The sequence below is a fragment of the Streptomyces sp. NPDC057854 genome (assembly GCF_042797055.1).
Classification (GTDB): domain Bacteria; phylum Actinomycetota; class Actinomycetes; order Streptomycetales; family Streptomycetaceae; genus Streptomyces.
Genome location: NZ_JBHVMF010000005.1, coordinates 1 through 57,671 on the forward strand (window position 1 = coordinate 1; position 57,671 = coordinate 57,671).

42 protein-coding genes and 1 riboswitch (1 of these 43 running past the window's edge) are annotated in these 57,671 nt (G+C 73.2%); of the genes, 24 read left to right on the plus strand and 18 right to left on the minus strand.

What is annotated here, in order from left to right; all coding sequences use genetic code 11:
• Positions 1 to 100: 100 nt before the first annotated feature.
• The 3 genes from pyk to pta form a co-directional block, all read right to left on the minus strand.
• Positions 101 to 1,531: a pyruvate kinase gene (gene pyk / locus ACFVQZ_RS09450; RefSeq protein WP_383620807.1), complete on the minus strand. Its 1,431-nt coding sequence runs from the start codon at positions 1,529 to 1,531 to the stop codon at positions 101 to 103.
• 74 nt (positions 1,532 to 1,605) lie between these two features.
• The gene (locus ACFVQZ_RS09455) at positions 1,606 to 2,832 is read right to left on the minus strand and encodes an acetate kinase (protein ID WP_383620809.1); all 1,227 of its coding nucleotides are present in this window, start codon (positions 2,830 to 2,832) and stop codon (positions 1,606 to 1,608) included.
• Complete coding sequence (pta, locus tag ACFVQZ_RS09460; RefSeq protein WP_383620811.1) at positions 2,829 to 4,922, minus strand: phosphate acetyltransferase; 2,094 nt, start codon at positions 4,920 to 4,922, stop codon at positions 2,829 to 2,831. Before pta ends, ACFVQZ_RS09455 begins: the two co-directional genes overlap by 4 nt.
• A gap of 331 nt (positions 4,923 to 5,253) precedes the next feature.
• On the opposite strand from pta, the gene ACFVQZ_RS09465 reads away from it, so the two are divergent.
• The gene (locus ACFVQZ_RS09465) at positions 5,254 to 6,279 is read left to right on the plus strand and encodes a 6-phosphofructokinase (protein ID WP_030492554.1); all 1,026 of its coding nucleotides are present in this window, start codon (positions 5,254 to 5,256) and stop codon (positions 6,277 to 6,279) included.
• A gap of 94 nt (positions 6,280 to 6,373) precedes the next feature.
• On the opposite strand, the gene ACFVQZ_RS09470 is transcribed toward ACFVQZ_RS09465, so the two are convergent.
• The 3 genes from ACFVQZ_RS09470 to ACFVQZ_RS09480 all read right to left on the minus strand — a co-directional run bounded on the left by ACFVQZ_RS09470 (position 6,374) and on the right by ACFVQZ_RS09480 (position 9,489).
• Entirely contained in the window at positions 6,374 to 6,982 is a 609-nt protein-coding gene (locus ACFVQZ_RS09470) for a helix-turn-helix domain-containing protein (protein ID WP_030492553.1), read from the minus strand.
• Positions 6,983 to 7,171: 189 nt separating this feature from the next.
• Entirely contained in the window at positions 7,172 to 7,858 is a 687-nt protein-coding gene (locus ACFVQZ_RS09475) for a response regulator (protein ID WP_030492552.1), read from the minus strand.
• A complete protein-coding gene (locus ACFVQZ_RS09480) occupies positions 7,855 to 9,489 on the minus strand; it encodes a sensor histidine kinase (RefSeq protein WP_030492551.1) in 1,635 nt (544 codons plus the stop codon). The genes ACFVQZ_RS09475 and ACFVQZ_RS09480 overlap by 4 nt, the downstream gene beginning before the upstream one ends.
• Positions 9,490 to 9,617: 128 nt before the next feature.
• Between ACFVQZ_RS09480 and ACFVQZ_RS09485 the strand changes: the two genes are divergently transcribed.
• From ACFVQZ_RS09485 to ACFVQZ_RS09495, 3 genes are all read left to right on the plus strand, one after another.
• Entirely contained in the window at positions 9,618 to 11,033 is a 1,416-nt protein-coding gene (locus tag ACFVQZ_RS09485; protein WP_383620815.1) for a cation:dicarboxylate symporter family transporter, read from the plus strand.
• 178 nt (positions 11,034 to 11,211) lie between these two features.
• Positions 11,212 to 12,087, plus strand: coding sequence for an alpha/beta fold hydrolase (locus ACFVQZ_RS09490; RefSeq protein ID WP_383620817.1), 876 nt, complete (start codon positions 11,212 to 11,214; stop codon positions 12,085 to 12,087).
• 154 nt (positions 12,088 to 12,241) lie between these two features.
• Entirely contained in the window at positions 12,242 to 14,476 is a 2,235-nt protein-coding gene (locus tag ACFVQZ_RS09495; protein ID WP_030492548.1) for a UvrD-helicase domain-containing protein, read from the plus strand.
• Here ACFVQZ_RS09495 and glgB read toward each other — a convergent pair.
• The 4 genes from glgB to ACFVQZ_RS09515 form a co-directional block, all read right to left on the minus strand.
• Positions 14,463 to 16,679, minus strand: a complete 2,217-nt coding sequence (gene glgB, locus ACFVQZ_RS09500) for a 1,4-alpha-glucan branching enzyme (RefSeq protein WP_383620819.1) — start codon at positions 16,677 to 16,679, stop codon at positions 14,463 to 14,465. The genes ACFVQZ_RS09495 and glgB overlap by 14 nt on opposite strands.
• Before the next feature lie 142 nt (positions 16,680 to 16,821).
• Positions 16,822 to 18,171, minus strand: a complete 1,350-nt coding sequence (locus tag ACFVQZ_RS09505) for a maltokinase (protein WP_383620821.1) — start codon at positions 18,169 to 18,171, stop codon at positions 16,822 to 16,824.
• A gap of 234 nt (positions 18,172 to 18,405) precedes the next feature.
• On the minus strand, positions 18,406 to 20,100 hold the full coding sequence (treS, locus tag ACFVQZ_RS09510; protein ID WP_030492545.1) for a maltose alpha-D-glucosyltransferase: 1,695 nt from the start codon (positions 20,098 to 20,100) through the stop codon (positions 18,406 to 18,408).
• Positions 20,097 to 22,082, minus strand: a complete 1,986-nt coding sequence (locus ACFVQZ_RS09515) for an alpha-1,4-glucan--maltose-1-phosphate maltosyltransferase (protein ID WP_383620823.1) — start codon at positions 22,080 to 22,082, stop codon at positions 20,097 to 20,099. The genes treS and ACFVQZ_RS09515 overlap by 4 nt, the downstream gene beginning before the upstream one ends.
• A 341-nt stretch (positions 22,083 to 22,423) precedes the next feature.
• Here ACFVQZ_RS09515 and ACFVQZ_RS09520 point away from each other — a divergent pair, with 341 nt between their 5' ends.
• The 4 genes from ACFVQZ_RS09520 to ACFVQZ_RS09535 all read left to right on the plus strand — a co-directional run bounded on the left by ACFVQZ_RS09520 (position 22,424) and on the right by ACFVQZ_RS09535 (position 28,163).
• Complete coding sequence (locus ACFVQZ_RS09520) at positions 22,424 to 23,230, plus strand: AraC family transcriptional regulator (RefSeq protein ID WP_321192359.1); 807 nt, start codon at positions 22,424 to 22,426, stop codon at positions 23,228 to 23,230.
• Between the two features lie 114 nt (positions 23,231 to 23,344).
• Entirely contained in the window at positions 23,345 to 25,897 is a 2,553-nt protein-coding gene (gene glgP / locus ACFVQZ_RS09525) for an alpha-glucan family phosphorylase (protein WP_030492542.1), read from the plus strand.
• A 93-nt stretch (positions 25,898 to 25,990) separates the two neighbouring features.
• A complete protein-coding gene (locus tag ACFVQZ_RS09530) occupies positions 25,991 to 26,659 on the plus strand; it encodes a response regulator transcription factor (protein WP_383620825.1) in 669 nt (222 codons plus the stop codon).
• Positions 26,652 to 28,163, plus strand: coding sequence for a sensor histidine kinase (locus ACFVQZ_RS09535; protein ID WP_383620827.1), 1,512 nt, complete (start codon positions 26,652 to 26,654; stop codon positions 28,161 to 28,163). Before ACFVQZ_RS09530 ends, ACFVQZ_RS09535 begins: the two co-directional genes overlap by 8 nt.
• A 71-nt stretch (positions 28,164 to 28,234) precedes the next feature.
• Here ACFVQZ_RS09535 and ACFVQZ_RS09540 read toward each other — a convergent pair whose 3' ends face one another.
• The 3 genes from ACFVQZ_RS09540 to ACFVQZ_RS09550 all read right to left on the minus strand — a co-directional run bounded on the left by ACFVQZ_RS09540 (position 28,235) and on the right by ACFVQZ_RS09550 (position 34,304).
• Entirely contained in the window at positions 28,235 to 30,265 is a 2,031-nt protein-coding gene (locus tag ACFVQZ_RS09540; RefSeq protein WP_383620829.1) for a M4 family metallopeptidase, read from the minus strand.
• A 383-nt stretch (positions 30,266 to 30,648) separates the two neighbouring features.
• Positions 30,649 to 32,517 (minus strand): ABC transporter ATP-binding protein, encoded by a 1,869-nt coding sequence (locus ACFVQZ_RS09545; protein ID WP_383620831.1) that lies wholly within the window; start codon positions 32,515 to 32,517, stop codon positions 30,649 to 30,651.
• Positions 32,514 to 34,304 carry an ABC transporter ATP-binding protein gene (locus ACFVQZ_RS09550; protein WP_051787376.1) on the minus strand — a complete coding sequence of 597 codons (1,791 nt, stop codon included), beginning with the start codon at positions 34,302 to 34,304 and terminating at the stop codon, positions 32,514 to 32,516. Before ACFVQZ_RS09550 ends, ACFVQZ_RS09545 begins: the two co-directional genes overlap by 4 nt.
• A gap of 101 nt (positions 34,305 to 34,405) precedes the next feature.
• Here ACFVQZ_RS09550 and ACFVQZ_RS09555 point away from each other — a divergent pair, with 101 nt between their 5' ends.
• Positions 34,406 to 35,650, plus strand: a complete 1,245-nt coding sequence (locus ACFVQZ_RS09555) for a hypothetical protein (protein WP_383620833.1) — start codon at positions 34,406 to 34,408, stop codon at positions 35,648 to 35,650.
• Between the two features lie 24 nt (positions 35,651 to 35,674).
• Here the strand turns inward: ACFVQZ_RS09555 and glgX are convergent, their stop codons facing one another.
• Entirely contained in the window at positions 35,675 to 37,876 is a 2,202-nt protein-coding gene (glgX, locus tag ACFVQZ_RS09560) for a glycogen debranching protein GlgX (protein WP_383620835.1), read from the minus strand.
• A 189-nt stretch (positions 37,877 to 38,065) separates the two neighbouring features.
• Here glgX and ACFVQZ_RS09565 point away from each other — a divergent pair, with 189 nt between their 5' ends.
• The 7 genes from ACFVQZ_RS09565 to ACFVQZ_RS09595 all read left to right on the plus strand — a co-directional run bounded on the left by ACFVQZ_RS09565 (position 38,066) and on the right by ACFVQZ_RS09595 (position 44,265).
• On the plus strand, positions 38,066 to 39,283 hold the full coding sequence (locus tag ACFVQZ_RS09565; RefSeq protein WP_030492535.1) for a L,D-transpeptidase: 1,218 nt from the start codon (positions 38,066 to 38,068) through the stop codon (positions 39,281 to 39,283).
• A gap of 192 nt (positions 39,284 to 39,475) precedes the next feature.
• Complete coding sequence (locus ACFVQZ_RS09570; RefSeq protein ID WP_383620837.1) at positions 39,476 to 40,723, plus strand: Ig-like domain-containing protein; 1,248 nt, start codon at positions 39,476 to 39,478, stop codon at positions 40,721 to 40,723.
• An 87-nt stretch (positions 40,724 to 40,810) separates the two neighbouring features.
• Complete coding sequence (locus ACFVQZ_RS09575) at positions 40,811 to 41,578, plus strand: enoyl-CoA hydratase/isomerase family protein (RefSeq protein ID WP_383620839.1); 768 nt, start codon at positions 40,811 to 40,813, stop codon at positions 41,576 to 41,578.
• 126 nt (positions 41,579 to 41,704) lie between these two features.
• Complete coding sequence (locus ACFVQZ_RS09580) at positions 41,705 to 42,205, plus strand: ATP-binding protein (protein ID WP_030492532.1); 501 nt, start codon at positions 41,705 to 41,707, stop codon at positions 42,203 to 42,205.
• Between the two features lie 429 nt (positions 42,206 to 42,634).
• Positions 42,635 to 42,850: an EF-hand domain-containing protein gene (locus ACFVQZ_RS09585; RefSeq protein ID WP_015036303.1), complete on the plus strand. Its 216-nt coding sequence runs from the start codon at positions 42,635 to 42,637 to the stop codon at positions 42,848 to 42,850.
• Positions 42,851 to 42,935: 85 nt separating this feature from the next.
• Positions 42,936 to 43,853, plus strand: coding sequence for a CopD family protein (locus tag ACFVQZ_RS09590; RefSeq protein ID WP_383620841.1), 918 nt, complete (start codon positions 42,936 to 42,938; stop codon positions 43,851 to 43,853).
• 172 nt (positions 43,854 to 44,025) lie between these two features.
• A complete protein-coding gene (locus ACFVQZ_RS09595; protein WP_030492530.1) occupies positions 44,026 to 44,265 on the plus strand; it encodes a hypothetical protein in 240 nt (79 codons plus the stop codon).
• 74 nt (positions 44,266 to 44,339) lie between these two features.
• Here the strand turns inward: ACFVQZ_RS09595 and ACFVQZ_RS09600 are convergent, their stop codons facing one another.
• The 4 genes from ACFVQZ_RS09600 to gcvT form a co-directional block, all read right to left on the minus strand.
• Complete coding sequence (locus ACFVQZ_RS09600; RefSeq protein ID WP_383620843.1) at positions 44,340 to 45,710, minus strand: L-serine ammonia-lyase; 1,371 nt, start codon at positions 45,708 to 45,710, stop codon at positions 44,340 to 44,342.
• Between the two features lie 163 nt (positions 45,711 to 45,873).
• On the minus strand, positions 45,874 to 47,142 hold the full coding sequence (glyA, locus tag ACFVQZ_RS09605; RefSeq protein ID WP_030492527.1) for a serine hydroxymethyltransferase: 1,269 nt from the start codon (positions 47,140 to 47,142) through the stop codon (positions 45,874 to 45,876).
• 24 nt (positions 47,143 to 47,166) lie between these two features.
• A complete protein-coding gene (gcvH, locus tag ACFVQZ_RS09610; protein WP_030492526.1) occupies positions 47,167 to 47,550 on the minus strand; it encodes a glycine cleavage system protein GcvH in 384 nt (127 codons plus the stop codon).
• Between the two features lie 77 nt (positions 47,551 to 47,627).
• Positions 47,628 to 48,743 carry a glycine cleavage system aminomethyltransferase GcvT gene (gene gcvT / locus ACFVQZ_RS09615; RefSeq protein ID WP_030492525.1) on the minus strand — a complete coding sequence of 372 codons (1,116 nt, stop codon included), beginning with the start codon at positions 48,741 to 48,743 and terminating at the stop codon, positions 47,628 to 47,630.
• A 152-nt stretch (positions 48,744 to 48,895) separates the two neighbouring features.
• Positions 48,896 to 48,997: riboswitch (glycine riboswitch) on the minus strand.
• 171 nt (positions 48,998 to 49,168) lie between these two features.
• Between gcvT and ACFVQZ_RS09620 the strand changes: the two genes are divergently transcribed.
• The 8 genes from ACFVQZ_RS09620 to ACFVQZ_RS09655 all read left to right on the plus strand — a co-directional run.
• A complete protein-coding gene (locus ACFVQZ_RS09620) occupies positions 49,169 to 49,825 on the plus strand; it encodes an AAA family ATPase (protein WP_030492524.1) in 657 nt (218 codons plus the stop codon).
• 107 nt (positions 49,826 to 49,932) lie between these two features.
• Positions 49,933 to 50,673 (plus strand): enhanced serine sensitivity protein SseB, encoded by a 741-nt coding sequence (locus ACFVQZ_RS09625; protein WP_030492523.1) that lies wholly within the window; start codon positions 49,933 to 49,935, stop codon positions 50,671 to 50,673.
• A gap of 97 nt (positions 50,674 to 50,770) precedes the next feature.
• Positions 50,771 to 51,565, plus strand: a complete 795-nt coding sequence (locus ACFVQZ_RS09630; protein WP_030492522.1) for an enhanced serine sensitivity protein SseB C-terminal domain-containing protein — start codon at positions 50,771 to 50,773, stop codon at positions 51,563 to 51,565.
• Between the two features lie 226 nt (positions 51,566 to 51,791).
• Positions 51,792 to 53,462 carry an ABC transporter substrate-binding protein gene (locus tag ACFVQZ_RS09635; protein ID WP_030492521.1) on the plus strand — a complete coding sequence of 557 codons (1,671 nt, stop codon included), beginning with the start codon at positions 51,792 to 51,794 and terminating at the stop codon, positions 53,460 to 53,462.
• A 92-nt stretch (positions 53,463 to 53,554) separates the two neighbouring features.
• Positions 53,555 to 54,550: an ABC transporter permease gene (locus ACFVQZ_RS09640; RefSeq protein WP_030492520.1), complete on the plus strand. Its 996-nt coding sequence runs from the start codon at positions 53,555 to 53,557 to the stop codon at positions 54,548 to 54,550.
• Positions 54,550 to 55,509, plus strand: coding sequence for an ABC transporter permease (locus ACFVQZ_RS09645; RefSeq protein ID WP_030492519.1), 960 nt, complete (start codon positions 54,550 to 54,552; stop codon positions 55,507 to 55,509). Before ACFVQZ_RS09640 ends, ACFVQZ_RS09645 begins: the two co-directional genes overlap by 1 nt.
• A 1-nt stretch (position 55,510) precedes the next feature.
• Positions 55,511 to 56,503: an ABC transporter ATP-binding protein gene (locus ACFVQZ_RS09650; RefSeq protein WP_030492518.1), complete on the plus strand. Its 993-nt coding sequence runs from the start codon at positions 55,511 to 55,513 to the stop codon at positions 56,501 to 56,503.
• Positions 56,500 to 57,671: the 5' portion of an ABC transporter ATP-binding protein gene (locus ACFVQZ_RS09655; protein ID WP_383620848.1), read on the plus strand. It continues 7 nt past the right edge of the window; only the first 1,172 of its 1,179 coding nucleotides appear in the window; it begins with the start codon at positions 56,500 to 56,502; its stop codon lies off the right edge, out of view. The genes ACFVQZ_RS09650 and ACFVQZ_RS09655 overlap by 4 nt, the downstream gene beginning before the upstream one ends.

Here is a 57,671-nt window from a genome sequence, read left to right on the forward strand (position 1 = left end):
GTACCGCGGGGGGGGCCGCGCCCCCCCCCTGCGCGGGGGGGGGGCCCCCCCCCGGGGGGGGGCCCCCCCCCGGCCGTCTGTGCGGAGGAGGGGCGGCGGGTCAGTCGCGTTCGCCGTTGCCCAGGTGGTGGACGCGGACCATGTTGGTGGTGCCGGGGACGCCGGGCGGGGAGCCGGCGGTGATGACCATGGTGTCGCCCTCGTTGTAGCGCTGGAGCTTCAGGAGCTCCGCGTCGACGAGGTCGACCATCGCGTCGGTGGTCTCGACGAAGGGGACGAGGAAGGACTCGACGCCCCAGCTGAGGGTGAGCTGGTTGCGGGTGTTCTCGTCCGTCGTGAAGGCGAGGATCGGCTGCTGCGCCCGGTAGCGGGAGAGGCGGCGGGCCGTGTCGCCGGACTGGGTGAAGGCGATCAGCGCCTGGCCGCCGAGGAAGTCGGCGATCTCGCAGGCCGCGCGGGCGACGGAGCCGCCCTGGGTGCGCGGCTTCTTGCCGGGGACCAGGGGCTGGAGGCCCTTGGAGAGCAGCTCCTCCTCGGCCGCCGCGACGATCTTCGACATCGTCTTGACGGTCTCGATCGGGTAGGCGCCGACGGAGGACTCCGCGGAGAGCATGACCGCGTCGGCCCCGTCCAGGATGGCGTTGGCGACGTCGCTCGCCTCGGCGCGCGTCGGACGCGAGTTGGTGATCATCGACTCCATCATCTGGGTGGCGACGATGACCGGCTTGGCGTTCCGGCGGCACATCTCGACGAGCCGCTTCTGCACCATCGGGACCCGCTCCAGCGGGTACTCGACGGCGAGGTCGCCGCGGGCGACCATGACGGCGTCGAAGGCGGCGACGACCTCGGCCATGTTCTCGACGGCCTGCGGCTTCTCGACCTTGGCGATGACGGGGACCCGGCGGCCCTCCTCGTCCATCACCTTGTGCACGTCCTTGACGTCGGCGGCGTCGCGCACGAAGGACAGCGCGACCATGTCGCAGCCCATGCGGAGCGCGAAGCGGAGGTCCTCGACGTCCTTCTCGGAGAGGGCCGGGACGTTGACCGCCGCACCGGGCAGGTTGATGCCCTTGTGGTCGGAGATGACACCGCCCTCGATGACGACCGTCTTGACCCGGGGGCCGTCGATCTCGACGACCCGCAGCTCGACGTTGCCGTCGTTGATGAGGACCTGGTCGCCCTTGGAGACGTCGCCCGGGAGGCCCTTGTAGGTGGTGCCGCAGATGGACTTGTCGCCGGGGACGTCCTCGGTGGTGATGGTGAACTCGTCCCCGCGGACCAGTTCGACCGGACCCTCCGCGAAGGTCTCCAGCCGGATCTTGGGGCCCTGGAGGTCGGCCAGCACACCGACGGCGCGGCCGGTGTCGGCGGCGGCCCTGCGGAGACGGTCGTACCGCTCCTGGTGCTCTGCCTGGGTCCCGTGGCTCATGTTGAATCGGGCCACGTTCATGCCGGCCTCGATGAGAGCCTTCAGCTGCTCGTACGAGTCGACGGCGGGGCCCAGCGTGCAGACGATTTTGGAACGGCGCATGAGGCGGATCCTATCGGTTTGTTTCACTGCGGAATATTCCGACTGGCGGAAAGTACAAATGGGCGCGGGCCCGCTCAGGCGTTCACCTTTCCGGCCGTCAGCTCGAAGGTCTGGCGGGCGATCTCCAGCTCCTCGTCGGTCGGCACCACGGCGACCGCCACCCGGGCGTACTCGGGCGAGATCACCCGGGGTTCACCGGACCGCACGGCGTTGAGCCCGGCGTCCACGGCGAGGCCCAGTTCCTCCAGGCCGGCGATGGCGGCCTCCCGTACCGGCGCCGCGTTCTCGCCCACGCCGGCGGTGAACACGACCGCGTCGACCCGGCCGAGCACCGCGTAGTAGGCGCCGATGTACTTCTTCAGCCGGTGGACGTAGATGTCGAAGGCGAGCGCGGCCCGCTCGTCGCCCTCGTCGACCCGGCGCCGGATCTCGCGCATGTCGTTGTCGCCGCAGAGGCCCACCAGCCCCGACCGCTTGTTGAGCAGGACGTCGATCTCGTCCGCCGACATGCCCGCCACCCGCTTGAGGTGGAAGGTGACCGCCGGGTCGATGTCTCCGGAGCGGGTGCCCATGACCAGGCCCTCCAGCGGGGTCAGACCCATCGAGGTGTCCACGCAGCGCCCGCCGCGCACCGCCGAGGCGGAGGCGCCGTTGCCGAGGTGCAGCACGATCACGTTCACCTCCTCGGGTTCCTTGCCGAGCAGCTTCGCCGTCGCCCGGGACACGTACGCGTGCGAGGTGCCGTGGAAGCCGTAGCGGCGGATCCGGTGCGCGTCGGCGGTCTCCACGTCGATCGCGTACCGGGCCGCCGCCTCCGGCATCGTGGTGTGGAAGGCGGTGTCGAAGACGGCGACCTGCGGCAGGTCGGGGCGCAGTGCCATGGCCGTGCGGATGCCGAGCAGGTTCGCCGGGTTGTGCAGCGGCGCCACCGGCACCAGCCGCTCGATCTCGGCGATCACCGCGTCGTCGATGACGGTCGGCTCGGTGAAGCGCAGCCCGCCGTGCACCACCCGGTGGCCGATCGCGGCCAGCTCGGGGGAGTCCAGGCCGAGCCCGTCCGCCGCCAGCTCCTCGGCCACCGCCTTCAGCGCCGCCGCGTGGTCCGGGATCGGACCGGTCCGCTCGCGCCGCGCGCCGTCGCCTCCCCGGAGCGGGGTGTGCGCGAGCCGGGAGGTGTCCTCGCCGATCCGCTCGACGAGCCCCTGCGCCAGCCGGTCGCCGCCGGCCATGTCGAGGAGCTGGTACTTCACCGACGAGGAGCCGGAGTTGAGGACGAGGACGCGGGTGGGGGTGCCGGTCATGCGGGGAGCTCCTGAGCCGGGGTCGGGACCTGGGACTGGATCGCCGTGATGGCGACCGTGTTGACGATGTCGCTGACGAGGGCGCCGCGCGAGAGGTCGTTGACCGGCTTGCGCAGGCCCTGGAGGACCGGGCCGACGGCGACGGCGCCGGCCGAACGCTGCACCGCCTTGTAGGTGTTGTTGCCGGTGTTGAGGTCCGGGAAGATCAGCACGGTCGCCTGGCCGGCCACCTCCGAGTCCGGCAGCTTGGTCGCCGCGACGGACGGCTCCACGGCGGCGTCGTACTGGATCGGGCCCTCGATCCGCAGCTCCGGGTGGGTCTCGCGGACCAGCTTGGTGGCCTCGCGGACCTTGTCGACGTCGGCGCCGGAGCCCGAGGTGCCGGTGGAGTACGAGAGCATCGCGATCCGCGGGTCGACGCCGAAGCGGGCCGCGGTGGCCGCCGACTGCACGGCGATGTCCGCCAGCTGCTCCGCGTCCGGGTCGGGGTTGACCGCGCAGTCGCCGTACACGAGCACCTTGTCGGCGAGGCACATGAAGAAGACCGAGGAGACGATCGAGGCGTCCGGCTTGGTCTTGATGATCTCGAAGGCGGGGCGGATGGTCGCGGCGGTGGAGTGCACGGCGCCGGAGACCATGCCGTCGGCCAGGCCCTCCTGGACCATCAGGGTGCCGAAGTAGTTCACGTCCGAGACGACGTCGTACGCGAGCTCCACGGTGACGCCCTTGTGGGCGCGCAGCGCCGCGTACTTCGCGGCGAAGGAGTCCCGCAGCGCGGAGGTCTGCGGGTCGATCAGCTGGGTGTCGCGCAGGTCCACGCTCAGGTCGGCGGCCTTCTTGCGGATGGCCTCGACGTCGCCGAGCAGGGTGAGGTCGCAGACGTCGCGGCGCAGCAGCACGTCGGCGGCGCGCAGCACCCGCTCCTCGGTGCCCTCGGGCAGCACCACCCGGCGGCGGTCGGCCCGGGCCTGCTCCAGCAGCTCGTGCTCGAACATCATCGGGGTGACCCGGCCGCTGGGCGCCACCGAGATCCGCTTGAGCAGGTCGGCGGTGTCGACGTGCCGCTCGAAGAGGCCGAGGGCGGTCTCCGCCTTGCGGGGGGTGGCCGCGTTCAGCTTGCCCTCCAGGGCGAAGAGCTCGGCGGCGGTCGGGAAGCTGTTGCCGGGGACGGAGATCACCGGGGTGCCGGGCGCGAGCCGGGCGGCCAGGGTGAGGATCGCGTCGGTGGGCCGCTCGTCGAGGGTGAGCAGGACGCCGGCGATCGGGGGCGTACCGGCGGAGTGGGCGGCGAGCGCGCCGACGACCAGGTCGGCGCGGTCCCCGGGGGTGACGACGAGGCAGCCGGGGGTCAGCGCGCCCAGGAAGTTCGGCAGCATGGCGCCGCCGAAGACGAAGTCGAGGGCGTCGCGGGCGAGGCCGGCGTCGTCGCCGAGGACGACGGTCGCGCCGAGCGCGTGGGTGATCTGGGCGACCGTGGGCGCGGCGAGCGCGGGCTCGTCCGGCAGGACGTAGCAGGGCACGGGGAGGCGGACGGTCAGCCGCTCGGCGATCGTCTCGCGGTCCTCGGCCGCCACCCGGTTGACGACCATGGCGAGCACGTCGCAGCCGAGGCCGTCGTAGGCGCGGAAGGCGTTGCGGGCCTCGGCGCGCACGGACTCGGCGGGCTGGCCCTTGCCGCCGACGACGGGGATGACGGAGGCGCCGAACTCGTTGGCCAGGCGGGCGTTGAGGGCCAGCTCGTCGGGGAGCTGGGTGGCGGCGAAGTCGGTGCCGAGGACGAGGACGACGTCGTAGTCGCGGGCGACCGCGTGGAAGCGGTCGACCAGCCGGGAGACCAGTTCGTCGGTGCCCTGCTCGGCCTGGAGCGCGGACGCCTCCTGGTAGTCCATGCCGTAGACCGCGGAGGGGTCCTGGGTCAGCCGGTAGCGGCTGCGCAGCAGGTCGAAGAGGCGGTCGGGGCCGTCGTGCACCAGGGGGCGGAACACCCCCACCCGGTCCACCTGCCGGGTGAGGAGCTCCATGACTCCCAGCTCGACGACCTGGCGGCCGTCCCCGCGGTCGATCCCGGTCACGTACACGCTGCGCGTCACGCCGTGGTCTCCTGTCCAGTCCTGCGGAAGGGGCCCGTCCCGCGGACGGGCCGTCCTGCGTGAGGGCCCGGCCCGCCGTGGGACCCGGCCCTCGCCCTGCGTCAACCCCCGGCCCCGAAAAGAAGCCGATAGGGCGGCATTACCCCCTTGACAATACCCCCGCACCTGGATAGGTCGCCCGCTGTACGAAAGACCTTCCCGGGGGGACGAAAGCCCCCGTTCGGCCCCGTTCCCGGCACGCGCGGAGCGGCGGCGAGCGGCCCGGACGCACCGTCCGTGGGAGAATCGAGACGGCTTGAACGGACCGCGACCGAGCAGGAGACACAGCACGATGCGCATCGGAGTCCTCACCGCAGGCGGCGACTGCCCAGGCCTGAACGCAGTGATCCGGTCGGTCGTGCACCGGGCCGTGACCAACTACGGCGACGAGGTCATCGGCTTCGAGGACGGCTACGCCGGACTCCTCGACGGCCGCTACCGCCCCCTCGACCTCAACGCCGTCAGCGGCATCCTCGCCCGCGGCGGCACCATCCTCGGCTCGTCCCGGCTGGAGCGCGACCGCTTCGCCGCGGCCTGCGACAACGCCAAGGCGCTCGTCGAGAAGAGCGGCTTCGACGCCCTCATCCCGATCGGCGGCGAGGGCACCCTGACCGCCGCCCGGATGCTCTCCGACGCCGGCGTGCCGGTGGTCGGCGTCCCCAAGACCATCGACAACGACATCTCGTCGACCGACCGCACCTTCGGCTTCGACACCGCCGTCGGCGTCGCCACCGAGGCGATGGACCGGCTGAAGACCACCGCCGAGTCCCACCAGCGGGTGATGGTCGTCGAGGTGATGGGCCGCCACGCCGGCTGGATCGCGCTGGAGTCCGGCATGGCCGGCGGCGCCCACGGCATCTGCCTCCCCGAGCGCCCCTTCGACCCGGCCGACCTGGTCAAGATGGTCGAGGAGCGGTTCGCCCGCGGCAAGAAGTTCGCCGTCATCTGCGTCGCCGAGGGCGCCCACCCCGCCGACGGCACGATGGACTACGGCAAGGGCGAGATCGACCAGTTCGGCCACGAGCGCTTCCAGGGCATCGGCACCGCCCTCGCGTACGAGCTGGAGCGGCGCCTCGGCAAGGAGGCCCGGCCGGTCATCCTCGGCCACGTCCAGCGTGGCGGCACCCCGACCGCGTACGACCGCGTCCTCGCCACCCGCTTCGGCTGGCACGCGGTGGAGGCCGTGCACCGCGGCGACTTCGGCAACATGACCGCGCTGCGCGGCACCGACGTGAAGATGGTGCCGCTGGCGGAGGCCGTCACCCAGCTCAAGACGGTCCCGGCGGACCGGATCCGGGAGGCCGAGTCGGTCTTCTGACCGCTCCCCGCCCCCCTGGACGGAGGTCCCGCACGGCGGGACCTCCGTCGTCTCTTTCCCGGGACCTCGGCCCTCTCTTCCCCGGAAGGGACGGCTAGTGCCCGACGGCCGCCCAGAAGTGGTCGGTGATCGCCTCCAGGTAGGCCCGGCCCTCGTCGCCGGTGGCGCCCGAGGCGCCCCAGCTGGACGTCGCCGCCATGCGGGCGTGGTACTCGGCGTGCAGCCGGGCGAGCGCCGGCTCCACCACGCGCCGGGGCAGCGGCAGCATCCGCACCGCCGGTTTCACGTACGCCTGCCAGCGGGTCGTCGCCGCGTCCCGGAGCAGTTCCGCGAGGCCGGCGTCGCCGCCGGTGGCGGTGATCAGCGCGCGCGGGCCGAGGCCGAGGACCTGGGCGAGCGCGGCCGTCTGCCGCTCGGTGCCCTTCCAGCGGCCCTCGTCCTCCATCCGGCGGTACGCGTGCGCGGCGACGCCGACCTGCCGGGCCAGCTCCTCCACGGACAGTCCGCGCGCCATCCGGTGCTCCCGCAGGGTGGAGGCGACGGCGATCAGGTCGGCGGGCGAGCACCACAGGACGCCCGCGAGGGCGGTCAGCTCCTGTTCGCTCGGCGCGAGGGTGCCGCGTTCCCAGGCGGCGACGGTGTCGGGCGTGACGGGGAGGCCGTACTGCGCCCGCAGGCCGTACGCGACGTGGTTCGGGGCCATGCCGAGTCCCTGGCGCAGGCGGCGGGCGGCCGGGGCGTCGAAGGGTGGAGAGGGATGGTGCACCACGCCACGGTAGGTGCGCGCAGTGACGGATGGCTACGGTGCGTTCATCCGAGGCCAGAGCCTGGAGGAAGGTGGGAACCGGTCGGTAATCGGTGCGTGACGTCCGGTCACCGGAAGACCGCCCCGTCAGCGGGCCGCGCGCCAGCGGTACTGGAGCTCCGGGCGGCCGATCTGCCCGTACTGCGGGGCCCGCACCGCCCGCCCCTCCGTGACCAGGTGCTCCAGATAGCGGCGGGCGGTGATCCGCGAGATGCCGACCGCCGTCCCCGCCTCGGCGGCGGTCAGCCCGGCCGGCGCCTCGCGCAGCGAGCGGGTGACCGCCTCCAGCGTCGGCCCGCTCAGCCCCTTCGGCAGCGTCGCCGGCCGCGGGGCCCGCAGCGCGGCGAGCGCCCGGTCGACCTCGTCCTGCCCGGACGCCTCGCCGGCCGCGCCCCGGAACTCGGCGTACCGGACCAGCCGGTCCCGCAGGGTGGCGAAGGCGAAGGGCTTGAGGACGTACTGGACCACCCCGAGCGACACGCCCTCGCGCACCACCGCCAGGTCGCGCGCCGAGGTGACCGCGATGACGTCGGCCCCGTGCCCGGCGGCCCGCAGCGCCCGCAGCAGGGCGAGCCCGTGCCCGTCCGGCAGGTAGAGGTCGAGCAGGATGAGGTCCACGGGCGTCCGGTCGAGGAGCCGTACCGCCGCGGCCCGCGAGTGCGCCACCCCCACCACCCGGAAGCCCTCCACCCGCCCGGCGTACAGCGCGTGCGCGTCGGCGGCGACGGGGTCGTCCTCGACCACCAGCACCCGGATGTCCTGCGGCCCGGTCACGCCCCGCCTCCCGTCGCGGCGGCGGTACGGGGGAGGGGGACGCGGACCGTGAAGCGGGCGCCGCCCTCCGGCGCCTCGTCCACGGTGAGCGTGCCGGACGCGCGGACGACGGCCTGCCGCACCAGCGCCAGCCCGAGCCCGCGGCCCGGACCCCGGGTGGACCAGCCCCGCCCGAGCACCGCGTCCCGGTCGGCGGGGCGGACGCCGGGCCCGCTGTCGTCGACCCGGAGCAGCAGCTCGCCGTCGCCCGCGCGTGCGGCGACGGTGACCGTCACGCGCGCGTGCGGGGTGCCGCCGGCCGCCTCGACCGCGTTGTCCACGAGGTTGCCGAGGACCGTCACCAGGTCCCGGGGCCCGAGCGCCGGCGGGAGCAGCCCGTCGTCGATCCGGCTGTCCTCGGTGAGGACCAGCTCGACGCCCCGCTCGTTGGCCTGCGCCGCCTTGCCGAGCAGCAGCGCCGCGAGGACCGGTTCGCCGACCGCGTCCACGACCCGGTCGGTGAGCGCCTGCGCCAGCTCCAGTTCGGCGGTCGCGAACTCCACCGCCTCGGCCACCCGCCCGAGTTCGATCAGCGACACCACCGTGTGGAGCCGGTTCGCGGCCTCGTGCGCCTGCGAGCGCAGCGCCTCCGTGAACCCGCGCTGCGAGTCCAGTTCGCCGGACAGCGCCTGGAGTTCGGTGCGGTCCCGGAGGGTGACGACGGTGCCGCGCCGCTCCCCGCCCACCACCGGGCGGGTGTTGACGACGAGGACCCGGTCGTCGGTCAGATGGGTCTCGTCCACCCGCGGCTCCGAGGAGAGCAGCGCTCCGGTCAGCGGCGCCGGCAGCCCGAGTTCGGCGGGCGACCGGCCGATCACCCCCTCGTCGAGGCCGAGGAGCGTGCGGGCCCCGTCGTTGATGAGCGCGATCCGGCGCCGCCCGTCGAGCATCACCAGGCCCTCCCGCACCGCGTGCAGCGCGGCCTCGTGGTAGTCGTGCATCCGGCTCAGCTCGGCGGCGTTCATCCCGTGGGTGTGCCGGCGCAGCCGCGCGTTGATCACGTACGTGCCGGCGCCGCCCAGCGCCAGCGCGGCTCCGGCCATCCCGAGCAGCGCGGCCACCTGCTCGCGTACCTGCGCGCTGATCCGCTCGATGGTGATGCCCGCGCTGACCAGGGCGACCACCCGCTCCCCGTCGAGGACCGGGGTGACCGTCCGCACCGACGGCCCGAGCGTGCCGGGGTACGTCTCCGAGAAGGTGCCGCCGCGGACCGCGGGTTCGATGTGCCCGAGGTAGGGGCGGCCGATCCGCCCCGGGTCCGGGTGCGTCCACCGGGTGCCGTCCGGCGCCATGATCACCACGAACGCCACGTCGGCGCGGCGCCGCAGCTGCTCCGCGTACGGCTGGAGCGCGGCGGACGGGTCGGCGGTGCGGGCCGCCGCCACCACGGACGGCGAGCCGGCGACGGCCGTCGCGGTGGCGGTGGACTGTCGGCGGGCGGTCTCCTCGGCCTGCGCCCGGTCGGTGACGTACGCGAAGACCGCGCAGCCGGCCACGACCGCGGCCATCAGCACGACCTGCATCGCGAAGAGCTGGCCGGCCAGGCTGCGGGGCCGCGGCCGGGGGAGGGGGCGGAGGAGCGGGAGACGCATGCGAGCAAGTGTGCACGCCGGGATTTGCTCCGGTGCATTGCGTTCCCGAATCGTTCCCCGCGCGGGCGGCCCGGTGACGTTTCGGCCATGAACGAAACGCACGCAACGGTGACCCGGGTCACAGGCTGATGGATAGTCGCGGAGTCCACCGGGACGTGGACACCCATCAGCACGAGGAGGACCCCGTGGCCGCACGCCGGGACCGTACCCACTATCTGTATCTGGCCGTGATCGGCGCCGTCCTGCTCGGCGTCGGCGTCGGCTTCCTCGCCCCCGGCGTGGCCGTCGAGCTGAAGCCGCTGGGCACCGGCTTCGTGAACCTGATCAAGATGATGATCTCGCCGATCATCTTCTGCACGATCGTGCTGGGCGTCGGCTCGGTCCGCAAGGCCGCCAAGGTGGGGGCCGTCGGCGGCCTCGCGCTCGGCTACTTCATGGTGATGTCGACCGTCGCACTCGCGATCGGCCTCGTCGTCGGCAACCTCCTGGAGCCCGGCTCCGGCCTCCACCTCACCAAGGAGCTGGCCGAGGCGGGTGCCCAGCAGGCGGAGGGCGCGAGCGAGGGCACCGCCGACTTCCTGCTCGGGATCATCCCGACCACCCTGGTCTCCGCCTTCACCGGGGGCGAGGTCCTCCAGACCCTCCTCGTCGCGCTCCTCGCGGGCTTCGCGCTCCAGGCGATGGGCCCGGCCGGCGAGCCGGTGCTGCGCGGCATCGGGCACATCCAGCGGCTCGTCTTCCGGATCCTCTCCATGATCATGTGGGCGGCCCCGGTCGGCGCCTTCGGCGCCATCGCCGCCGTCGTCGGCGCGACCGGCCTCGACGCCCTGAAGTCGCTCGCCGTCATCATGATCGGCTTCTACGTGACCTGCGCCCTCTTCGTCTTCGTCGTCCTCGGCGCGCTGCTCCGGCTGGTCGCCGGCGTGAACATCTGGTCGCTGCTGAAGTACCTGGGCCGCGAGTTCCTGCTCATCCTGTCGACGTCGTCGTCCGAGTCCGCGCTGCCCCGCCTGATCGCCAAGATGGAGCACCTGGGCGTCTCCAAGCCGGTCGTCGGCATCACCGTCCCCACCGGCTACTCCTTCAACCTGGACGGCACCGCCATCTACCTCACGATGGCCTCGCTGTTCGTCGCCGAGGCGATGGGCGACCCGCTCTCCGTCGGCGAGCAGATCTCGCTGCTCGTCTTCATGATCATCGCCTCGAAGGGTGCCGCGGGCGTCACCGGCGCCGGACTCGCCACCCTCGCCGGCGGCCTCCAGTCGCACCGCCCGGACCTGGTCGACGGCGTCGGCCTGATCGTCGGCATCGACCGCTTCATGAGCGAGGCCCGCGCCCTCACCAACTTCGCCGGCAACGCCGTCGCGACCGTGCTCGTCGGCACCTGGACGAAGGAGATCGACCGGACGCGGGTGACGGAGGTCCTGGCGGGGAAGTTCCCCTTCGACGAGAAGACGTTCGTGGACGACCACGCCGGTGAGGCCCCCGCGGCCGTGCCGGACCCGCGCGACCAGGGTGAGGAGCGCGCCCGCGCCGGCGTCTGACCGCCCCGCACCTCCTCCCGGGACCCGGGCCTTGAGCCGGATCCGGGCACCGGGAGGAACCCGCCCGCCAGGCCCTCGACCCCCGTCGAGGGCCTTCGTGCCGTACTGGGGTTGACGTTCCCCGGTGCCATGGCGATACGATACGTCTCGTCTTGTTGAACGGTGTGAGGAGAGCGGCATGGCGCGGGAACGGTTCGTGGACGTGGAGCCGGGCGTACGGCTCTGGGCCGAGGAGCACGGCGACGCGGACGCCCCGCCGCTGCTGCTCGTCATGGGCGCGCTGGCGTCCGGGCGGGCCTGGCCCGACGAGCTGGTGGCGCTGCTCGCCGAGCGCCACCGGGTGATCCGCTACGACCACCGCGACACCGGCCGCTCCACCTGGGCGTTCGACGAGCGGCCCTATCCGCTCGCCCGGCTGGCCGTCGACGCGGTCGCCGTCCTGGACGCCTTCGGGGCGGACCGGGCCCATGTCGTCGGCATGTCCCTGGGCGGGCTCCTCGGCCAGCTGCTGGTCGCCGACCACCCGGACCGGCTGCTGAGCGCCACCCTGATCGGCACCAGCGCGCTCAGCACCACCCCGTACGTCCGCCCCGACGGCACCCGGGTGCCGGCCGAGGAGCTTCCCGGACCCTCGCGGCGGCTCCTGGAGTTCTGGTCCCGGCCCGCGGAGGAGCGGGACCTGGAGGCGGAACTGGACCACCGGGTCGCGCACTGGCGGGCCCTGGCCGGCGACGCGCTGCCGTTCGACGCCGAGTGGTTCCGCGCCCAGGAGCGGGCGGTCGTCGCGCACACCGGACACCACCGGCCCGCCACCGCCCACGCCCTCGCGGACGCCTCCGGGCTCCTGCGCACCGAGGAACTGGCCGCGACCGAGGTGCCCGTCCTGGTGATCGCCGCCCCGGCCGAACCGGTCGCCCCGCCCCCGCACGCCGACCACCTCGCCCAGGTGATCCGCGGCGCCCGGATCGCGGAGATCCCCGGCATGGGCCACGCCCTGCCGCCGCAGGTGCACGCGCCGCTGGCGGAGGCGGTCCTGCGGCACACCGGAGCCTGAGAGCGGCCTCCCGCGGACACGAAAAAACCCCGGCTGAATTGACAGTCGGGGTGGTGCGGCGCCTATATTGGTGAATTCCGTTTGTTCGTCGGCGCATTCACGACGAATTCACGGAGCATTTCACTAAAGGCACTGTATCGCGCTGGGAGTCGAATTGTCAACCGAGCCAATTCGGGAAGAGCAGAAATTCATCACCTCGCTCTACGCGCGGCTCGACGACCTGAGGGACCGGGCCGAGGCCGCCGTCGGCGACGCGCTCAGGACGCCCGGGACCGGAAGCGCGCAGTCGCGCCTGGAGCGGGACATCATGGTGGCCGAGCAGTCGGGGCTGCTCGCCGCCTTCAACGCCGGCGAGACCGGCCTCTGCTTCGGCCGCCTCGTCTTCCGGGACGGGCGCGACCACCACATCGGACGCATCGGCCTGCGCGAGGACGACCCCCAGCGCACCCCGCTGGTCGTCGACTGGCGCGCCGACGTCGCCCGCCCGTTCTACCTCGCCACCGGCCACGAGCCGATGGGCCTCACCCGCCGCCGGCACATCACCACGAAGGGCCGCGAGGTCGTCTCGCTGCACGACGAGGTCCTGGACCTGGCCGACCGCACCCGCTCCGGGCACGAGGGCCGGGACGCCGACGAGGTGCTGCTGGCCGCGCTCGACGCCGCCCGCACCGGCCGCATGCACGACATCGTGCAGACCATCCAGGCCGAGCAGGACGCCATCATCCGCTCCCCGCACACCGGCGTCCTCGTCGTCGAGGGCGGCCCGGGCACCGGCAAGACCGCCGTCGCCCTGCACCGCGCCGCGTACCTGCTCTACGCCCACCGCGACCAGCTCGCCCGGCGGGCCGTCCTCATCGTCGGCCCCAACCCGGCGTTCCTCGGCTACATCGGGAACGTGCTGCCCTCGCTCGGCGAGACCGGCGTCCTCCTCGCCACCCCCGGCGAGCTGTACCCCGGCGTCCGCGCCACCGGCACCGACACCCCGCGCGCCGCCGCCGTGAAGGGCGACGCCCGGATGGCCGCCGCGCTGGCGGAGGCCGTACGCGACCGGCAGCAGGTCCCCGAGCGCGGGGCGCCGCTCGTCGTCCCGCACGAGGACGGCGACCTGGTCATCGACTGGGACATGGCCCTGGAGGCCCGCCACAAGGCCCGCGAGACCGCCCTCCCGCACAACCTCGCCCGCCCGTACTTCGTCTTCCGGATCCTCGACGCGCTCGCCGCGCAGCTTGCCGACCGCATCGGCGCCGACCCGTACGGCGGCCCCAACTTCCTCGGCCCCGACGACATCGCGCTGCTCGCCAAGGGCATCGCCGCCAACCCCGACGTGCACGCCGCGATCGACACCCTCTGGCCGGAGCTCACCCCCGAGGACTTCCTCGCGGACTACCTCGCCGAGCCCACCCACCTGCCCGAGGAGGACGCGGCGGCGATCCGCCGCGACGGCGGCGCCTGGACCCCGGGCGACGTGCCGCTGCTGGACGAGGCCGCCGAGCTGCTCGGCCGCGACGACTCCGCCGAGCGGGCCGCGCAGGAGGCCGAACGGCAGCGGCAGGTGCAGTACGCGCAGGGCGTCCTCGACGTCTCCTTCGCCTCCCGGACCTACGAGTTCGAGGACAAGGAGGAGCTGGACGAGGACGCCTCCGAGGTGCTGTCCGCGCACGACATCATCGACGCCGAGCGGTTCGCCGAACGGCACGAGGAGGCCGACCACCGCACCGCCGCCGAGCGGGCCGCCGCCGACCGCACCTGGGCCTTCGGCCACATCATCGTCGACGAGGCGCAGGAGCTGTCCGCGATGCAGTGGCGGCTGCTGATGCGCCGCAGCCCCACCCGCTCGATGACCCTGGTCGGCGACCCGGCCCAGACCGGCGACCCGGCCGGCGTCGGCGCGTGGGACGCGATCCTCGCCCCGTACGTGCAGGACCGCTGGCAGCACGTGCGGCTCGGGGTCAACTACCGCACGCCCGCCGAGATCATGGCGGTCGCCGCCGCCGTCCGCCGGGCCGACGACCCGCACTTCGAGCCGCCCGGCTCGGTCCGCTCCACCGGCGTCGAGCCGTGGGACCGGACGGTGGAGGACCCGGTGAAGGAGACCGCCGACGCGGTCGCCGCCGAACGGGGCGCCGAGGGCCGGCTCGCCGTGATCGCGCCGCCGGAGCTGCTGCCGGCCCTGGCCGCGGCCCTCCCCGACGCCGCGCACGGGCCGGCGCCCGACCTCACCCGGCCGGTGGTCCTGCTCGACCCCCGGCAGGCGAAGGGCCTCGAGTTCGACACCGTCCTCGTCGTCGACCCGGACGGCATCCGGGCCGGCGCCCCGCACGGCACGAACGACCTGTACGTGGCGCTGACCCGGGCCACCCAGCGGCTCGGGATCGTCAGGCGGGCCTGAGCCAGACCGTCGCGAGCGGCGGCAGCGTCATCCGGACGCTGGCCGCCCGCCCGTGCCAGGGCACCGACTCGGTCTTCACCGGGTCGGTGCCGACCACGTCCGACCCGCCGTACCGCGCCGCGTCCGTGTTCAGCACCTCGCCCCAGGCGGCGAAGGCGTCCGGCACGCCGAGCCGGTAGTCGTGCCGGACGACGGGCGAGAAGTTGCAGACGGCGAGCAGCGGCGAGCCGAAGGCGTCGTAGCGGAGGAAGGCGAGGACGTTGTCGTCGGCCGCGTCCCCGGTCACCCACTCGAAGCCCTCCGGCGCGGTGTCCCGCTCCCACAGCGAGGGCGTCGCCGTGTAGACCCGGTTCAGGTCCCGCACCAGGTCCTTCACGCCCCGGTGGTCGGCCGCGGCGCCGTACTCCGGGTCGAGCAGCCACCACTCCGGCCCGTGGTCCGCGGACCACTCCGCGCCCTGCGCGAACTCCTGCCCCATGAAGAGCAGTTGCTTGCCCGGGTGGGCCCACATGAAGCCCAGGTAGGCGCGGTGGTTGGCGCGCCGCTGCCACCAGTCGCCGGGCATCTTCGACACCAGCGCCCGCTTGCCGTGCACCACCTCGTCGTGCGAGATCGGCAGGATGTAGTTCTCGCTGTACGCGTACACCATCGAGAAGGTCATCTCGTGGTGGTGGTACTTGCGGTGCACCGGCTCCTTCTCCATGTACTGGAGCGAGTCGTGCATCCAGCCCATGTTCCACTTCATGCCGAAGCCGAGCCCGCCGAAGCCGCCCGGACCGACCACGTCCGTCGCCCGGGTCACCCCGTCCCAGGCCGTCGACTCCTCGGCGAAGGTGACGATGCCGGGGCAGCGGCGGTAGACGGTGGCGTTCATCTCCTGGAGGAAGGCGACCGCGTCCAGGTTCTCCCGGCCGCCGTACTCGTTCGGCAGCCACTCGCCGTACTCCCGCGAGTAGTCGAGGTAGAGCATCGACGCCACCGCGTCCACCCGCAGGCCGTCGACGTGGAACTCCTGGCACCAGTACACCGCGTTGGCCACCAGGAAGTTCCGCACCTCCTTGCGGCCGTAGTCGAACTCCAGCGTCCCCCAGTCCGGGTGGTGCGAGCGGCGCGGGTCCGCGTGCTCGTACAGCGGACGCCCGTCGAACTCGGCGAGCGCCCAGTCGTCCTTCGGGAAGTGGGCCGGCACCCAGTCCATCAGCACGCCGATCCCCGCCCGGTGCAGCGCGTCCACCAGGTACTTGAAGTCGTCCGGGGTGCCCAGCCGGGCGGTCGGCGCGTAGAAGCCGGTGACCTGGTAGCCCCAGGAGCCGCCGAACGGGTGCTCGGTGACCGGCATGAACTCCACGTGGGTGAAGCCCATCTCCCGTACGTACGCGGGCAGTTCCTCGGCGAGCTGCCGGTAGGTCAACCCGGGCCGCCAGGACGGCAGGTGGACCTCGTACACCGAGATCGGCGCCTCGTGCGGCGGGCGGGCGCCGCGCCGCTCCATCCACTCCTGGTCGGACCACTCGTAGTGCGACTCGGTGACGATCGAGGCGGTGTCCGGCGGGCACTCGGTGCGCCGGGCCATCGGGTCGGCGCGCACGGTGTGCGAGCCGTCGGGGCGGGTGATGTCGTACTTGTAGACCGCCCCCTCCCCGATCCCGGGCACGAACAGCTCCCAGACGCCGGTCGAGCCGAGCGAGCGCATCGGCAGACCGGTCCCGTCCCAGTGGACGAAGTCACCGGTGACGCGGACGCCCCGGGCGTTCGGCGCCCACACGGCGAAGCGGGTGCCCCGCACCCCGCCGTGGGTCATCACCCGGGAGCCCAGCGCCGTCCACAGCTCCTCGTGCCGGCCCTCGCCGATCAGGTGCAGGTCCAGCTCGCCCAGCGAGGGCAGGTGCCGGTACGGGTCCTGGACGACGAGCTCCGGCCCGTCGTCGTACCGCACGCGGAGCTCGTACGCGGGGACCTTCCGCAGCAGCGGCACCAGCGCCGAGAACAGGCCGTCGCCCTCGTGGCGCAGCTCGACCGTCCGCCCCTTCGGCAGGACGGCCGTGACCGCGCGGGCCCAGGGGCGGAGCGCCCGGAGGACGACGCCGCCCTTCACCGGGTGGGCGCCGAGCAGCGCGTGCGGATCGTGGTGCTCCCCGGCGAGCAGCCGCGCGCGCTCGCCGGGGTCGATCGGGGGCGCCGTGCGGGGCGTCTTGGCGGTCACCGGTAGCCTCCTGAAACGTCGAAAAGGGTACGAAATAGGCAACTCCCGTGCCGGGCGCCAGGACACTCCGCCGAACGGGCCATCTCGCCCGTCCGGAGCCGCCCGTCCGGCGGAGGTGTTCCGCCGTCCGGGTGCCGTCCGCTCACCGGGAGGTGGCGAGACGGTGGATGGCGGACATGGGCACGGGGAGCCAGTCGGGGCGGTGCCGGGCCTCGTAGACGACCTCGTACACCGCCTTGTCGGTCTCGTAGGCGCGCAGCAGCGCCGGGTCGGTGCGGGGGTCCGCGCCGGAGACCTCCGCGTAGCCGGTGCAGTACGCGGCCCGGCAGCGGGCCGCCCAGTCGGCGTTCCACGGCCGGTGGGTGCGGGCCGCGTAGTCGAAGGAGCGGAGCATGCCGGCGACGTCGCGGACGGTGGGCTGCGGGCGGCGCCGCTCGTCGAGCGGCTTGGCCGGCTCGCCCTCGAAGTCGATGACCGCCCAGGCGCCGTCGGAGCCGCGCAGGGTCTGCCCGAGGTGCAGGTCGCCGTGGATGCGCTGCACCGTGCCCGCGCCCTCCGCCTCGCCGGCCGCCGCGAAGACGGCCCGCAGTCCGGGGACGTAGGGCAGCAGCGCGGGCACGGCCTGGGCGGCGGCGTGCAGCCGCCGGTCCATCGCCGCGGCCAGGCCCTCGGTCTCGGCGCGCGGCAGCCGCAGGGTGGGCAGGGCCTCGGCGAGGGCGAGGTGCACCTCGGCGGTGGCCCGGCCGAGCGCCCGCGCCTCGCCGGTGAAGTCCCGCCCGGCCGCGAGGGCGTCGAGGGCGAGCCGCCAGCCGTCGCGGGAGTCCCGCAGGTACGGCTGGAGCACGCCGAGCGTCGCCGCCCCGGACTCGAACCAGGCGACCGGGGCCGGGACGCGGGCGCACCCCGCCTGGCCGAGGGCGAGGGGCAGTTCGAGGTCCGGGTTGGCGCCGGGGCTGACCCGCCGGAAGATCTTCAGGATGTACGCGTCGCCGAAGACGAGCGAGGAGTTGGACTGTTCGGCGTCGAGGACCCGGGGGGCGAGCGCCCCGGGCAGCGCGCGGGTGGCGTGGAAGCGGAGCGGCCCGGTGCGGCCGGGGGTGCGCAGCCGTTCGTAGAGGAGTCCGGCGAGGCGCGGGTCGCGCAGCCCCTCGTAGACGGCGCGGCCGGCCAGGGGACCCTGCCGGACACGGCCGATGAGGGCGGGGGCGAGACGGGGCGGCAGCTGGCTCCGTACGCCGAGGAGGATCTGGTAGCAGTCGGCGGGTTCGCCGGCCGGGCGGCCGGGCTGCTCGACCCGCAGCAGGAGGTGGAGGAGTCCGGGGCCGGCGCCGTCCAGCGGCAGCAGCTCGGTGGCCGCGTCCAGCGTGAATCCGGTGACCCGGCGCCCCTTTCCGGCGAACCAGCGCTGCCGGGGCAGCCATTCGCGGAGCAGGGGCGTCAGGGACGGAAGGAGGGCGTCCGGGGCCCGGGTGGTGGATGCGGTCTCCGGCATGGCGTCGCGTCCTTTCCCCGGGGCGCGCAGTTGGCTGTCGTAGGCGTTCAAATGCGCAGATTGTCCCGGATGGCGGCTGGGGCTGTCCGGATGTGCGGGACGTGTCGGAAAGGGAGGGCCCATATGGAGGGGCCCGGTTGGGCCTGGATGGTGCGGGTTCGTGCGTGGGGGCACCGTTCCCGTGGTGGGGCGGCGGTAACCGTCCCACCCCGGCAAACCGAAATTGATGTTCCGTCAACTCCGCTTCATGCGGAACCAGTAGAAGCCGTGACCGGCCAGCGTCAGCAGGTACGGCAGCTCACCCACGGCGGGGAACTCCACCCCGCCGATCAGCTCCACCGGCCGCATCCCGGCGAAGCGCCGCAGATCGAGTTCGGTCGGCTGTGCGAAGCGTGAGAAGTTGTTGACGCAGAGGACCAGATCGTCGGCGTCCTCCCGGAGGAAGGCGAGCACCGACGGGTTGGACGCCGGGAGTTCGGTGTACGTGCCCGTGCCGAAGGCCCGGTTCTGCTTCCGGATCTCGATCATGCGCTTGGTCCAGTGCAGCAGCGAGGACGGCGAGGCCATCCCCGCCTCCACGTTGGTCACCTGGTAGCCGTGGACCGGGTCCATGATGGCCGGCAGGTAGAGCCGGCCCGGGTCGCAGGAGGAGAAGCCCGCGTTCCGGTCCGGGGTCCACTGCATCGGGGTGCGCACCCCGTCCCGGTCGCCGAGCCAGATGTTGTCGCCCATCCCGATCTCGTCGCCGTAGTACAGCACCGGCGAGCCCGGCAGCGAGAAGAGCAGCGCGGTGAACAGCTCCATCTGCTTGCGGTCGTTGTCGAGGAGCGGGGCGAGCCGGCGCCGGATGCCGATGTTGGCCCGCATCCGCGGGTCCTTGGCGTACTCGGCGTACATGTAGTCCCGCTCCTCGTCCGTGACCATCTCGAGCGTGAGCTCGTCGTGGTTGCGGAGGAAGATGCCCCACTGGCAGCCAGAGGGGATCTCCGGGGTCTTCGCCAGGATCTCGGAGACCGGATACCGGGACTCGCGCCGCACGGCCATGAAGATCCGCGGCATGACGGGGAAGTGGAAGGCCATGTGGCACTCGTCGCCGCCCGCGCGGAAGTCGCCGAAGTAGTCGACGACGTCCTCCGGCCACTGGTTGGCCTCGGCCAGCAGCACCGTGTCCGGGTAGTGGGCGTCGATCTCCTTCCGGACCTCCTTCAGGAAGGCGTGAGTGGCCGGAAGGTTCTCGCAGTTGGTGCCCTCCTGCTGGTACAGGTACGGCACCGCGTCCAGCCGGAAGCCGTCGATCCCCAGGTCCAGCCAGAACTTCAGCGCCGACAGGATCTCCTCCCGAACCGCCGGGTTCTCGTAGTTGAGGTCCGGCTGGTGCGAGAAGAAGCGGTGCCAGTAGTACTGCTTGCGGACCGGGTCGAAGGTCCAGTTGGACGTCTCCGTGTCGACGAAGATGATCCGGGCGTCCGGGTACTGCTTGTCGTCGTCGGCCCAGACGTAGTAGTCGCCGTACGGGCCGTCCGGGTCGCTGCGCGACTCCTGGAACCACGGGTGCTGGTCGCTGGTGTGGTTCATGACGAAGTCGATGATCACGCGCATCCCGCGCTGGTGCGCCGCGTCCACGAACTCCACGAAGTCGGCGAGGTCGCCGAACTCGGGAAGGACCGAGGTGTAGTCGGCGACGTCGTAACCGCCGTCGCGCAGCGGCGACTTGAAGAACGGCGGCAGCCACAGGCAGTCCACCCCGAGCCACTGGAGGTAGTCCAGGCGGGAGGTGATGCCCTTCAGGTCGCCGACGCCGTCGCCGTTGCTGTCCTGGAAGGACCGGACGAGGACCTCGTAGAAGACGGCCCGCTTGAACCACTCGGGGTCGCGGTCCTGGGCGGGGGTGTCCTCGAAGGTGTCGGGGACGGGATCGTTGACAGTCATGAGGTGGGTGACCCTCCGGTCTGCGGGGACGGTCGCAGGACGAGCACGTGCGCGGGCGCGACGCCCGGTTCCAGGCGCACGTAGGCGTTCCTGCCCCAGTGGTAGGTGACGCCGGTGAGCTCGTCGCGCACCGGCACGGTCTCGTGCCAGCCGAGGCCGAGTTCCGGCATGTTCAACGAGACCGTCGCCTCCTGGGTGTGGTGCGGGTCGAGGTTGACGACCACCAGAACGGTGTTCGAACCCGACTTCTTCGAGTACGCGATCACCTGCGGGTTGTCCGCCTGGTGGAAGGTCAGGTTCCGCAGCCGGCGCAGGGCCGGGTTGCGGCGCCTGATCCGGTTCAGCGCGGTGATGAGCGGGGTGATCGTCGCGCCCGCGCGCTCCGCCGACTCCCAGTCACGCGGCCGGAGTTGGTACTTCTCCGAGTCCAGGTACTCCTCGCTGCCCGGGCGCAGCGGGGTGTTCTCGCACAGCTCGTACCCGGCGTAGATCCCCCAGGTGGGCGCCAGCGTCGCCGCGAGCACCGCGCGCGCCTCGAAGGCCGGGCGGCCCCCCTCCTGGAGGTACGCGTGCAGGATGTCCGGGGTGTTCACGAACAGGTTCGGGCGCATCTGCGCGGCCACGTCCCCGGACAGCTCCGTCAGGTACTCGGTCAGCTCGTCCTTCGTGTTCCGCCAGGTGAAGTACGTGTACGACTGCTGGAAGCCGATCGCGCCCAGCGTCCGCATCATCGCCGGCCGGGTGAACGCCTCCGCCAGGAAGATCACGTCCGGGTCCTGCGCGTTGATCTCCCCGATCACCCGCTCCCAGAACACCACCGGCTTGGTGTGCGGGTTGTCCACCCGGAAGATCCGCACCCCGTGGTCCATCCAGTGCCGCAGCACCCGCACGGTCTCCGCGACGATCCCGTCCATGTCCTTGTCGAACGCGATCGGGTAGATGTCCTGGTACTTCTTCGGCGGGTTCTCCGCGTACGCGATCGAACCGTCCGGCCGGTGGTGGAACCACTCCGGGTGCTTCTCCACCCACGGGTGGTCCGGCGAGCACTGCAGCGCGAAGTCCAGCGCGATCTCCAGGCGCAGCTCACGGGCCCGGGCCACGAACGCGTCGAAGTCCTCGATCGTGCCCAGGTCCGGGTGGACCGCGTCGTGCCCGCCCTCCGGCGAACCGATCGCCCACGGCACGCCCACGTCCTCCGGGGCCGCCGACAGCGAGTTGTTGGGGCCCTTGCGGTGGGTCTCGCCGATCGGGTGGATCGGCGGCAGGTAGACCACGTCGAAGCCCATCGCCGCGATGGCCGGAAGCCGTTCGGCGGCGGTGCGGAAGTTCCCCGGCACCGTACGGCCCTTCACCTTCCGCACGCCCTCCGAGCGCGGGAAGAACTCGTACCAGGAGCCGAACAGCGCCCGCTCCCGCTCCACCCGCAGCGGGAACGCCGGGGAGGCGGAGACCAGTTCGCGCAGCGGGTGCCGCTCCAGCGCCCCGGTCACCTGCGGCGCCAGCGCCGCGGCGAGCCGGGCGGCGGCCGGCCGGGACTCGTCCCGCAGCGCGTCCGCCGCCGCGAGCACCGCCTCCCGGCCGCCGCCCTTCTTCGGGACGCCCTTGGCGGCCCGTTCGTGCAGCTCCGCGCCCTCGGCGAGCACGAGCTCGGAGTCGATCCCGGCCGGGATCTTGATCTTCGCCGCGTGGCGCCACGTCGCCAGCGGGTCGCTCCACGCCTCGACGGTGTACGTCCACAGGCCCTCGGCGTCCGGGGTGACCTCGGCCCCCCAGCGGTCGGAGCCCTCGGCCAGCTCGCGCATCGGGGTCCAGGGCCCCGGCCGGCCGGTCGGACCGGTCAGCACGACATTCGCGGCGACCGCGTCGTGGCCCTCGCGGAAGACGGTCGCCGACACCTCGAAGGTCTCGCCGACCACCGCCTTCGCGGGGCGCCGGCCGCAGTCGACCATTGGGCGGACGTCCAGTACGGGAATGCGTCCCATGAGCGGATTCACAGCATCACCTGACGGTTTACGGGGGTGCGGGTGGTGGTGCGCTCTTTCTAGCCGCGCCGGAGGCCGCGGGGAGGCGGGCATCGCCGCGCCCCTCCGCGTTCACTCGGATGGCGGGCCCACAGGGATGAAGACGGGTACGGGGGAGACGGATTCGGGGGTACCGGGGGAAGCCTTGCCCAGCTTCCCGGGCGGGCAATCCGGCCCTTTGTTAACTACTAGGGCGTAGGGGGCCGGACAAGACGCGTGCCGGACACGAAACCCGCCCGGCCCCCGCGACCCGGCCCGATCCGCCGCCCCGCTCGCTACGCTGACGGTCCGTCGTTCACCCGGTGCGGAAGGCGGCAGCTCCCATGCAGACCGAGACCGGCGGCGCGCGGGCCGTCCTCCACCACGTCCTCGCCGGACGCTGCCGGCTCGCCGCGACGGGCCTCCGCCCCCTCGACCTCGCCGCCGGAGACCTCGCCCTCCTCCCGCACGGCGCCCCCCACCACCTCAGCCCCGGCCCGCCACCGGCCCAGCCCCCGCCCGCCGGCGGCGTCACCGTGGCCGAATCCGACGGGGTGCGGGTGCTGACCGTCCGCGTCGGGTACGCGCGCCGGGGACTGCCCGGAGGCGTCGCCGCGCTGCCGCGGGCGCTGCGGCTCGACCGGCGGCGGGTGGCCGCCGACCCGCTGCTCCGCGACACCCTCGCCCTGCTCGCCGCCCCCGGCCGCCGGCCCGGCCCCGGCGACCGGCTGCTCGGCCTGCGCGTCCTGGAGGCGGCCCTCGACCTCGCCGCCGCGCCCCCGCCGCCGGACGGCCCGCACCCCCACCCCGGCCTCGCCCGCGCCGCCGCCGCCATCGAGCACCGCTACGCCGAACCGTGGACCGTCGTCACCCTGGCCCGCGAGGCCGGCATGTCCCGCTCCGCCTTCACCGCCGCCTTCCGCGCCGCCGTCGGCACCTCCCCGGCCCGCCACCTGGCCGCCCGCCGGATACGGGAGGCCGCCCGGCTCCTCGCGGAGACCGGGCTCCCGCAGTCCGCCGTGCCCGCCCGCGTCGGCTACCGCAGCCGCGTCGGCTTCCACCTCGCCTTCCGCACCGCCTACGGCCTCACCCCGGGGGAGTACCGGGCCACCGCACCCCGCCGGACCTGAGCCCGAGGCACCGTGGCCCGGCGGCGGCCGAGCCCCTACGCTCGGTGCGGCACGCCGGACGCACAGCGTGGTGCGTCCACTCCGTACCGTCACCGGCCTGCGAAGGTGGGACACGTGAAGGCAATCCGTCGATTCACCGTCCGTCCTGTCCTCCCCGACACCCTTCGACCCCTCGCCGCCCTGGCGCGCAACCTGCGCTGGTCCTGGCACGAACCGACCCGCGCCCTCTTCGACTCCCTCGCCACCGACGGGCTCCGGGGCGCCGACCCCGTCCGCGTCCTCGGCGCCCTGGAGAAGCCCCGGCTCGCCGCGCTCGCCGCCGACCCGGACTTCCTCGCCCGGCTCGCCGCCGCCGCCGACGACCTCGACGCCTACCTCGACCGGCCCCGCTGGTACCAGGAGCGCGGCTCCGCCGACGGGCCCGCCGCCCTCGCGTACTTCTCGCCCGAGTTCGGCGTCGCCGCCGCCCTGCCCCAGTACTCCGGCGGGCTCGGCATCCTCGCCGGCGACCACCTCAAGTCCGCCAGCGACCTCGGCGTCCCCCTCATCGGCGTCGGACTCCTCTACCGGCACGGCTACTTCCGGCAGTCCCTCGGCCGCGACGGCTGGCAGCAGGAGCAGTACCCCGTCCTCGACCCCGGCGAGCTGCCCGTCAGCCCGCTCCGCGAGCCCGACGGCACCCCCGCCCGGATCACCCTCGCCCTGCCCGGCGGCCGCAGCCTCCACGCCCACCTGTGGATCGCCCAGGTCGGCCGCGTACCGCTGCTCATGCTCGACTCCGACGTCGAGGAGAACGCCCCCGGCGAGCGGTCCGTCACCGACCGGCTCTACGGCGGCGGCAGCGAGCACCGGCTCCTCCAGGAGATGCTGCTCGGCATCGGCGGCGTCCGCGCCGTCCGCACCTACTGCCGGCTCACCGGCCACCCCGAACCCGAGGTGTTCCACACCAACGAGGGCCACGCCGGCTTCCTCGGCCTCGAACGCATCCGCGAACTCCAGTGCCTCGGGCTCGACTTCGACGCCGCGCTGGAGACCGTCCGGGCCGGCACCGTCTTCACCACCCACACCCCCGTCCCGGCCGGCATCGACCGCTTCGACCGCGAACTCGTCGCCCGCCACCTCGGCGACGACGGCGTCCTGCCCGGCCTCGACACCGCCCGCGTCCTCGCCCTCGGCGACGAGACCCCGCTCGGCGGCGACCCCGGCGTCTTCAACATGGCCGCCATGGGCCTGCGCCTCGCCCAGCGCGCCAACGGCGTCTCCACCCTCCACGGCACCGTCAGCCGCGAGATGTTCGCCGGACTCTGGCCCGGCTTCGACGCCGACGAGGTGCCCATCACCTCCGTCACCAACGGCGTCCACGCCCCCACCTGGACCGCCCCCGAGGTCACCCGCCTCGGCCCCGACGCCTCCGACGCCGAGCTGTGGGAGCTGCGCCGCACCCTCCGCGCCCGGCTCGTCGCCGACGTCCGCGACCGGGTCCGGGCCTCCTGGCGGCAGCGCGGCGCCGCCGCCGCCGAACTCGGCTGGACCGACTCCGTCCTCGACCCCGACGTCCTCACCATCGGCTTCGCCCGCCGGGTCCCCTCGTACAAGCGGCTCACCCTGATGCTCCGCGACAAGGAACGGCTGCGCTCCCTGCTGCTCCACCCCGAGCGGCCCGTGCAGCTGGTCGTCGCCGGCAAGGCCCACCCGGCCGACGACGGCGGCAAGAGGCTCGTCCAGGAGCTGGTCCGCTTCGCCGACGACCCGCGCGTCCGGCACCGGATCGTCTTCCTGCCCGACTACGGCATGGAGATGGCCCGCGGCCTCTACCCCGGCTGCGACGTCTGGCTCAACAACCCGCTGCGCCCCCTGGAGGCGTGCGGCACCAGCGGCATGAAGGCCGCCCTCAACGGGTGCCTCAACCTCTCCGTCCTCGACGGCTGGTGGGACGAGTGGTTCGCGCCCGAGTTCGGCTGGGCGATCCCCACCGCCGACGGCGCCGCCGCCGACGACGAGGAGCGCCGCGACGACCTGGAGGCCGCCGCCCTCTACGAGCTGATCGAGCGCCGCGTCGCCCCCCGCTTCTACGACCGCGGCCCCGACGGCGTCCCCGCCGCCTGGACCGCCATGGTCCGCCGCACCCTCGCCGACCTCGGCCCCAAGGTGCTCGCCGACCGCATGGTCCAGGAGTACGTGGAGCGGCTGTACGTCCCCGCCGCCGCGGCCCGGCGCGCCCTCACCCCCGACCGGGCCCGGGAGCTCGCCGCCTGGAAGGCGCGGGTCCGGGCGGCCTGGCCCGGCGTCTCCGTCGACCACGTGGAGATCGGCGACGACCTCGCCGAGGACGGCGCCGAACTGGGCGCCACCCCCGCGGTCCGGGTCCGCGTCGCGCTCGGCGGCCTCACCCCCGACGACGTCGAGGTGCAGGCTGTCACCGGCCGGGTGGACGCCGACGACACCCTCGGCGCCACCCGCACCGTCACCCTCAAACCGGCCGGCGGACCCGACCTGGAGGGCCGGCAGCCGTACGCGGGCACCCTGGAGCTCGACCGCACCGGCCCCTTCGGCTGCACCGTCCGGGTGCTGCCCGCCCACCCGCGCCTCGCCCACCCCGCCGAGCTCGGCCTCGTCGCCCTGCCGGAGGACCCGGCCGCCGAGGTCGCCGGAGTGCTCCTCCGCTAGCGGCCACCCGGTCCGGTCCCGTCACGGCCACGCCCGCCCCGGGCGTGGCCGCCGGCTCCCGGCCGCGCGCCGCGTCCGCCTACGCTGGAGCGCATGATCAGGGTGCTGCTCGCCGACGACGAGGCGATGATCCGGGCCGGCGTGCGGGCCATCCTCACCACCGACCCGGGCATCGAGGTGGTCGCCGAGGCCGGCGACGGCCACGAGGCCGTCGAGCTGGCCCGCCGCCACCGGCCCGACGTGGCCCTCCTCGACATCCGGATGCCCCGCCTCGACGGCCTCGCCGCCGCCGACGCGCTCCGCCGCGCCCTCCCGGACACGGCCGTCGTCATGCTCACCACCTTCTCCGAGGACGACTACATCGCCCGCGCCCTCGGCGGCGGCGTCGGCGGCTTCCTCCTCAAGTCCGGCGACCCCCGCGAACTGATCGCCGGGGTGCGCGCGGTCGCCGCCGGCGGCGCCGCGCTGTCGCCCGCCGTCGCCCGCCGGGTCATCGACACCCTCGGCGGCGAGCGGCTGAGCCGCACGGCCGACGCCCGCGCCCGGCTCGCCCCGCTCACCGGCCGCGAACGCGAGGTCGTCGCCCTGCTCGCGGCCGGCTGCTCCAACCAGGAGATCGCCGCCCGGATGCACGTCGTCGAGGGCACCGTCAAGGCGCACGTGAGCGCGGTCCTGGGCCGGCTCGGCCTGCGCAACCGCGTCCAGCTCGCGGTCCTCGCCCACGAGGCCGGTCTGGTGGCGGAGGAACCGCCCGGTGCCTGAGACCTCCCCGGCCCGCCGCCGCCTCTTCGACCTGGCGCTGTGGCTGCTGCTCTCCGTCCCGGTGCTGCTGCGCTCCGACCCGGCCGACGGCGGCTCCTGGTTCCAGGTCGCCGCCGGCGTCACCGTCCTCGGCGGCTGCGTCGCCGTCAGCCGCCGGTGGCCGCTGCTGCCGCTCGCGATCACCTGCGCGGCCAGCCTGCCGGCCTCGCTGGAGCTGTTCACCCCCTCGTACAGCCTCGCCCTGGTCGCCTTCGGCTACCTCGCCGGGCGCCGGCAGGACCACACCCGCGGCTCGCTGTGGCTGTTCGGCGGCGTGGCGGCGGTGGGACTGCTGCTCACCCGGCTCACCGGCACCTCGCTCGGCCCCTGGTTCACCCTGCTGCTCGCGCTCGCGCTGGCGATCGTGGCGCCCTGGCTGGTCGGCCGGTACGTGCGCCAGTACGACCGGCTGGTGCGCAGCGGCTGGGAGCTGGCGGACCGGATGGAGCGCGAGCAGGCGGCGGTCGCCGACCGGGAGCGGCTGCGGGAGCGGTCCCGCATCGCCGGCGACATGCACGACTCGCTCGGCCACGACCTGGCGCTGATCGCGGTGCGCGCGGGCGTCCTGGAGGTCGATCCGGCGCTCGGGCCGGAGCAGCAGCGGGCGGCGGGGGAGCTGCGGCGGGCGGCGGCGGAGGCGACCGAGCGGCTGCGGGACGTCATCGGGGTGCTGCGCGAGGAGGGCGCGGGGGCCCCGACGGCCCCGGCGGGCGAGACGGTCGGCGACCTGGTGGACCGGGCGCGGGCCTCGGGCCTCGACGTGACGCTGTCCGGCGCGGTGCCGGAGCTGCCGGGGATGCCGGGCCGGGCGCTGCACCGGGTGGTGCAGGAGGGGCTGACGAACGCGGCCCGGCACGCCCCGGGCGCGGCCGTCGCGGTCGAGGTACGGGAGGCCGGCGAGCGGGTGACGGTACGGGTGGAGAACGGGCCGGGTGCCGGTGCCGAGCCGGCCGCCTCGGGCGGGTCCGGTCTTGTCGGGCTCGACGAGCGGGTGCGGCTCGCGGGCGGCACGCTGACCCACGGGCCGGTGCCGGGCGGCGGGTTCGCGCTGGCCGCGGTGCTGCCCCGGCGGGCGCCGGCGGCGGTGCCGGCCGCGCCGACCTCGGCCCGGGAGCTGGACCGGGCCCGGCGGCGGGTGCGCGCGGACCTGGTGCGGGCGATCTGGATCCCGCTGGCGCTGCTGGCGGCGCTGGCGGTGCTGACGGCGGGCGTCGCGGTGTGGACGCAGTCCCGCTCGTACCTGGAGCCGGACAACTACGCGCGGCTGCTGGTCGGGCAGCCGTACGCGGAGATCGTGGAGGACCTGCCGGACCACGCGCTGGAGCGGCTGCCCGCGGGGCTGCCGGCGGAGCCGGCGGGGGTGGACGAGTGCCGGTACTACCGGGCGACGGTGTTCGCGGAGCGCCCGGTCTACCGCCTGTGCTTCACGGCCGGCCGGCTGGTCTCCCGGGACGAGCTGGGGTGAACGGGCGGACGCCCGGAGGGAAGGGTCCCTCCGGGCGTCCGCCGGGTGCGTGGGCCGTGCCCGTCCGTCCCTTACGGGAAGGTCAGCTTGAAGCTGTTGATGTAGCCGGTGTCGATGGAGGCGCGGTCCTGGACGCGGAGCTTCCAGACGCCGTTGGCCACCTCGGACGAGGCGTTGACGGTGTAGGTCTGGCTGATGTTGTCGGCGCTGCCGCCGGTGCGGTTGTGCAGGTTGTAGACCGAGCCGTCGGGGGCCACGAGGTCGACGATCAGGTCGCCGATGTAGGTGTGGACGATGTCCACGCCGACGGACAGGTTGCTCGGCGCGTTGCCGGTGCGGCCGGTGACGGTCACCGAGGAGGTCACCGCGGCGCCGTTGTCCGGGACGGAGACGTCGGCGGTGTTCTCGAAGACCGTGCCGGTGGGCGGGGTGGTGCCGGGGCGGGTGCCGACGTTGACGGCGGCCCAGGCGTGCTGCACGGCGAGGGCCTCGGGGCTGCCGGCGCCGTACAGCTCCTCGGCGGCGGCGACCGTTCCGGTGCGGGCGCCCGCGTAGTTGGTGGACGAGGTCCACTTGGTGGTGAGCGCCTTGAACCAGATCATCCGGGCCTTGTCGATGCCGATGCCGGTGACCGGGAGGCCGTCGGAGGTCGGCGAGTCGTACGTCACGCCGTTGACGGTCTTGACGCCGCTGCCCTCGGAGAGCAGGTAGAAGAAGTGGTTCGCCGGGCCCGAGGAGTAGTGGACGTCGATGGAGCCGATGCCCGAGTACCAGGAGTCCTTGGACGAGCCGTCCTTGCTGGGCTTGTCCATGTAGCGCAGCGGGGTGCCGTTGCCGCGGATGTCGATCTTCTCGCCGACGAGGTAGTCGCCCGGGTCCTTCGGGTTGTTGGCGTAGAACTCGACGGCCGCCGCGATGATGTCGGAGGTGGCCTCGTTGAGGCCGCCGGACTCGCCGCTGTAGACGAGCTTGGCCGTGGACGAGGTCAGGCCGTGCGTCATCTCGTGGGCGGCCACGTCGATGGAGGTCAGCGGCTTGGTGTTGCCCGAGCCGTCGCCGTACGTCATGCAGAAGCAGGAGTCCTGCCAGAACGCGTTGACGTAGGCGTTGCCGTAGTGGACCCGGGAGTACGCGCCGACGCCGTCGCCGCGGATGCCGCTGCGGCCGTGCACGTTCTTGTAGTAGTCCCAGGTGAGCGCGGCGCCGTAGTGGGCGTCGGCGCCGGCCGTCTCCAGGTTGGACGGCGTGCCGTCGCCCCAGATGTCGTCCGCGCCGGAGAACAGCGTCCCGGTGCCGGAGGTGCCGCGGTTGAGGTTGTACGTCTTGTGGTTGCCGCGGGCGGTGTCGGTCAGCGTGTACGAGGGCGCGGTGCCGAGCGTGACCTGGCCGCTGTACTGGGTGTTGCCGGTGCCGGTGTGCACGGCCTGCCACTCGTACAGCTTGGCGCCGGACTTGGCGTCGGTGACGACGTGCAGCTCGTTCGGCGTGCCGTCGTGCTGGAGGCCGCCGACGACGGTCTCGTACGCGAGGACCGGGGCGCCGCTCTGGCCCATCCAGACGACCTTGCGCGGGGCGCGCTCGGTGTCGGTGGCCTTCGACCCCTCGGCGGCGGCGCGGCCGAGGGCCTGCTTCTCCGCGGCGGCGGGGGCGACGGTGGCGGTGAGGTCGACGTTCTTCAGCTCCGCGCGGGACGCCTTGGAGACGCCGGTGGTGGCGCCGGCCTTCGTCTCGGCGACGACCAGGTCGCCGCCGAGGACGGGCAGGCCCGCGTAGGTGCGCTCGTAGCGGGTGTGGGTGGTGCCGTCGCGGTCCTGGACCACGTCCCGGACGACGAGCTTCTCCTGGCTGCCGAGGCCCAGTTCCTTCGCCGTCTCGGCCTTGCCGGCGTCGGCGGCCTTGATCAGCGCGGTGCGCTCGGCGGGGGAGAGGTCGGCGGGGAGCTTGCCCGGGTTGACCTTGCCGAGGGCGGCCGCCGCCCGCGGAGCGGTGGGCCATTCGTCGTCGGCGGAGGCGCTGCCGGTCTGGACGCCGACGGCGATCATGGCGGCTGCGGCGACGAGCGCGCCGGTCGCGGTGGCACGGCGACTGGGAGTGGATCTCACGCGAACTCCTTGTGCGAGGGGGGTACCGGGCCGCTGGGTGGGCGGCCGGGCGGAGCAAGCAGAGCGGTGGCGCACGATCGGGTGATGCGGCGAACGCGGTTGCGAGGAACCGGGGGAGAGACTGGCAGCTACCGCCGGTATCTGTCAGGACCGCGTCAACAAGTTGGCCGGAAGTCGTCCGCTGCGCGCACGGTCAGGTTCGTTAACCGGACGTTTCACCGATCTTGGGCCGGCCGCCCCACCCCGTTCGGCATGCGGAAACGCCGCGCGGCCCGCCCGGCACCGCCGCACCGGACCGCCCACCGTCCCGCCCTTCGGACGCGGACCCTCTCCCTCGGGCCGTTGGCCGAAAACCCCCGTCCTGAACCATCCCTTCCGGTACGTCAGCCCGCCAGGGAGTCGCGCCAGGCGCGGTGGAGGCCCGCGTAGCGGCCCTCGCCGCCGACCAGGTCGGCCGGGGCGCCGTCCTCGACGATCCGGCCCGCCTCCATCACCAGGACCCGGTCCGCGACCTCGACCGTGGACAGGCGGTGCGCGATGACCAGCGCCGTACGGCCCGCCAGGACCGTGTCCATCGCGTGCTGCACCGCCCGCTCGCCCGGTACGTCCAGCGAGCTCGTCGCCTCGTCCAGGATCAGCACCGCCGGGTCCGCGAGCAGCGCCCGCGCGAAGGCGACCAGCTGGCGCTGACCGGCCGAGATCCGGCCGCCCCGCTTCCGTACGTCCGTGTCGTAGCCGTCCGGCAGCCCGGCGACGAACTCGTGCGCGCCGATCGCCTTCGCCGCCTGCTCGATCTCCTCCCGGGTGGCGTCCGGCCGCCCGATCGCGATGTTCTCCGCGATCGTCCCGGAGAACAGGAACGCCTCCTGCGTCACCATCACCACCCCGCGCCGCAGCTCTGGCGTGGCCAGATCGCGCAGGTCCACGCCGTCCAGCAGCACCCGGCCGTCCGTCGGGTCGTAGAAACGGGCCAGCAGCTTCGCCAGCGTCGACTTGCCCGCGCCGGTCGCGCCGACCACCGCCACCGTCTGCCCCGCCGGGATCCGCAGGGAGAAGCGGGGCAGCACCTCGCCGCCCGTCCGGTACGCGAACCGCACCCCGTCGAAGACCACCTCGCGGCCCGGCGCCGACCCCGCCCGCTCCGGCAGCTCCCGCGGCGCCGCCGCCTCCGGCACCCCCGGCTCCTGCGCCAGCAGCCCCGCGATCTTCGCCAGCGACGCCGCCGCCGACTCGTACGAGTTGAGGAACATCCCGAGCCGGTCGATCGGGTCGTACAGCCGCCGCACGTACAGCACCGCCGCCGCGAGCACGCCCAGCTCCAGCGAACCGTCCGCGACCCGGTAGGCACCCCACAGGCACATCCCGGCCACCGCCGTGTTCGCCACCAGCCGCGAGCCCACCACGTAACGGGCCATCTCCAGCAGCGCGTCGCCGTTGCTCCGCTCGTGCCGGCGGTTGAGCCCCGCGAACTCCGCGTCGTTGACCCGCTCCCGGCGGAAGGCCCGCACCGGCCGGATCCCGTTCATCGTCTCCGCGAACTTCACGATCACCCCGGCGATCGCCGTCGACCGCTCCGCGAACACCGCGCCCGCCCGCCGCCGGTAGCTCCGCACCAGCAGGTACAGCGGCCCGAACGAGGCCACCGCCACCGCGCCGATCCCCAGGTCCAGCCAGAGCAGCACCAGCGCGATCGACACGAACGACAGCACCACCCCGATCAGCTCCTGCAGCCCCTCCGACAGCAGCTCCCGCAGCGACTCCACGTCCGTCGTCGACCGCGAGATCAGCCGCCCCGAGGTGTACCGCTCGTGGAAGTCCACGCTCAGCACCTGCGCGTGCCGGAAGATCCGCCCCCGCAGGTCCAGCAGCACGTCCTGGTTGATCCGCGCCGCGCCCCGCACGAACGCGTACTGGAGCGCGCCCGCGCCCACCGCGCACAGCAGGTAGCCGACCGCCACCGCGAGCAGCGGCCCGTGGTCCCCGGCCCGGAAGGCCGGCACGCCGCGGTCGATCGCGTACGCCACCAGCAGCGGGCCCGCCTGGACCGCCGCCTCCTTCACCAGCAGCACCAGCGCCGCCACCGCCACCCGGATCCGGTGCGCGGCCAGCAGCGAACGCAGCAGCGCGCCGGTCGCGCCGCGCGGCGCCGGCAGGTCGTCCCGGTCGAACGGGTCACCGGCGGCGGCCGGCTCCTCGCGTCCCGCCGGCCCGTCCCGCTCCTCCTCCGGCTGTACGAGCGTGGTGTCCGTCATCGCTCCCCGTCCTTCTCGCCCGACATCAGCCACGCGTACTCGGCGCTGCTCCGCAGCAGCTCCTGATGGGTGCCGACCGCCGCGATCCGGCCACCGGACAGCAGCGCCACCCGGTCGGCCAGCATCACCGTCGACGGCCGGTGCGCCACGACCAGCGCCGTCGTCTCCTTCAGCACCTCGCGCAGGGCCGCCTCCACCCGCGCCTCGGTGTGCACGTCCAGCGCCGACAGCGGGTCGTCGAGCACCAGGAAGCGCGGCCGGCCGACCACCGCCCGGGCCAGCGCGAGCCGCTGCCGCTGACCGCCCGACAGGCTCAGCCCCTGCTCGCCGACCCGGGTCGCGGCCCCCTCCGGAAGCCGCCCGACGAAACCGTCCGCCTGCGCGATCGCCAGCGCCCGCTCCAGCTCCGGCGCCCCGGCCGCCGCGTCCGCGCCCATCAGCACGTTCTCGCCGACGCTCGCCGAGAACAGCGTCGGCTCCTCGAAGGCCACCGACACCAGCGACCGCAGCCGCTCCCGCTCCATCAGCGCGACGTCCTCGCCGTCCAGCAGGATCCGCCCCCCGGTCGCCTCGTGCAGCCGCGGCACCAGCGCGGTCAGCGTCGTCTTTCCGGAACCGGTCGCGCCGACCAGCGCCAGCGTCTCGCCCGGCCGCACGTGCAGGTCGATGCCGTCGAGCACGGGCGGCGCGCCGTCCGGCGCGTCCGGGAAGCGGAACGACACGCCCTCGAAGCGCAGCCCGTCGGCGGCCCCCGGCACCGCCGCCGGGCCGGGCGCGTCCCGCTCCTCCTCGGCGTCCATCACCTCGAAGTACCGTTCCGTCGCCGTCACCGCCTCCTGGCTCATCGCCAGCAGGAAGCCGATCGACTCCACCGGCCAGCGCAGCGCCAGCGCCGTCGACAGGAACGCCACCAGGGTGCCCGCCGACAGCCCGCCGTCCGCGACCCGCACCGAACCCAGCACCAGCGCGGCGCCGATCGCCAGCTCCGGCAGGACCGTGATCAGCGCCCAGATCGTGGCCAGCAGCCGCGCCTTGGACAGCTCCGTGGAGCGCAGCAGTTCCGCGAGCCGGCGGAAGGCGTCCGCCTGGCTGCGGTGCCGGCCGAAGCCCTTGACGATCCGGATGCCGAGGACGCTCTCCTCCACCACGGTCGTCAGATCGCCCACCTGGTCCTGCGCCCGCCGCGCCACCACCCCGTACCGCCGCTCGAAGTACGAGCACAGCACCACCACCGGCACCACCGGCGTCAGCAGCACCAGCCCGAGCGGCCAGTCCTGGGCCAGCAGCAGGACACAACCCGCCACGATCGTCACCGCGTTCACGATCAGGAACGTCAGCGGGAAGGCCAGGAACATCCGCAGGATCATCAGGTCCGTGGTGCCGCGCGACAGCAGCTGCCCGGACGCCCACCGGTCGTGGAAGGCGATCGGCAGCCGCTGCAGCCGCCCGTACAGGTCCCGCCGCATCCGCGCCTCCACCGAGGACAGCGGACGCGCCACCAGCCACCGCCGCAGCCCGAACAGCCCGGCCTCGGCGACCCCGAGCAGCAGCAGGTACAGCGCCCCCAGCCACACCCCGCCCGGATCCCGCGCCGCGACCGGCCCGTCCACCAGCCACTTGAGCACCAGCGGGATGACGAGCGACAGACAGGAGGCGACGACCGCGACGAACGCGGCGGTGAAGAACCGCCCGCGCACGGGCCGCAGATACGGCCACAGCCGCAGCAGCACCCGCACGGCCGAACGGCGACCGGGCACGGACTCAGGGGTGGCGGTGTTCTCGGGCATCAGCCCCGACCCTACGGTTCACCCCTGACACCCCTCATCCGATTTTCGGCCACGCCCGTAGGATCCCTGGCCAGTACAGGCACCAGGGGTGGGAGACACACATGAGGACCCGGCACAGACTCCGCGCGGCGGTCGTCGCGCTGCCACTGCTCGCCGTCGCCGTCGCCGGCTGCGGGAGCGGCGCGGGGGAGACGGGGGGCTCCGGGGGAGAGGGCGCGAGCGCCTCCCCGACGCGGCCGTCCGTCCTCGAACGGCCCGTCCGGAAGCAGCCCGCCGCCGCGGGCGAGGTGCTCGCGGACAGCGGCACGGCCCGCTTCACCGCCACCGTCACCTACGTCACCTCCGGCGGAAGCGCCGTGGAACGGACGACCGGCGTCCTCGACTGGGCTAAGGGCGCCGCCCGTGCGGAACGGACCCGTCAGGTGCCGTCCGGCTTTCCGGCCGCGGTCGCGGACGTCCTCGGACTCACGCCCGGCCGGAGCGACCGGCGCGCGTACGCCGTCGAGGGGAACGAGGTCGCCTACCGTCCAGCGGACGGGGTCTGGCTCCGGTACGCCGCCTCCGACCCCAAGAAGTTCGCCGAACGGGCCGATGGCGTCCTCGGACTGGCGGGCGGCGCCGCCCCGTGGGGACGCACCCTCGCCGAGACGCTGAAGGTCTCCACCGCCCTCGACCACGAGGTACGGCCCGACGGTGGACACCGCTACCGGACGCAGGTCGACGGGCTGACGGCGCAGAGCGCGCTGCCCGCCGCCGTCGCCGCGCGGCTGGACGGGGCCGGCTCCGCGCAGACCGTCGTCGTCGACCTCGACCGGGAGGGCCGGCTCGTGCGCGCCGAGGCCGACTTCGGCCCGCTGGTGAAGGAGCTGCACCGGGCGGGGACGCTGCGCGGGCTGACCGGCCTCCGGGTCGACCTCGCCCTCACCGGGCACGGCGGGCCGGTCGCCGCGCTCGTCCCCGCGACCGAGCGGTCGGCTGCCGCCCGGACGGTGCTCACGCCGTTCGACGAGGTCGAGCCGGGGGCGTGCGCGTCCGGGGACACCGGCCTGGACACCCCCGACCTCGTCCGCGTCGTCCCCTGCGGGCGCGGCGCCGACCTGAGGGTCGTCGGGCAGCACCGGATCGACGAGCCCATCGAGGACGAGGACCGCGAGGCGCGGGCGGGGCGGCTCGCGGACGAGCGCTGCGGCGAGGACTTCCGCGCGGCGCCGGCCGCCTGGACGGCGGACGCGCGGCCCGCGGGCACGTACCGGGTCGCGGGCGACGAGCGGTTCGCCTTCCCGTTCAGCGGGAGCGACGGCACCCTCGTCGAGGGCGACGTCACCTGCTACGTCAGCCTCCGCTGAACCCTCCGCCGCCCGCCCGGTCCCTCACCCCACCACCCGCAGCAGCACCACCGACCGCGCCCCCACCTCCAGGACCGAGCCGCCCGGGTGGAGGGTGGCCGGGGGGGTGGTCTGGTCGTCGAGGGACGTGTCGAGGACGCGTTCGTAGGTCTGGGCCCAGGGCGGGCCCGGGAGGCGGAAGTCCAGGGGGCGGTGGCCCGCGTGGAGGACGGCGAGGAAGCTGTCGTCCAGGATCTGCTCACCGCGCTCGTCCCGGCCCGGTATGTCGCGGCCGGAGAGGTAGAGCGCGAGCGTGGCCGACGGGGCGTACCAGTCCTGCTCGGTCATCTCGGTGCCGGACGGGCCGAACCACGCCAGGTCCCGCAGCCCGTCCGCGCCCTGCGGGCGGCCCGAGAAGAAGGCGCGGCGGCGCAGCACCGGGTGGCGGTGGCGCAGCGCGAGGAGCCGCCGGGTGAGGGCGAGGAGCTGGGCGCGGCCGGGGTCGTCCGGCAGCGACCAGTCCAGCCAGCTGGTCTCGTTGTCCTGGCAGTACGCGTTGTTGTTGCCGCCCTGCGTGCGGCCCATCTCGTCCCCGGCGACGAGCATCGGGACCCCGGTGGAGAGCAGCAGCGTGGTGAGCAGGTTGCGGAGCTGGCGCAGCCGGAGCGCGTTCACCTCCGGGTCGTCGGTCTCGCCCTCCGCGCCGCAGTTCCAGGAGCGGTTGTCGTGGGTGCCGTCCCGGTTGCCCTCGCCGTTGGCCTCGTTGTGCTTGCGCTCGTACGTGACGAGGTCGCGGAGGGTGAAGCCGTCGTGGGCGGTGACGAAGTTGACGGAGGCGTACGGGCGCCGGCCGCCCCAGGCGTACAGGTCGCTGGAGCCGGAGAGCCGGTAGCCGAGGTCGCGCACGTCCGGCAGGGCGCCGCGCCAGAAGTCCCGTACGGCGTCCCGGTAGCGGTCGTTCCATTCGGTCCACAGCGGCGGGAAGGCGCCCACCTGGTAGCCGCCGTTGCCGACGTCCCACGGTTCGGCGATGAGCTTCACCCGGCGCAGCACGGGGTCCTGGGCGATGACGGCCAGGAACGGGGAGAGCATGTCGACGTCGTGCATGGAGCGGGCGAGCGCCGCCGCCAGGTCGAAGCGGAAGCCGTCGACGCCCATCTCGGTGACCCAGTAGCGCAGCGAGTCGGTGATGAGCCGCAGCACCTGCGGCTGGACGACGTGCAGGGTGTTGCCGCAGCCGGTGTAGTCGGCGTACCGGCGGGCGTCGGACTGGAGGCGGTAGTAGCCGCGGTTGTCGATGCCCTTCAGGGAGAGCGTGGGGCCCAGTTCGCCGGCCTCCGCGGTGTGGTTGTAGACCACGTCGAGGATGACCTCGATGCCGGCCGCGTGCAGCGCCCGCACCATCCGCTTGAACTCGCCGACCTGCTGCCCTGTGGTGCCGGACGACGAGTAGCCGGCGTGCGGGGCGAAGTAGCCGATCGAGTTGTAGCCCCAGTAGTTGGTGAGGCCGCGCCGCAGCAGGTGGTCCTCGTGGGCGAACTGGTGGACCGGCAGCAGTTCGACCGCCGTCACCCCGAGCTGCACCAGGTGGTCGACCGCGGCCGGGTGAGCGAGCCCCGCGTAGGTGCCCCGGAGACGTTCGGGGATGCCGGGGTGCCGGGCGGTGAAGCCCTTCACGTGCAGCTCGTAGATGACGGAGTCCTGCCACGGCGTCTTGGGCCTGCGGTCGTCGGACCAGTCGTCGTCGTCCCGCACGACGACGCCCTTGGGGACGTACGGGGCGGAGTCCCGCTCGTCGCGGACGGTGTCGGCGACGTGCTGCTGCGGCCAGTCCCGGACGTGCCCGTACACCTCCGGCGGCAGCCGGAAGTCGCCGTCGACGGCCCGCGCGTACGGGTCGAGGAGCAGCTTCGCCGGGTTCCAGCGGGCGCCGGTCCACGGGTCCCAGCGGCCGTGCACCCGGTAGCCGTACCGCTGCCCGGGGCCGACGCCCGGCACGAAGCCGTGCCAGATCTCATGGGTGAGCTCGGTCAGCGGCAGCCGGGTCTCGGTGCCGTCCGGCGCGAAGAGGCAGAGCTCGACGGCCTCCGCCCCGGCCGCCCAGAGGGCGAAGTTGGTGCCCCGGGTCCCGTCGGGGCCGGTCCGGCACCGCGCCCCGAGAGGCGTGGGCGCCCCCGGCCACACCGGGGGCGCGGGCCGTCCCGGGGCCCGCTCCGGTACCGCCTGCTGTTCGGCTGCGCTCGACACCGCCCTGGCCTCCCGCGGCTCCGGCGGGCCCGCGTGCCGGGGCGGAGGCGTCCCGGCCCCGGCCCCCGCGCGTCCTCCCGCACCCTCGTGTACTCCCGGTCGTACTCCCCTGTTCTTCCCGCGCCGGGGTCCCCCCAACATGGCCCGCATGGACGTTTCCCCTGGAGGGGGGTCGTCGTTGGGCCACGCGTGACACGTGTATGGGTACGGGCCGGACAACTCCTCGCGGTGGCGGGGCTCCTCGTGGGTCTCGCCGGCTGCACCGGATCGGACCGGGAAGGAGGCGTCGGCCTGGGCCTTCCCGGCAAGGCGAGGGCCCCCGGGGACGTGATCCGGGTCAGCCCGGAGGACGGCAGCCGCGGGGTGCCCGCGGACGGTCCGCTGGAGGTACGGGTGGACAGCGGGCGGCTCGAACGGGTGACCGTGACCCAGGTGGCGGACGGGCGCCGCTCCGCCGTCCCGGGTGCCGTCTCCGCCGACGGGCTGCGCTGGCGGCCGGCCGGCGGCACCCGGCTGGCGCTGGCCGCGAAGTACAGCGTGGACGCGGTCGCGCTGGACGCGCACGGGCGCCGCTCGGCCCGGCACACCACCTTCACCACGGTGGTGCCGGAGAGCCGGTTCATCGGCTACTTCACGCCGGAGAACCGTTCCACTGTCGGCGCCGGGATGATCGTCTCCTTCGGCTTCAGCCGCCCCGTCGAGAACCGGGCCGCGGTCGAGCGGGCCATCCGGGTCACCGCCGACCCGCCGGTCGAGATCTCCGGCCACTGGTTCGGCAAGGAGCGGCTGGACTTCCGGCCCGCCGCGTACTGGGCGCCCGGCACGAAAGTGACGGTCGAGCTGGCGCTCCGGGACGTCGAGGGCGCCCCCGGCGTCTACGGCATCCAGCGCAAGACGGTCGGCTTCACCGTCGGCCGCTCCCAGGTCTCCCTGGTCGACGCCGCCGCCCACACCATGGAGGTGCGGCGGGACGGGCGGCTGCTCGCCACCCTGCCGATCACCGCGGGCGCGCCGAAGACCACCACGTACAACGGCAAGATGGTGGTGACCGAGCTGTACGACGTGACCCGGATGAACGGCGCCACGGTCGGCTTCGGCGGCGAGTACGACATCAAGGACGTGCCGCACGCCATGCGGCTCACCGAGTCGGGCACCTTCATCCACGGCAACTACTGGGCCGACCCCGCGACCTTCGGCTCGGCCAACGTCAGCCACGGCTGCGTGGGGCTGCGGGACGTGAAGGGCGGCGGCTCCGACACCCCGGCCGGCTGGTTCTTCGACCGCAGCCTGATCGGCGACGTCGTCGAGGTGGTCAACTCGAAGGACCGGAAGGTCGCCCCGGACAACGGCCTCGGCGGCTGGAACCTGGACTGGGCGGCCTGGAAGGCCGGTTCGGCGCTCCGCTGACCCGCCCCGGCACGAGGGCCGGACGCGCGCCGCTCCCCGCGCGCCTCCGGCCCGTCCCGACTGGGACTGAACGGTGACATTCACGTGGAACTTTCGTGTCTTCCGGTGTGATTATCTAGCGCCGTGCGCGGGACGTGCGCACGGGGGTGGGGCCCGGCCGGCGGCCGGGTCGTGCGAGGGGAGAAGACCATAGTGAACGGGCAGCCGATATCGGGGACGTCGGCGCGGCGGCGGGGGCTGCGCCTCGGCGCCCTGGCCACGGGGACGCTGCTCCTCGTCCTGACCGCCTGTGGCGGCGAGGAGCCGTCGAAGACGGCCGACGGGGCCGGGGCCAAGGGCTCCGGCCAGGGGACCGCGGCCCCCGACAACGCCGCCTCGCAGGCGGTCGTGACCATCCTGCCCAAGGACGGCGCCGACGCGGTCGCCACCAGCGGGTCCCTCAAGGTGACCGCCGAGCAGGGCACCCTGACCACGGTGACGGTCACCGACACCGAGGGCGGCGACCCGGTCGAGGGGAAGATCTCGGCGGACGGCGCGAGCTGGGAGCCGCTGACCCACCTGTCCGCCGGCACCCAGTACAAGGTCCACGCCGTCGCGAAGGACGCCGAGGGCCGGGAGTCCGCCAAGGACACCACCTTCAGCACCCTGGTCCCGAAGAACACCTTCATCGGCCACTACACGCCCGAGGCGAACACGACCGTCGGCGTCGGCATGCCGGTCTCCATCAACTTCACCCGGGGCATCACCGACCCCGAGGCCGTGGAGAAGGCCATCAAGGTGACGGCCGTGCCGGCCGTCGACATCCAGGGCCACTGGTTCGGCAACGACCGCCTCGACTTCCGCCCGAAGGAGTACTGGAAGGCCGGGACGAAGGTCACCGTCGAGCTCAACCTGGACGGCGTCGAGGGCCGCCCGGGCGTCTACGGCAAGCAGAAGAAGTCGTACTCCTTCACCATCGGCCGCCGCCAGGTGTCCACGGTCGACGCGAGCGCCAAGACCATGAAGGTCGAGCGCGACGGGAAGATCGTCAAGACGCTGCCGATCACCGCCGGCGCCCCGTCCACGACCACGTACAACGGCCAGATGGTCATCAGCGAGAAGTACAAGGTGACCCGCATGAACGGGGCCACCGTCGGCTTCGGCGGCGAGTACGACATCAAGGACGTGCCGCACGCCATGCGCCTGTCGACCTCCGGCACCTTCGTGCACGGCAACTACTGGGCCCCGAAGTCCACCTTCGGCTCGCAGAACGTCAGCCACGGCTGCGTCGGCCTCTCCGACACCCGGGGCGCGGGCGACAGCTCCACCCCCGCCGCCTGGTTCTACGACAGCTCGCTCATCGGCGACGTCGTCGTCGTGAAGAACTCCAAGGACAAGCAGATCAAGCCGGACAACGGCCTGAACGGCTGGAACATGAGCTGGGAGGAGTGGATCGCCTGATCCGCGCCGTCCGGCCGGGCCCGGTGCCGCCGCTCTGTGAGCAACGGCACCGGGCCCGCTTCCGTTAACGGCCACTAACCTCTTCCCATGACTGTGAACCTCGAAGTCGCCGACGGCGTCGGCACGATCCGCCTCGACCGCCCGCCGATGAACGCCCTGGACATCGCCACCCAGGACCGGCTGCGCGAGCTGGCCCAGGAGGCCACCGACCGCGACGACGTGCGGGCCGTCGTCCTCTACGGCGGCGAGAAGGTCTTCGCGGCCGGCGCGGACATCAAGGAGATGCAGGTCATGGACCACGTGGCCATGGTCGAGCGGTCCCGCGCCCTGCAGGACTCCTTCACCGCCGTCGCCCGCATCCCCAAGCCGGTCGTCGCCGCCGTCACCGGGTACGCGCTCGGCGGCGGCTGCGAGCTCGCCCTCTGCGCCGACTACCGGATCGCCGCCGACAACGCGAAGCTCGGCCAGCCCGAGATCCTGCTCGGCCTGATCCCCGGCGCCGGCGGCACCCAGCGCCTCTCCCGCCTGATCGGCCCGTCCCGCGCCAAGGACCTCATCTTCACCGGCCGGATGGTGAAGGCCGACGAGGCGCTGACCCTCGGCCTGGTCGACCGGGTCGTCCCGGCCGCCGAGGTGTACGCGCAGGCGCACGCCTGGGCGGCGAAGCTCGCCCAGGGCCCGGCGGTGGCGCTGCGCGCCGCCAAGGAGGCGGTCGACCAGGGCCTGGAGACCGACATCGACACCGGCCTCGCCCTCGAACGCACTTGGTTCTCCGCGCTGTTCGCCACCGCCGACCGCGAGACCGGCATGCGCAGCTTTGTCGAGGAGGGCCCGGGCAAGGCGAAGTTCGCCTGACGTCCGCCCGTACGTCCGCCTGACGGCCCGTCGTCCGACGGCCCGTCACGGCGACGCGCCGCCCCGCGGGGGCCATTCCACCGGAACGGCCCCCGCGGGGCGTCCCGGGCGGTCATGATGGGGGGCATGGCGGGCCTGGAGAGCAGGGAGCAACCGCGGCAGGGCGGTGTGCCCGCCGCACGGTGGACTCCGACCCTGGAGGACGAAGAGGCCCTCGCGGCGATGCGGGAGTGGGGCAATCCGGCGGACGCCGACGTCCGGCTTCCGTCGCGGCCCGAGTCCGCCAGGACCGCCCGGCGGCTCACCCAGTACGTGGTGCTCCGCCAGTGGGGCCTGGGCGCGACCCTCGCCGAGCACGCGGTCCTGCTCGTCTCCGAGCTGGTGGGGAACGCGGTCCGGCACACCGGCGCCCGGGTCTTCGCGCTGCGCGTCCAGCGGCGGCCGGGGCGGATCCGGATCGAGGTCCGGGACCCCTCGCGCGGGCTGCCCTGCCTGATGCCGGTGGCCGAGCTGGACGTCAGCGGCCGGGGTCTCTTCCTCGTCGACAAGCTCTCCGACCGGTGGGGCGTGGACCTCGGGCCGCGCGGAAAGACGACCTGGTTCGAGATGCGGGTCACCGACCGCTGACCACCGGCCCGCTTTCGCGCGCGGAACGGCCCCGGACGCACGGAAGCCCCCGTGCGCCGTGGTGGGGCTGCTGGGGGCTTCCGTGTGAAGCGCCGTGGACGGGGGGGTGTATCCACGGCCGCTGAGTCGACCTGGCCCGGGTCAATGGGGGTCGTGACACCGACTATGACAGACGGCGGGCCACACCGCCAAACGCCCATATCGCACATAGACGTGGCAAATGCGGACACTTCAACGATGAATCGTTGGTGACGTGAAGCACCCGCCTTGCAAACTATGAATGACTATGCGCTTCATCGTTTGTTTCCCTCGATCATCCACATGGTGGACACCCGGCGCGGGGCGGAGCTCGTACCGCTCTCGGCGGACCCCGCCCGGCCCGCTAATCTGACCCCCGTCAAGAACAGCACCGAGAAGGGGCGGACAGCAGTGGCGGACATCGAGTCGGCACGCACGGCATTCAACCGATACGACGTGGACGGGGACGGCTTCATCACCGCCGCGGAGTACAAGAGCGTCATGGCCCAGCTGGGTGACTTCAACGTCACCGAGACGGTCGCCGAGGCCCTCATCAAGCAGCGCGACGACAACGGCGACGGCCGCCTGTCGTGGGACGAGTTCTGGTCCCACCTCAGCAAGGCGTGACCCGGGGCTGACCTGGCACGGGACCGGGACCGGGCGGCGTTCACCCTGAGTTGCCGCCCGTCCCGGGCTCGGTGACGATCGTCCGGTGACGCTTCCCGGACCTCTCGGCACCCCCCGCCGCCGAGGCGCCGCGGTGCTCCCCGCCGCCGCCGTCCTCGGCGTTCTCGCCGTCGCCCTGCTGGGCGCCGGACTCGCCCGCGCGGGCACCGGCGAACTCCGCATACCCGCGGCCGGCATCACCACCCTCCTGCGGATCCTGCTCCTGGCCGGCCTCGCCCTCGCCGCCGGCGAACTCGCCGGCACCCGGCTCGCCGGCGACGGCCCGCTGCCGCGCCCCTGGGCCGCCCCCGGCGCCCTGCTCGCCGCCGCGGCCTCCGCCGGCCTCCTGCTCCTCCTCGCCGCCGTCAGCGGACTGAGCCTCCCCGTCGTCTACGGGCTCCGCGAGGGCCGGCTGCTGCTCGTCACCGCCAACGCCTGCCTGCTCGCCGCGCTCTGCGCCGCCTCCCGGCGCCCCGCCCTGGCCGCCCTCCCGCTCGCCGCCGCGATCGCCGCCGAGGCGCTGCGCGCCCACCCCGAGACCGCCGGCTTCGGCACCGGCACCGCCCTCACCGTCGTCCACCTCACCGCCGCCTCGCTGTGGACCGGCACCCTGCTGTACGTCCTCCGGGTGGTGCGGCTGCGCGGCGGCGGGCGCGCGGTGCTGCTCCGGTACGCCAGGCTCGCCGCCTTCCTGTACGCCGCCCTGGCCGCGACCGGCACCGTCTCCACCCTGCGCCGGCTGCCGCTGGACGCCGTCCTCACCACCGCGTACGGCAGGGTCCTGCTGCTGAAGCTCGCCCTCTTCGGCGCCGCCAGCCTGCTCGCCCTGGCCGCCCGCTCCCGGCTGCTGTCGGGCACCGACGCGCGCCCCCCGGCCCGGGTCGAGCTGAGCGTGCTCGCCGTGATCGTGGCGCTCTCCGCCCTCCTCACGGTGGTGCCGGACCCGCACTGGATCCGCTTATGACCGCTCGGATCCGGCCGTCCACCCGGCATCCGGCCATCCATCCGAGGATTGGCCTAGACCTATTGCCCGCGACGGGGGCGGCCGATACGTTTCGTCCCGGCTGCGCAGCCGGCACGAAACGCACGGCACCATCCCGCACCACATCGCATCGTTCATTTCAGGAGGACATGCCATGTACCGTCGCGTCGCCGCCGCCCTCGCCACCGCGGCCACCGCTGGAGCCCTCGCGCTCGGCACCGCCGGCACCGCCGAGGCCGCCGCCCCCGGCTTCTACGCCCGCAGCCACCACGCCTCGTACGCCGAGTGCCAGGCCGCCGGCCAGGCCGGCGAGTGGATGTGGGGCAAGATCTACTTCTGCGAGCCCTTCCACCCCAGCCGCCCGGACGTCTACGTCCTCTGGGTCCGCTACTGACCCGAACGCACCACGGCCGGCCCCGCGGGGGGCGGGACCGGCCGTCAGTCACGCACGCGCGCGCGTGCGAGCGCTCAGCACTCGATGATGTTCACCGCGAGGCCGCCGCGGGCGGTCTCCTTGTACTTGACGCTCATGTCGGCGCCGGTCTCCTTCATGGTCTTGATGACCTTGTCGAGGGAGACCAGGTGGCTGCCGTCGCCGCGCATCGACATCTTCGCCGCCGTCACGGCCTTCACCGCCGCCATGCCGTTGCGCTCGATGCACGGGATCTGGACCAGGCCGCCGACCGGGTCGCAGGTCAGGCCCAGGTTGTGCTCCATGCCGATCTCGGCCGCGTTCTCCACCTGCTCGGGGGAGCCGCCCAGGACCTCGGCGAGCGCGCCCGCCGCCATCGAGCAGGCCGAGCCGACCTCGCCCTGGCAGCCGACCTCGGCGCCGGAGATCGACGCGTTCTCCTTGAAGAGCATGCCGACCGCGCCGGCGGCGAGCAGGAAGCGGACGATGCCGTCCTCGTCGGCGCCCGGGACGAAGTTCATGTAGTAGTGCAGGACGGCGGGGATGATGCCGGCCGCGCCGTTCGTCGGGGCGGTGACCACCCGGCCGCCCGCCGCGTTCTCCTCGTTCACGGCCATCGCGTAGAGCGTGATCCACTCCATGGCGTGCGCCGCCGGGTCGCCCTCGGAGCGCAGCTTGCGGGCGGAGGTCGCGGCACGGCGGCGGACCTTCAGGCCGCCCGGCAGGATGCCCTCGCGGGACATGCCGCGCGAGACGCACGCCTGCATGACCCGCCAGATCTCCAGCAGGCCCGCGCGGATCTCCTCCTCGGTGCGCCACGCCTTCTCGTTCTCCAGCATCAGCGAGGAGATCGACAGGCCGGTCTCCCGGGTGAGGCGGAGCAGCTCGTCACCGGTGCGGAAGGGGTACTTCAGGACGGTGTCGTCCGGGACGATCGGGTTCTCGCCCGCCACGGCGTCCTCGTCGACGACGAAGCCGCCGCCGACGGAGTAGTACGTCTTCTCCAGCACGAGGCCGCCCTCGGCGTCGTACGCGGAGACCGTCATGCCGTTGGCGTGGTACGGCAGCGCCTTGCGGCGGTGCAGGATCAGGTCGTCGTCGAAGGAGAACGGGATCTCGTGCGTCCCCAGCAGGCTGATCCGGCCGCCCGACTTGATCCGCTCGACCTCGTCGTCGGCCGTCTCCACGTCCACCGTGCGCGGCGACTTCCCCTCCAGGCCCAGCAGGACCGCCTTCGGGGTGCCGTGGCCGTGGCCGGTCGCGCCCAGCGAGCCGTACAGCTCGGCCCGGACCGAGGCGACCCGGTCGAGCAGCCCCTCGTTCCGCAGCCGGCGGGCGAACATCCGGGCCGCGCGCATCGGGCCCACCGTGTGGGAGCTCGACGGGCCGATGCCGATCGAGAACAGGTCGAAGACCGAGATGGCCACGGGGGGACTCCTTGTGGGGCTAGACGCCGTTGTCTGCCGGGGTGGTGCAGAGACAAGAGCAGGAAGCGGGGTGGGGGGAGGGGGCAAAGCGGCGGGGCACCGCGCCGCACTGTCCAGTGTGCGCGGTGCCCCGGAAGCTTCGTACGAACAAAAGCGTACGAAATTACTTCAGGCCGGGGTACAGCGGGTGCTTGTCGGCCAGCGCGGTCACGCGGGCCTTCAGCGCCGCGGCCTTGTCCGCGTCGAAGCCCGGCTTGAGCGTCTCGGCGATGATGTCGGCGACCTCGGTGAAGTCCTCGGCCCGGAAGCCGCGGGTGGCGAGGGCCGGCGTGCCGATGCGCAGGCCGGAGGTGACCATCGGCGGGCGCGGGTCGTTCGGGACGGCGTTCCGGTTGACCGTGATGCCGACCTCGTGGAGCCGGTCCTCGGCCTGCTGGCCGTCGAGCTCCGAGTTCCGCAGGTCCACCAGGACCAGGTGCACGTCGGTGCCGCCGGAGAGGACCGAGACGCCGTGCGCGGTGACGTCGTCCTGGACCAGGCGCTCGGCCAGGATCCGGGCGCCGTCCAGGGTGCGCTGCTGGCGCTCCTTGAACTCCTCCGAGGCCGCGACCTTGAAGGAGACCGCCTTGGCCGCGATCACGTGCTCCAGCGGGCCGCCCTGGAAGCCGGGGAAGACCGAGGAGTTCAGTTTCTTCGCGAACTCCTTCTTCGCCAGGATGATGCCGCCGCGCGGGCCGCCGAGCGTCTTGTGCGTGGTGGAGGTCACCACGTCGGCGTACTCGACCGGGTTCGGGTGCAGACCGGCCGCGACCAGACCCGCGAAGTGGGCCATGTCGACCCACAGGTACGCCTCGACCTCGTCGGCGATCCGGCGGAACTCCGCGAAGTCCAGCTGGCGCGGGTACGCCGACCAGCCGGCGATGATCACCTTCGGGCGGTGCTCCTTCGCCAGGCGCTCGACCTCGGCCATGTCGACCAGGCCGGCCTCGTCCACGTGGTACGCGACCACGTTGAACTGCTTGCCGGAGAAGTTCAGGCGCATGCCGTGGGTGAGGTGGCCGCCGTGCGCCAGGTCCAGACCCAGGATCGTGTCGCCCGGCTGGGCGATCGCGAAGAGCGCGGCCTGGTTGGCGGAGGCGCCGGAGTGCGGCTGCACGTTGGCGTACTCGGCGCCGAACAGGTCCTTGATCCGGTCGATCGCGATCTGCTCGGCCACGTCGACGTGCTCGCAGCCGCCGTAGTAGCGGCGGCCCGGGTAGCCCTCGGCGTACTTGTTGGTGAGGACGGAGCCCTGGGCCTCCATGACCGCGACCGGAGCGAAGTTCTCCGAGGCGATCATCTCGAGGGTGGACTGCTGGCGGTGGAGCTCGGCGTCGACGGCGGCGGCGACGTCCGGGTCCAGCTCGTGGAGGGGAGTGTTCAGAAGCGACATGAAGCGATCCCTAGGGGGTCTCGGTCAGCCTGCGGTGAAGGCGGTGTACTCGTCGGCGGAGAGCAGGGCCTCGGCCTGGCTCTCGTCCGACAGGCGCACCTTGAACAGCCAGCCGCCCTCGAACGGGGCGGTGTTCACCAGCGCCGGGTCGTCCACGACGTCCTGGTTGGCCTCGACGACCTCACCGGACACAGGGGCGTACAGCTCGCTGACGGACTTGGTCGACTCCAGCTCGCCGCAGGACTCGCCCTCGGTCACGGTGTCGCCGACCGCGGGAAGCTGGACGTAGACGATGTCACCGAGGGCGTTGGCCGCGTGCTCGGTGATGCCGACCGTGGCGACGCCGTCCTCGACGGCCGACAGCCACTCGTGCTCCTTGCTGTAGCGAAGCTGCTGGGGGTTGCTCATGGCCTGATTCTCCTGGATCGGGGGAGTGCGGATGTACGGGGGTCTTGCGGGGTGAGACGTTTCGCGAGACGAACGCGTCACTTCTGGCGCTTGTAGAACGGCAGCGCGACGACCTTGTACGGCTCGTGGGTGCCGCGGATGTCCACGCCCACGCCCTCGGTGCCGGGCGCCGCGTGCGCCGCGTCGACGTACGCCATCGCGATCGGCGCGCCGAGCGTGGGGGAGGGGGCGCCGGAGGTGATCTCGCCGACGACCTCGCCGCCCGCGACGACCTGCATGCCGGCGCGCGGGACGCGGCGGCCCTCGGCGACCAGGCCGACCAGCTTGCGCGGCGGGGCGGTCTCGGCGCGCTCGGCGGCGGCCTCCAGCGCCTTGCGGCCGACGAAGTCGCCCGGCTTCTCGAACTTCACGACCCGGCCGAGACCGGCGTCGAAGGGGGTGAGGGAGGTGGTCAGCTCGTGCCCGTACAGCGGCATGCCCGCCTCCAGGCGCAGCGTGTCGCGGCAGGACAGGCCGCACGGGATCAGGCCGGCGCCCGCGCCCGCCTCCGTCAGGGCCTTCCAGACGCCCTCGGCGTGCTCCGGCTTCAGGAACAGCTCGAAGCCGTCCTCGCCGGTGTAGCCGGTGCGGGCGATCAGCGCCGGGACGCCGGCGACGGTGCCGGGGAGGCCCGCGTAGTACTTGAGGCCGTCCAGGTCGGCGTCGGTGAGCTGCTTCAGGATGCCGGGGGACTCCGGGCCCTGGACGGCGATCAGGGCGTACGCGTCGCGGTCGTCGCGGACCTCGGCGTCGAAGCCGGCCGCGCGCTCGGTCAGGGCGTCCAGGACGACCTGGGCATTGGAGGCGTTGGCGACGACCATGTATTCCGTCTCGCCGAGGCGGTAGACGATCAGGTCGTCGAGGATGCCGCCGTCCTCCCGGCAGATCATCGTGTAGCGGGCGCGGCCGTTGCCCACCGTGGAGATGTTGCCGACCAGGGCGTAGTCGAGCAGGTCGACGGCCTGCGGGCCGGTGACGGTGATCTCGCCCATGTGGGAGAGGTCGAAGAGACCGGCCTTGGTGCGGACGGCGTTGTGCTCGTCGCGCTCGCTGCCGTACCGCAGCGGCATGTCCCAGCCGGCGAAGTCGGTCATGGTCGCGCCCAGGGAACGATGCACGGCATCGAGGGCGGTCAGACGGGGGGTGGTGCTCATGATGGACGTGGCTCCCGGGTCCCGAAGGCGGAAAACATGACAGGCAAGGACGTTCCTCCCCATCTGTCATGGAACCTGAGAGGTTCACCGGGGGCATCCCCGGCTTGCACCTTGGGTGGGGACACGACGGGCGTCCCGCTTTTCAGATCTGCCTCATCCACGCGGTACGGGGCCTGAGAGATTCAAGGGAGGGACTTGCTCCTTCGGCGCCCGGACGGCCCAGGGCCGGTCCGGAACTCTCCCGCGCGGATTCGAGCGGCCGGTATGCGGTTGTACGGCGCTGCGCGCGCCTGGCGCGCACATCATCGCACGCGGTGTCCGCGCCGCAAATCGCTTGTCTCGGATTACCGATTCTTTACACTTCGTGGGCAAGGGTCTCTGAGGTCGCCCGGTCCGTCTCCCGGGGCCCGACAGGGGGAACAGCGATGAGGATCCAGCACTCAGGCGTCGTCGCCGGCGACGCCATACCGGCCCAGCGGGCCCGCGCCCGGACCGCCCGCGGGCGCGTCGTGCGGGACCTGCGCGACCGCGGCGGGCGCGTCCCGCGCGCCCTGACCTTCGCCGCCGGCGACGTCGTCGTCGTCTCCGGGCTGCCCGGCAGCGGCAAGTCCACCCTGCTGCGGCGCACCGCCCAGGGCCGCGGCATCGACTCGCAGGACACCCGCGAGCGCTGGGAGGCCCGGATGCCCCGCCTGCTGCCGTACGCGCTCTACCGCCCGCTGGTCCGAATCGCGCACTACGCCGGGCTGCACCGGGCCCTGCGCTCCGGCGCCGGGGTCGTCGTGCACGACTGCGGCACCCAGTCCTGGGTGCGCGGCTGGCTCGCCCGCGCCGCCGCCCGCCGCGGCCGCGCCCTCCACATGGTCCTCCTCGACGTCGACCCGGACACCGCCCGGGACGGGCAGCGCGAGCGGGGCCGCGGGGTGTCCGCGTACGCCTTCGCCCGGCACCGCAGGGCCGTCGGCCGGCTCGTCGCCGCCGTCGAGGCGGGCCGGCCGCCGCGCGGCTGCGCCTCCGCCACCCTCCTCGACCGGGACGCGGCGACCGCGCTGCGCCGCATCGGCTTCCGCGAGCCGGGCTGACCGCCGGCTGCCCGGAGGCGGGTTCTGGTCACAGCCGGGGCGGGGCGGCGTTAGGGTGCTGCGGGACGGCCGGGACCAGGGCCGTACGAGAAGGGGACGGAACCGCCGTGGACGTGACGTGGCCGGGCAACGAGCTGGAGGAGGCGCTGGCCGCCGCGCTCGGGGAGCCCGCGGCCGGAGGCCGGCTCATCGAGGTGCTCGGCCGCAGCCAGGTCTGGGTCCCGCTGCCCAACGGCGGCGGCCCCGACAGCGCCGACCTGGACCTCGCCACTCTGGAGATCGGCGGCGGCGCGTACGTGCCGGTCTACAGCTCGCAGGAGCAGTTCCTCGCCTGCGTCGGCCCGCACATGTCCTTCGCCGTCGCCCCCGCCCGTGACTTCGCCCGCGGTCTGCCCCCGCAGCTCGGCATCGCCGTCAACCCCGGCGGCACCGTCGGCGTCCCGCTGCCGCCGCCCGCCGTCGCCGAGCTGTGCCGGGTCGGCCGCACCGCCCTCGACGGTCCCGCGACCGGCGGCCGGGTCCGGCTCTTCGAGCCCGACTGGCAGGACGACCCGGTCGACTTCCTCGCCGCCGCTGCCGCCGAGTTCGAGGCCACCGGCGTCGTCGCCACCGCCCGCCGCACCCTCGCCAGCGTCGAGGGCACCGAACCGGCCCTCTTCGTCGGCGTCCAGCTCACCGGCTGGGACGGCGTGGACCGCAACGCGCCGCTGGACGCCCTCGGCCGCGCCCTCGGCCGCGTCGAGGTCGCCTGGCCGGTCAACCTCATCCTCCTCGACATGGCCCAGGACCCGGTCGCCGACTGGATGCTGGAACGGGTGCGCCCCTTCTACCAGCGCACCGCCGGCTGACCCCGGCGCTGTCTAAGCTGGACCGACCGAGACCGATCCACCGAACCGAGCCGTGACCGAGCCGTACGACACCGAGGACAGAGGGGCGGGACCCAGGGTGAGCGCGTCAGGGGGCGCCACGACCGGACAGGTCGAGCACATGCTGCGCCAGGTGGCGCCCGGACGCTACGACGCGTACGAGGGGCTGCTGCACGCCCTGGCCGACGGCGAGCTGTACATGCTGCTCTGGCAGGGCGCCCCGGGGTCGCCGGAGGCCCAGTACGGCAACATGGAGGTCGACGGCCACGGCTACGCGCCCTGCGTCACCTCGCCCGGCGAACTGGCCGCCTCCGGCTGGCAGCGCGCCCACGAGCGCACCACCGGCCGGGAGATCGCCCGCGCCCTCTACCCGGAGCGCTGGGGCGTCTGGCTCAACCCGCACGCGCCCGGCGGCGGCGTCGGCATCCCGTGGGCCGATCTGCGCCGGATCGCCACCGGCCTCGACCGGATGCCCGCCGGACCGCTCCGGGTCTCCGAACCGGCCCTGGAGATCCCGCAGTTCTACGCCCAGCTCACCCAGAACGCGCACCGGACGCCGGCCGTCCGCTCGCTCCGCCGCGGCTGGGTGCAGCCCGCGCTGGGGACTCCGTACCTGGTCATCGGCCTGGACCTGTACGACGGTTCGGCCGCGACCGTCGACGAGGTGCGGGCGATGATGCGCCAGTCGATCAACGCCGTGCCCGAGGGGCTGCCGGTCTCGACGGTCGCGCTCTCCGACGCGTACGACCCGGTGGCGCTCTGGCTGCGGGCCCACGCGCGGCCCTTCTACGACCGCGAGGCGCACGGCACCCCGTCCCAGCATGCGGGAGCACACCGTCCGGGATACGGCTACCCGCCCGCGCGGCGCGGCTGACGCCCGCTTCGTCCCCGTCACCCCGCTCTGGCCGAAATCCCTTGCCAGAGCGGGGTTTTGCGTCCGCTTGCGGACGCTCCGGGCGCCGATGTCCGGCAACCGCCCGATTTGGTGACTGTCCGGGTCTCAGGTTGGTATCACCGCTATGCGGACTGTTCTCTGCGCCGTCACTCGCCAGTAGCGTTCGGCCGGTCAAGACCACACATGGCGACCCAGGGGTGGACCCATGCGCATACTCAATTCCCGGTCGACCCGGGCTCTGACGGCGGCCATCACGGTCGGCCTCATCGCCACGGGCTGCGCGAGCGACCGGGACAAGGACGAGAACAAGTCCGGAGCCAAGGACACCTTCGTGTTCGGCGCCCCGGGCGACCCGGCCTCCCTCGACCCGGCCCTCGCGAGCGACGGCGAGACCTTCCGGGTCACCCGCCAGGCGTTCGAGGCGCTCCTGGAGCACGAGCCCGGCGGCAGCAAGCTCGTCGGCGGGCTCGCCGAGAAGTGGTCGAGCAACCCCGAGGGCACCGTCTGGACCTTCAACCTCCGCCAGGGCGTGAAGTTCCACGACGGCGAGACCTTCGACGCGAAGGCGGTCTGCGCCAACTACGACTACTGGTTCAACTGGAAGGGCACCTACCAGTCGAGCGCGGTCTCGTACTACTGGCAGACCATCATGGGCGGCTTCAAGGCCAACGAGGACAAGGAGACGCCCAAGGCGAACTACAAGTCCTGCACGGCCAAGGACGCCTCCACCGCCGTCATCGAGGTCCACGAGCCCTCCGCCAACCTCCCCGGCGGCTTCTCCCTGAACGCCCTCGCGATCCACTCGCCCAAGGCGCTCCAGGAGTACGCGAAGCAGCAGGTCACCGAGGCCGGCGACGCCATCACCTACCCCAAGTACAGCCAGGAGGCCGGCACGGTCGCCGGCACCGGCCCGTACAAGATCACGAAGTGGAACAAGGGCAACAAGGAAGTCGCCCTGGAGCGCTTCGACGACTACTGGGGCGAGAAGGCCAAGGTGAAGAACCTGGTCTTCCGCACGATCGACACCGAGGAGGGCCGCCGCCAGGCGCTCCAGGCCGGTGACATCGACGGCTACGACCTCGTCGCGCCCGCCGACATCAAGACCCTCGAGGGCGCCGGCTTCAAGGTCCCGACCCGCGACGTCTTCAACCTGCTCTACCTCGGCATGACGCAGGAGGCCAACCCGGCCCTGAAGAAGCCCGAGGTCCGCCAGGCCATCGCGCACGCCGTCGACCGCGAGAACATCGTCAAGACCCAGCTGCCCGAGGGCGGCAAGGTCGCGACCCAGTTCATGCCCGACACCGTCGCCGGCTACTCGGACAAGGTGAAGCAGTACCCGTTCGACACCGCCAAGGCGAAGACGCTGCTCGCCGGCGCCGGCGCGAGCGGCCTGTCGGTCGACTTCTGCTACCCGACCGAGGTCACCCGCCCGTACATGCCCGCCCCGCAGGACATCTTCGAGCTGGTCAAGGCCGACCTGGAGAAGGCCGGCATCAAGGTCAACCCCAAGCCGAAGAAGTGGAACCCGGACTACGTCGACGCGGTGGAGAAGGGCGGCTGCGCCCTCCACATGCTCGGCTGGACCGGTGACTTCAACGACGGCTACAACTTCATCGGCACCTGGTTCGCCGGGTACGACAAGCAGTGGGGCTTCAAGAACGACAAGGTCTTCAACGCGGTGAAGGCCGGCTCGCTCCAGGGCGACCCGACCAAGCGCACGGACCTCTACAAGGCCGCCAACGAGGCCATCATGGAGTACCTGCCGGGCCTCCCGCTGACGTCCTCCCCGCCGGCCATCGCGTTCGGCAAGAACGTCAACCCGCCGAAGGTCTCCCCGCTGACGCAGGAGAACTTCGCCGAGGTCTCCTTCAAGTAACACACCCGTAAGCGGTCCGCCCGGTCACGCGCTCCTCCCGTGGCCGGGCGTCCGCGCATCCACCCTCCACACGCAAGAAAGGGGCACGCGGGGTGTTGCGACTCGTCGTACGACGACTTCTCCAGCTCATACCCACCCTGCTCGGCCTGTCGGTTCTGCTCTTCATCTGGCTGAACCGGCTGCCCGGCGGACCCGCCTCAGCGATCCTGGGCGAGCGGGCGACCGAAGCCGATGTGGCGCGCATCAACCGCGCGCTGGGCCTCGACCAGCCGATCTACGTCCAGTACGGACGCTTCCTCAAGCGCCTCCTCGACCTCGACCTCGGCACCTCGGTGCAGACCGGACAGCCCGTCTGGGACGAGTTCGTGCTGCGCTTCCCCGCCACCGTCGAACTCAGCCTCGCGGCCATGCTCATCGCCACCGTCGTGGGCATCCCGCTCGGCTACCTCGCCGCCCGCAAGCGCGGCGGCTGGATCGACGTGGCCTCCGTCTCCGGCTCCCTGGTCGGCATCTGCATCCCGGTCTTCTTCCTGGCCCAGCTGCTCAAGGGCGCCTTCGGCGGGATCTTCGGCACCTTCGGCCGCCAGTCCACCGGCATCGACGCCACCACCGTCACCGGCTTCGCCGTCCTCGACGGCGTGCTCACCGGCGAGTTCGACGCCGCCTGGGACGCCCTCATGCACCTCGTGCTGCCCGGCATCGCCCTGGCCACCATCCCGCTCGCCGTCATCGTCCGCATGACCCGCGCCAGCGTCCTGGAGGTGCTCGGCGAGGACTACATCCGCACCGCCGAGTCCAAGGGCCTGGAGCGCCGCGTCGTCCGGGTCCGCCACGTGCTGCGGAACGCGCTGCTGCCCGTCGTCACCGCCATCGGCCTGCTCACCGGCAGCCTGCTCTCCGGCGCGGTGCTCACCGAGTCCGTCTTCACCTTCGGCGGCATCGGCTCCTTCATCCGGACCGCCATCGACGCCCGCGACTATCCGGTGCTCGTCGGCTTCATCATGTTCATCGCCATGATCTACGTGGTGATCAACATGCTCGTCGACCTCGCGTACAGCGTCATCGACCCGAGGGTGCGGGTGCACTGATGAGTCTCACCAACACTGCTTCCAAGATCGACCGGCTCGCCCAGCTCACGGCGAAGACCGAGACCGCCAGCGGCGCCAGCCTGTGGCGCGAGGCGATGCGCCGGCTGCGCGGCAGCAAGATGGCGCTCATCGGCGGCGCCATCATCGCCGGCTTCGTCCTGCTCGCGGTCATCGGCCCGTGGATCGCCCCGTACAGCCCCACCGAGCAGACCTGGCGCGGCGAGGTCTTCTCCAACCGCGGCGAGTTCGTCGGCGCCCGCGCCGAGAACTGGTTCGGCCTCGACCACCTCGGCCGGGACCTCTTCTCCCGGATGCTCGTCGGCGCCCGCCAGACCCTGCTCGTCGGCGTCGTCTCGATGCTCATCGGCCTGCTGATCGGCGCCGTCGTCGGCATCGTCTCGGGCGCGGCGGCCACCCTCGGCGGCAAGGCCGGGCGCCGGATCGACGACGCCATCATGCGCGTCACCGACATCCTGCTCGCGCTGCCGTCGCTGCTCCTCGCCGTCTCCGTCGCCGCCGTCCTCGGCCAGTCCCTCACCACCGTGATGATCGCCGTCGGCGTGGTGCAGATCCCGGTCTTCACCCGGCTGCTGCGCGGCTCGATGCTCGCCCAGGGCGGCAGCGACTACGTGCTCGCGGCCCGCTCGCTCGGCATCCGCAAGCGCCGGATCGTCTTCACCCAGATCCTGCCGAACTCGCTCAGCCCGGTGATCGTCCAGGCGACGCTCAGCCTCGCCACCGCCATCATCGAGGCCGCCGCCCTCTCGTACCTCGGACTCGGCAACCCCGACCCCGCGGTCCCCGAGTGGGGCGTCATGCTCTCCGCGGCCCAGCGCTTCTTCGACAACGAGCCGATGATGTCCATGTATCCGGCGGTCGGCATCATCATCACCGCCCTCGGCTTCACCCTGCTCGGCGAGGCCATGCGCGAAGCCCTCGACCCGAAGCTGCGAGGCTGACATGCCACTGCTCACCGTGGACGAACTCACCGTCACCTTCGGCGGCCGCGGCCGCAAGGACGTCCGGGCGGTCAACGGCGTCTCGTTCGGCGTCGACCAGGGCCAGGTCGTCGGCCTCGTCGGCGAGTCGGGCTGCGGCAAGTCCGTGACCTCGCTCGCCCTCATGGGGCTGCTGCCGAAGAAGGGCGTCACCCTCGGCGGCCGGGCCGACCTCGACGGCACGGACCTGCTGTCGCTCTCCCCGTCGAAGATGCGCGACCTGCGCGGACGCGACATGGCGATGATCTTCCAGGACCCGCTCTCCTCGCTGAACCCGGTCGTCCCCATCGGCGTCCAGGTCACCGAGATCCTCCAGCGCCACCGCGGCCTGAAGGGCGAGGCCGCCCGCAAGGAGGCCGCGCACCTGCTCGACCGGGTCGGCATCCCCGACCCGAACCGGCGGCTCAAGGAGTACCCGCACCAGCTCTCCGGCGGCATGCGGCAGCGCGCGCTCATCGCCATGGCGGTGGCCTGCGCCCCCCGCCTGCTCATCGCCGACGAGCCGACCACCGCGCTCGACGTCACCATCCAGGCCCAGATCCTCGAACTCCTCAAGGAACTGGTCGACCAGGAGGGCACCGCGCTGCTGATGATCACCCACGACCTGGGTGTCGTCGCCGGCCTCTGCGACCAGGTGAACGTCCTCTACGCCGGCAAGGTCGTCGAATCGGCCGCCCGCCGCGAGCTGTTCGCCCACCCGACCCACCCGTACACCCACGGGCTGCTCGGCTCCATCCCCCGGCTCGACGCCCCGCGCGGCGAACCGCTCCACCCGATCCGCGGATCCATCAACGACCAGATCGCCTGGGCCGACGGCTGCGCCTTCGCCCCGCGCTGCGACCGGTACGAGATGGAGTGCCTCACCGGCACGCCCGAACTGACCGAACCGCGCGCGGCCGGCCACCGCGCCCGCTGCGCCAACCCGGTCCTCGCCACGACGGAGGTACCGGCATGAGCCTGCTCGAACTCGACGGCGTGAAGGTCCACTTCCCCGTCAAGAAGGGCATCCTCTTCGACCGCACGGTCGGCCACGTCTACGCCGTGGACGGCATCTCGCTGAAGGTCGAGGCGGGCCAGACGTACGGCCTCGTCGGCGAGTCCGGCTGCGGCAAGACCACCCTCGGCCGGGCCGTGCTGCGGCTCGTCGACGTCACCGACGGCTCCGTCGTCCTCGACGGCACCGACGTCGCCAAGCTGCCGGAGAAGGAGCTGCGCTCCTTCCGCCGCCGGCTCCAGATGGTCTTCCAGGACCCGCTGGGCAGCCTCAACCCGCGCCAGAACATCGAGTCCATCCTCAGCGAGGGCATGGCCGCGCACGGGATCGGCGCGAACCAGGAGGAGCGGCGGGAGAAGATCCGGGAGATCCTCGCCAAGGTGGGCCTGCCCTCCAACGCGCTCTCCCGCTACCCGCACGAGTTCTCCGGCGGCCAGCGCCAGCGCATCGGCATCGCCCGCGCGCTGGTCCTGGAGCCGGACCTGATCATCTGCGACGAGCCGGTCTCCGCGCTGGACGTCTCCATCCAGGCGCAGGTCATCAACCTGCTGGAGGAGCTCCAGGAGTCGATGGGCCTGACCTACCTGGTCATCGCCCACGACCTCGCCGTCGTCCGGCACATCTCGGACGTCATCGGCGTGATGTACCTCGGCGCGCTCGTGGAGGAGGCGCCGAGCGACACGCTGTACGAGGAGCCGCTGCACCCGTACACCCGGGCGCTCATGTCCGCGGTGCCGGTGCCGGACCCCGAGGTCGAGGAGCGGCGCGAGCGGATCCTCCTGACCGGCGACCTGCCCTCCCCGGCGAACCCGCCGGCCGGCTGCCGCTTCCACACCCGCTGCCCGTGGGCCCAGCCCAAGTGCGCGGAGGAGCGGCCGGAGCTGACGGACGCGGGCGGCGGCCACAAGGTGGCCTGCCACTTCACCCAGGAGATCCGCTCCGGCGCCCTCCGCCCGGCGGGCGAGACGGACGCGGTGGTGATCCCGGCGCAGGCGGAGTCCCCGGAGAAGGAGACGGAGGCGGAGGCGGAGGCCGTGGAGGCCGAGGCGGCTTCCGACACCGCCGAGACCCCCGAGCCCGACGCCCCCGAGGCCGATGCCTCGGAGACCGGTTCCGGGAAGGCCGACGG

What these genes read in the sequence shown, in the direction of transcription:
- ACFVQZ_RS09515 (WP_383620823.1), bottom strand. Translation starts at nt 22,082, where the DNA reads ATGGGACGCATTCCCGTACTGGACGTCCGCCCAATGGTCGACTGCGGC.
- ACFVQZ_RS09555 (WP_383620833.1), top strand. Translation starts at nt 34,406, where the DNA reads ATGAGGACCCGGCACAGACTCCGCGCGGCGGTCGTCGCGCTGCCACTG.
- gcvT (WP_030492525.1), bottom strand. Translation starts at nt 48,743, where the DNA reads ATGAGCACCACCCCCCGTCTGACCGCCCTCGATGCCGTGCATCGTTCC.
- ACFVQZ_RS09580 (WP_030492532.1), top strand. Translation starts at nt 41,705, where the DNA reads ATGGCGGGCCTGGAGAGCAGGGAGCAACCGCGGCAGGGCGGTGTGCCC.
- ACFVQZ_RS09550 (WP_051787376.1), bottom strand. Translation starts at nt 34,304, where the DNA reads ATGCCCGAGAACACCGCCACCCCTGAGTCCGTGCCCGGTCGCCGTTCG.
- ACFVQZ_RS09530 (WP_383620825.1), top strand. Translation starts at nt 25,991, where the DNA reads ATGATCAGGGTGCTGCTCGCCGACGACGAGGCGATGATCCGGGCCGGC.
- ACFVQZ_RS09470 (WP_030492553.1), bottom strand. Translation starts at nt 6,982, where the DNA reads ATGGCCCCGAACCACGTCGCGTACGGCCTGCGGGCGCAGTACGGCCTC.
- ACFVQZ_RS09635 (WP_030492521.1), top strand. Translation starts at nt 51,792, where the DNA reads ATGCGCATACTCAATTCCCGGTCGACCCGGGCTCTGACGGCGGCCATC.
- treS (WP_030492545.1), bottom strand. Translation starts at nt 20,100, where the DNA reads ATGACTGTCAACGATCCCGTCCCCGACACCTTCGAGGACACCCCCGCC.
- ACFVQZ_RS09595 (WP_030492530.1), top strand. Translation starts at nt 44,026, where the DNA reads ATGTACCGTCGCGTCGCCGCCGCCCTCGCCACCGCGGCCACCGCTGGA.
- ACFVQZ_RS09620 (WP_030492524.1), top strand. Translation starts at nt 49,169, where the DNA reads ATGAGGATCCAGCACTCAGGCGTCGTCGCCGGCGACGCCATACCGGCC.
- ACFVQZ_RS09455 (WP_383620809.1), bottom strand. Translation starts at nt 2,832, where the DNA reads ATGACCGGCACCCCCACCCGCGTCCTCGTCCTCAACTCCGGCTCCTCG.
- ACFVQZ_RS09485 (WP_383620815.1), top strand. Translation starts at nt 9,618, where the DNA reads ATGGATAGTCGCGGAGTCCACCGGGACGTGGACACCCATCAGCACGAG.
- glyA (WP_030492527.1), bottom strand. Translation starts at nt 47,142, where the DNA reads ATGTCGCTTCTGAACACTCCCCTCCACGAGCTGGACCCGGACGTCGCC.
- ACFVQZ_RS09650 (WP_030492518.1), top strand. Translation starts at nt 55,511, where the DNA reads ATGCCACTGCTCACCGTGGACGAACTCACCGTCACCTTCGGCGGCCGC.
- ACFVQZ_RS09490 (WP_383620817.1), top strand. Translation starts at nt 11,212, where the DNA reads ATGGCGCGGGAACGGTTCGTGGACGTGGAGCCGGGCGTACGGCTCTGG.
- ACFVQZ_RS09465 (WP_030492554.1), top strand. Translation starts at nt 5,254, where the DNA reads ATGCGCATCGGAGTCCTCACCGCAGGCGGCGACTGCCCAGGCCTGAAC.
- ACFVQZ_RS09505 (WP_383620821.1), bottom strand. Translation starts at nt 18,171, where the DNA reads ATGCCGGAGACCGCATCCACCACCCGGGCCCCGGACGCCCTCCTTCCG.
- ACFVQZ_RS09545 (WP_383620831.1), bottom strand. Translation starts at nt 32,517, where the DNA reads ATGACGGACACCACGCTCGTACAGCCGGAGGAGGAGCGGGACGGGCCG.
- pyk (WP_383620807.1), bottom strand. Translation starts at nt 1,531, where the DNA reads ATGCGCCGTTCCAAAATCGTCTGCACGCTGGGCCCCGCCGTCGACTCG.
- ACFVQZ_RS09645 (WP_030492519.1), top strand. Translation starts at nt 54,550, where the DNA reads ATGAGTCTCACCAACACTGCTTCCAAGATCGACCGGCTCGCCCAGCTC.
- gcvH (WP_030492526.1), bottom strand. Translation starts at nt 47,550, where the DNA reads ATGAGCAACCCCCAGCAGCTTCGCTACAGCAAGGAGCACGAGTGGCTG.
- ACFVQZ_RS09575 (WP_383620839.1), top strand. Translation starts at nt 40,811, where the DNA reads ATGACTGTGAACCTCGAAGTCGCCGACGGCGTCGGCACGATCCGCCTC.
- ACFVQZ_RS09480 (WP_030492551.1), bottom strand. Translation starts at nt 9,489, where the DNA reads ATGCGTCTCCCGCTCCTCCGCCCCCTCCCCCGGCCGCGGCCCCGCAGC.